The 57,671-nt window shown below is 55.0% G+C and carries 50 protein-coding genes (1 of these 50 only partly in view); 18 read left to right on the top strand and 32 right to left on the bottom strand.

Annotated features, from left to right (window positions below; all coding sequences use genetic code 11):
* Positions 1–82: 82 nt before the first annotated feature.
* The 3 genes from G516_RS0116805 to G516_RS0116815 all read right to left on the bottom strand — a co-directional run bounded on the left by G516_RS0116805 (position 83) and on the right by G516_RS0116815 (position 2,685).
* A complete protein-coding gene (locus G516_RS0116805; protein ID WP_051219547.1) occupies positions 83–556 on the bottom strand; it encodes a Dps family protein in 474 nt (157 codons plus the stop codon).
* Positions 557–955: 399 nt separating this feature from the next.
* Complete coding sequence (locus tag G516_RS0116810) at positions 956–1,444, bottom strand: hypothetical protein (protein WP_211225140.1); 489 nt, start codon at positions 1,442–1,444, stop codon at positions 956–958.
* Positions 1,444–2,685 (bottom strand): porin family protein, encoded by a 1,242-nt coding sequence (locus G516_RS0116815; RefSeq protein ID WP_156879084.1) that lies wholly within the window; start codon positions 2,683–2,685, stop codon positions 1,444–1,446. Before G516_RS0116815 ends, G516_RS0116810 begins: the two co-directional genes overlap by 1 nt.
* Before the next feature lie 386 nt (positions 2,686–3,071).
* Between G516_RS0116815 and G516_RS0116820 the strand changes: the two genes are divergently transcribed.
* Entirely contained in the window at positions 3,072–5,072 is a 2,001-nt protein-coding gene (locus tag G516_RS0116820) for a putative bifunctional diguanylate cyclase/phosphodiesterase (RefSeq protein ID WP_169449555.1), read from the top strand.
* Between the two features lie 610 nt (positions 5,073–5,682).
* Here G516_RS0116820 and G516_RS23045 read toward each other — a convergent pair.
* The 14 genes from G516_RS23045 to G516_RS23060 all read right to left on the bottom strand — a co-directional run bounded on the left by G516_RS23045 (position 5,683) and on the right by G516_RS23060 (position 22,087).
* Complete coding sequence (locus G516_RS23045; RefSeq protein WP_051219548.1) at positions 5,683–6,915, bottom strand: methyl-accepting chemotaxis protein; 1,233 nt, start codon at positions 6,913–6,915, stop codon at positions 5,683–5,685.
* A gap of 18 nt (positions 6,916–6,933) precedes the next feature.
* Complete coding sequence (locus G516_RS0116835) at positions 6,934–7,296, bottom strand: response regulator (RefSeq protein WP_245582692.1); 363 nt, start codon at positions 7,294–7,296, stop codon at positions 6,934–6,936.
* Between the two features lie 12 nt (positions 7,297–7,308).
* Positions 7,309–7,566 (bottom strand): hypothetical protein, encoded by a 258-nt coding sequence (locus G516_RS0116840; protein ID WP_028294628.1) that lies wholly within the window; start codon positions 7,564–7,566, stop codon positions 7,309–7,311.
* Between the two features lies 1 nt (position 7,567).
* The gene (locus G516_RS0116845; protein ID WP_051219549.1) at positions 7,568–10,477 is read right to left on the bottom strand and encodes a chemotaxis protein CheA; all 2,910 of its coding nucleotides are present in this window, start codon (positions 10,475–10,477) and stop codon (positions 7,568–7,570) included.
* An 8-nt stretch (positions 10,478–10,485) separates the two neighbouring features.
* Positions 10,486–10,857 (bottom strand): response regulator transcription factor, encoded by a 372-nt coding sequence (locus G516_RS0116850; RefSeq protein ID WP_028294630.1) that lies wholly within the window; start codon positions 10,855–10,857, stop codon positions 10,486–10,488.
* Positions 10,854–11,693, bottom strand: a complete 840-nt coding sequence (locus G516_RS0116855; protein WP_028294631.1) for a CheR family methyltransferase — start codon at positions 11,691–11,693, stop codon at positions 10,854–10,856. The genes G516_RS0116850 and G516_RS0116855 overlap by 4 nt, the downstream gene beginning before the upstream one ends.
* 2 nt (positions 11,694–11,695) lie before the next feature.
* Positions 11,696–12,328 (bottom strand): HEAT repeat domain-containing protein, encoded by a 633-nt coding sequence (locus G516_RS0116860; protein ID WP_028294632.1) that lies wholly within the window; start codon positions 12,326–12,328, stop codon positions 11,696–11,698.
* Positions 12,329–12,331: 3 nt separating this feature from the next.
* Positions 12,332–13,516 carry a chemotaxis-specific protein-glutamate methyltransferase CheB gene (cheB, locus tag G516_RS0116865; protein WP_028294633.1) on the bottom strand — a complete coding sequence of 395 codons (1,185 nt, stop codon included), beginning with the start codon at positions 13,514–13,516 and terminating at the stop codon, positions 12,332–12,334.
* A gap of 55 nt (positions 13,517–13,571) precedes the next feature.
* Positions 13,572–15,110 carry a chemotaxis protein CheW gene (locus G516_RS0116870; protein WP_028294634.1) on the bottom strand — a complete coding sequence of 513 codons (1,539 nt, stop codon included), beginning with the start codon at positions 15,108–15,110 and terminating at the stop codon, positions 13,572–13,574.
* A gap of 18 nt (positions 15,111–15,128) precedes the next feature.
* Positions 15,129–17,042, bottom strand: coding sequence for a methyl-accepting chemotaxis protein (locus G516_RS0116875; protein WP_028294635.1), 1,914 nt, complete (start codon positions 17,040–17,042; stop codon positions 15,129–15,131).
* 334 nt (positions 17,043–17,376) lie between these two features.
* A complete protein-coding gene (locus tag G516_RS0116880; RefSeq protein ID WP_028294636.1) occupies positions 17,377–18,996 on the bottom strand; it encodes a cryptochrome/deoxyribodipyrimidine photo-lyase family protein in 1,620 nt (539 codons plus the stop codon).
* A gap of 6 nt (positions 18,997–19,002) precedes the next feature.
* Entirely contained in the window at positions 19,003–20,427 is a 1,425-nt protein-coding gene (locus G516_RS23050) for a DASH family cryptochrome (RefSeq protein ID WP_084645162.1), read from the bottom strand.
* A 13-nt stretch (positions 20,428–20,440) separates the two neighbouring features.
* Complete coding sequence (locus G516_RS23055) at positions 20,441–20,929, bottom strand: thiol-disulfide oxidoreductase DCC family protein (protein ID WP_084645164.1); 489 nt, start codon at positions 20,927–20,929, stop codon at positions 20,441–20,443.
* 84 nt (positions 20,930–21,013) lie between these two features.
* Positions 21,014–22,087 (bottom strand): tRNA dihydrouridine synthase, encoded by a 1,074-nt coding sequence (locus G516_RS23060; protein WP_084645166.1) that lies wholly within the window; start codon positions 22,085–22,087, stop codon positions 21,014–21,016.
* Between the two features lie 356 nt (positions 22,088–22,443).
* Here G516_RS23060 and G516_RS0116900 point away from each other — a divergent pair, with 356 nt between their 5' ends.
* From G516_RS0116900 to G516_RS0116915, 4 genes are all read left to right on the top strand, one after another.
* Positions 22,444–22,698 carry an OadG family protein gene (locus G516_RS0116900; RefSeq protein ID WP_028294637.1) on the top strand — a complete coding sequence of 85 codons (255 nt, stop codon included), beginning with the start codon at positions 22,444–22,446 and terminating at the stop codon, positions 22,696–22,698.
* A 62-nt stretch (positions 22,699–22,760) separates the two neighbouring features.
* Positions 22,761–24,533 carry a sodium-extruding oxaloacetate decarboxylase subunit alpha gene (oadA, locus tag G516_RS0116905; RefSeq protein ID WP_028294638.1) on the top strand — a complete coding sequence of 591 codons (1,773 nt, stop codon included), beginning with the start codon at positions 22,761–22,763 and terminating at the stop codon, positions 24,531–24,533.
* A 14-nt stretch (positions 24,534–24,547) separates the two neighbouring features.
* Complete coding sequence (locus G516_RS0116910; RefSeq protein WP_028294639.1) at positions 24,548–25,861, top strand: sodium ion-translocating decarboxylase subunit beta; 1,314 nt, start codon at positions 24,548–24,550, stop codon at positions 25,859–25,861.
* 110 nt (positions 25,862–25,971) lie between these two features.
* Positions 25,972–26,244, top strand: a complete 273-nt coding sequence (locus G516_RS0116915) for a 4a-hydroxytetrahydrobiopterin dehydratase (protein ID WP_028294640.1) — start codon at positions 25,972–25,974, stop codon at positions 26,242–26,244.
* A 212-nt stretch (positions 26,245–26,456) separates the two neighbouring features.
* Here G516_RS0116915 and mqo read toward each other — a convergent pair whose 3' ends face one another.
* From mqo to G516_RS0116960, 8 genes are all read right to left on the bottom strand, one after another.
* Positions 26,457–27,938, bottom strand: a complete 1,482-nt coding sequence (gene mqo, locus G516_RS0116920) for a malate dehydrogenase (quinone) (protein ID WP_028294641.1) — start codon at positions 27,936–27,938, stop codon at positions 26,457–26,459.
* Positions 27,939–28,458: 520 nt separating this feature from the next.
* Positions 28,459–29,136 (bottom strand): Fe2+-dependent dioxygenase, encoded by a 678-nt coding sequence (locus G516_RS0116925; RefSeq protein WP_028294642.1) that lies wholly within the window; start codon positions 29,134–29,136, stop codon positions 28,459–28,461.
* 180 nt (positions 29,137–29,316) lie between these two features.
* On the bottom strand, positions 29,317–31,635 hold the full coding sequence (locus G516_RS0116930; protein WP_156879085.1) for a TonB-dependent receptor: 2,319 nt from the start codon (positions 31,633–31,635) through the stop codon (positions 29,317–29,319).
* A 618-nt stretch (positions 31,636–32,253) separates the two neighbouring features.
* Positions 32,254–33,141: an energy transducer TonB gene (locus tag G516_RS23065; protein WP_051219550.1), complete on the bottom strand. Its 888-nt coding sequence runs from the start codon at positions 33,139–33,141 to the stop codon at positions 32,254–32,256.
* Entirely contained in the window at positions 33,138–33,563 is a 426-nt protein-coding gene (locus G516_RS0116945; RefSeq protein ID WP_028294645.1) for an ExbD/TolR family protein, read from the bottom strand. Before G516_RS0116945 ends, G516_RS23065 begins: the two co-directional genes overlap by 4 nt.
* 24 nt (positions 33,564–33,587) lie before the next feature.
* A complete protein-coding gene (locus G516_RS0116950; protein WP_028294646.1) occupies positions 33,588–34,001 on the bottom strand; it encodes an ExbD/TolR family protein in 414 nt (137 codons plus the stop codon).
* A 25-nt stretch (positions 34,002–34,026) separates the two neighbouring features.
* Positions 34,027–34,686 (bottom strand): MotA/TolQ/ExbB proton channel family protein, encoded by a 660-nt coding sequence (locus G516_RS0116955; RefSeq protein ID WP_028294647.1) that lies wholly within the window; start codon positions 34,684–34,686, stop codon positions 34,027–34,029.
* A gap of 253 nt (positions 34,687–34,939) precedes the next feature.
* The gene (locus tag G516_RS0116960) at positions 34,940–37,027 is read right to left on the bottom strand and encodes a class I SAM-dependent methyltransferase (RefSeq protein ID WP_028294648.1); all 2,088 of its coding nucleotides are present in this window, start codon (positions 37,025–37,027) and stop codon (positions 34,940–34,942) included.
* Positions 37,028–37,361: 334 nt separating this feature from the next.
* Here G516_RS0116960 and fliS point away from each other — a divergent pair, with 334 nt between their 5' ends.
* The 4 genes from fliS to G516_RS0116980 all read left to right on the top strand — a co-directional run bounded on the left by fliS (position 37,362) and on the right by G516_RS0116980 (position 42,676).
* Positions 37,362–37,814, top strand: coding sequence for a flagellar export chaperone FliS (fliS, locus tag G516_RS0116965; protein ID WP_028294649.1), 453 nt, complete (start codon positions 37,362–37,364; stop codon positions 37,812–37,814).
* Positions 37,815–38,175: 361 nt separating this feature from the next.
* Positions 38,176–39,651: a sigma-54 dependent transcriptional regulator gene (locus G516_RS0116970; protein WP_028294650.1), complete on the top strand. Its 1,476-nt coding sequence runs from the start codon at positions 38,176–38,178 to the stop codon at positions 39,649–39,651.
* A 231-nt stretch (positions 39,652–39,882) separates the two neighbouring features.
* The gene (locus tag G516_RS0116975; RefSeq protein ID WP_036537221.1) at positions 39,883–41,181 is read left to right on the top strand and encodes a sensor histidine kinase; all 1,299 of its coding nucleotides are present in this window, start codon (positions 39,883–39,885) and stop codon (positions 41,179–41,181) included.
* Between the two features lie 10 nt (positions 41,182–41,191).
* Complete coding sequence (locus G516_RS0116980) at positions 41,192–42,676, top strand: sigma-54-dependent transcriptional regulator (protein WP_028294652.1); 1,485 nt, start codon at positions 41,192–41,194, stop codon at positions 42,674–42,676.
* 213 nt (positions 42,677–42,889) lie between these two features.
* Here the strand turns inward: G516_RS0116980 and G516_RS0116985 are convergent, their stop codons facing one another.
* The 4 genes from G516_RS0116985 to G516_RS0117000 all read right to left on the bottom strand — a co-directional run bounded on the left by G516_RS0116985 (position 42,890) and on the right by G516_RS0117000 (position 45,749).
* Entirely contained in the window at positions 42,890–43,708 is an 819-nt protein-coding gene (locus G516_RS0116985) for a hypothetical protein (RefSeq protein WP_036537224.1), read from the bottom strand.
* An 85-nt stretch (positions 43,709–43,793) separates the two neighbouring features.
* Positions 43,794–44,393 carry an NUDIX hydrolase gene (locus G516_RS0116990; protein WP_028294654.1) on the bottom strand — a complete coding sequence of 200 codons (600 nt, stop codon included), beginning with the start codon at positions 44,391–44,393 and terminating at the stop codon, positions 43,794–43,796.
* 82 nt (positions 44,394–44,475) lie between these two features.
* A complete protein-coding gene (locus tag G516_RS0116995) occupies positions 44,476–44,811 on the bottom strand; it encodes an MGMT family protein (protein WP_051219551.1) in 336 nt (111 codons plus the stop codon).
* Between the two features lie 179 nt (positions 44,812–44,990).
* Positions 44,991–45,749: an SDR family oxidoreductase gene (locus tag G516_RS0117000; protein WP_028294656.1), complete on the bottom strand. Its 759-nt coding sequence runs from the start codon at positions 45,747–45,749 to the stop codon at positions 44,991–44,993.
* Positions 45,750–45,998: 249 nt separating this feature from the next.
* Here G516_RS0117000 and G516_RS0117005 point away from each other — a divergent pair, with 249 nt between their 5' ends.
* The 6 genes from G516_RS0117005 (at position 45,999) to G516_RS0117035 (ending at position 52,627) form a co-directional block, all read left to right on the top strand.
* Positions 45,999–46,514: an FxsA family protein gene (locus G516_RS0117005; protein ID WP_028294657.1), complete on the top strand. Its 516-nt coding sequence runs from the start codon at positions 45,999–46,001 to the stop codon at positions 46,512–46,514.
* 757 nt (positions 46,515–47,271) lie between these two features.
* Positions 47,272–47,565 carry a co-chaperone GroES gene (locus G516_RS0117010; protein WP_028294658.1) on the top strand — a complete coding sequence of 98 codons (294 nt, stop codon included), beginning with the start codon at positions 47,272–47,274 and terminating at the stop codon, positions 47,563–47,565.
* 62 nt (positions 47,566–47,627) lie between these two features.
* Positions 47,628–49,271: a chaperonin GroEL gene (gene groL, locus G516_RS0117015; protein ID WP_028294659.1), complete on the top strand. Its 1,644-nt coding sequence runs from the start codon at positions 47,628–47,630 to the stop codon at positions 49,269–49,271.
* A 237-nt stretch (positions 49,272–49,508) separates the two neighbouring features.
* Positions 49,509–50,573, top strand: a complete 1,065-nt coding sequence (locus tag G516_RS0117020; RefSeq protein WP_156879086.1) for a hypothetical protein — start codon at positions 49,509–49,511, stop codon at positions 50,571–50,573.
* 10 nt (positions 50,574–50,583) lie between these two features.
* The gene (locus tag G516_RS23070; protein ID WP_051219552.1) at positions 50,584–51,105 is read left to right on the top strand and encodes a hypothetical protein; all 522 of its coding nucleotides are present in this window, start codon (positions 50,584–50,586) and stop codon (positions 51,103–51,105) included.
* Positions 51,106–51,958: 853 nt separating this feature from the next.
* Positions 51,959–52,627 carry a hypothetical protein gene (locus tag G516_RS0117035; protein WP_156879087.1) on the top strand — a complete coding sequence of 223 codons (669 nt, stop codon included), beginning with the start codon at positions 51,959–51,961 and terminating at the stop codon, positions 52,625–52,627.
* A gap of 135 nt (positions 52,628–52,762) precedes the next feature.
* Here G516_RS0117035 and G516_RS0117040 read toward each other — a convergent pair whose 3' ends face one another.
* The 3 genes from G516_RS0117040 to G516_RS0117050 all read right to left on the bottom strand — a co-directional run bounded on the left by G516_RS0117040 (position 52,763) and on the right by G516_RS0117050 (position 56,193).
* Complete coding sequence (locus G516_RS0117040; protein ID WP_028294662.1) at positions 52,763–53,794, bottom strand: methionine synthase; 1,032 nt, start codon at positions 53,792–53,794, stop codon at positions 52,763–52,765.
* A gap of 115 nt (positions 53,795–53,909) precedes the next feature.
* Positions 53,910–54,917 carry a DUF1852 domain-containing protein gene (locus G516_RS23075; protein WP_051219553.1) on the bottom strand — a complete coding sequence of 336 codons (1,008 nt, stop codon included), beginning with the start codon at positions 54,915–54,917 and terminating at the stop codon, positions 53,910–53,912.
* A 409-nt stretch (positions 54,918–55,326) separates the two neighbouring features.
* Complete coding sequence (locus G516_RS0117050) at positions 55,327–56,193, bottom strand: LysR family transcriptional regulator (protein ID WP_028294663.1); 867 nt, start codon at positions 56,191–56,193, stop codon at positions 55,327–55,329.
* A 133-nt stretch (positions 56,194–56,326) separates the two neighbouring features.
* Between G516_RS0117050 and G516_RS0117055 the strand changes: the two genes are divergently transcribed.
* The 3 genes from G516_RS0117055 to G516_RS0117065 all read left to right on the top strand — a co-directional run.
* Complete coding sequence (locus G516_RS0117055; protein ID WP_028294664.1) at positions 56,327–57,076, top strand: AzlC family ABC transporter permease; 750 nt, start codon at positions 56,327–56,329, stop codon at positions 57,074–57,076.
* Complete coding sequence (locus tag G516_RS0117060; RefSeq protein ID WP_028294665.1) at positions 57,073–57,387, top strand: AzlD family protein; 315 nt, start codon at positions 57,073–57,075, stop codon at positions 57,385–57,387. Before G516_RS0117055 ends, G516_RS0117060 begins: the two co-directional genes overlap by 4 nt.
* A gap of 222 nt (positions 57,388–57,609) precedes the next feature.
* A protein-coding gene (locus G516_RS0117065; RefSeq protein ID WP_028294666.1) for a glycosyltransferase family protein crosses the window boundary here: on the top strand, positions 57,610–57,671 show its 5' end (the start). It continues 610 nt past the right edge of the window; 62 of the gene's 672 nt are visible here — the first part of the coding sequence; the start codon lies at positions 57,610–57,612; its stop codon lies beyond the right edge, outside the window.

The raw sequence follows: 57,671 nt of genomic DNA on the forward strand, positions 1-57,671 counted from the left end.
ACTCAGAGGATTGGGCGCAAAAGCAAACAGCCGACAAGGTCGGCTGCGTGCTGCTGTGGTGACTTCTGCTTGCTGCTGGTGCTTACTCTTCCAGCAGGGCGCGCAACATCCAGGCGGTTTGTTCGTGCACGGCCAGACGCTGGGTCAGCAAGTCAGCAGTGGCTTCGTCGTTGGCGACGTCGGCCAGTTCAAACAAATCCCGAGCGGTACGAGCGGCGGTTTCGTGGCCTTGAGCCAGAGTCGCTACCATATCCAGCGCTTTGGGTGGCTTGGTTGGTACATCTGGCAATGAAGTCAGCTCAACAAACTGGGCGTAAGAACCCGGTGCGTAGTGGCCCAGCGAGCGAATACGCTCAGCGATGGTGTCGAGTGAGTTCCACAGCTCGGTGTATTGCTCTTCAAACATGGTGTGCAGGCTGTTGAACATCGGGCCTGTCACGTTCCAGTGGAAGTTGTGGGTGGTCAGGTACAGGGTGTAGCTGTCGGCCAGCAGGCGTCCAAGACCGTTGGAAATCTGTTCGCGGTGGCTGTCACTGATACCAATGTTAATGCTCATAATGATCTCCTGTTGCGTTGTTTCACGCTTATGTTGGATGGCTGTGAGCGAATTTGTTCCGCTTTTAGCCAAATACGGTTGCGATCCGACACCGTGTCTCTGTGCCGCTGTCGATGAAGTTATAATAGCGATTGGCTATGTGATTTTTGAAACTGATTGTCTGGATTGATTTTATAGCCTTTGGCTATGGGATTTTAAAACCCCATAGCTGTCCTGCTTTGTGATGCAACTCAAGGAGCGACCGTTGGCGGGCAAAAGCGTGTTTGCAAAGGGATAGAGGGAGCCTGGTGAGGCTGGCTTGGCGGGGCAGAATCCGGGCCCAAGCGCTACAAGCTCAAGCCCAGTCCAGTTGTTAGGGCTTGGGCTTGGGCTTGGAATAGTCAGCTCAGGAGCACTTGATCACAGGTCGTCGGCGTACACCACCTGCAAACCGTCGGGCAGGCTGGCTTCGCTGGAAACGTAGCCCACGCTGCCCGGGTGTTGGGACAGATATTCAATCAATTCCTGCTCGCTGCTGAATTCTTCTGGTGGCGTTTGACGGCCGGTGAATTTCATTTGCGCCCAGTAAGACTGAATGCGGTTTTCGGCCATGCCAATCACTTCGGTGTTAAAGCGGGTTCTCAGCTGATTACCGGGTTGCAGGGCAACCGGCTCAAGGCCTTTACCGACGGATACGCCCATAAACAGGTTGCGCACCTGGGAACGGGTCAGCTGAATCGAGCCATCCTGATTGTTGGCAACCACCAACAGGGAATGCTCGGCTTTGGCTTCAGCAGCACTGAGGCTGAACATCATCAGCACGGTGGCCAGTAAATGTGGTTGGCAAATGCCCATGTGGCGGTTCAAAAGAGTCGATAGGGTCGATACCCAGGTTATCAATGCGTTCATCAGAAAATCCACTCCCAGCCGATTTGGTAGAGAGTGCCTGTCTGGGCTTCAACATCCTGGGACGAATCCCCTTCGTTGACGAAAAAGCCGCTGTAGGCGCTGGTTTCTTTCAGGTAGCTGATGTCGGTTTTTAACGCCATATTCAGGCGGAAATCCCAACGGGCTCCCAGAGTAACGCTGTTCATGCCTCCGGTGGGAATGCGCTGATAAGCAGTGTAATAGCCCGCTGCCAATGGATACAGTGGTGTTGTCGGATCGGCCAGAAACGGCTGTAACTCATCGGATGGTTCGGTGCGGGTATTGGCGGAGCTGGCGAACGTCAGGTGCAGGGTCCAGTCCTGAATGTAGCGCCCGGCGCTGAGGTAATAACTGGTTTGCGTCGGCGAGAAGTCCAGATCAGTAACGGTACGAACCCATTCGGCCCGGTAAAAGCTGGTGAAGTCCTCGTAGTCGGCGCCAATGCTGTACACGTTCACTGGCCCTTCGGCTTTGAGCGTGGACGAGGCATCGTCAAATCCGGCTTGCTGTAATGCCGTCATCAATGGCGTCAGGAATTCCATCCGGGTTTGTGAATCGCCGGTGTGGTAAGCCAGTCGCAAGCCCCAGTGTCCACGGCGTAATGCGGCGTTGGCGCCATACATGTTGTCGACCTTGGCATCGGCACCCAGCCGAGAGCCTGCAATCATCACGCTGTCGCTGTGGTAGTAACCGTAAAGTCCCTCAAGGCGGACGGCGAAGCTTTCACCGGCAAAGTTGTAACTGACGTTGGCGCCTTTAAAGGTAGGAAACAGCTTGTTGTTATACAGCTGCAATGGCGGTGACACCCAAGGGTAGGAATAGCCCACGTCAATACTGTCGCTGTAATGGAAAAACGGCATCCGCAGCTTGCCGGCTTTCAGTTGCCACTGATCATTGAGGCTGTAGCTCAAGTAGGCCCATTCTATGCCGGATTCTCGCCCTTCACCGGTATGACCAACCCATTGCAGGGTAGTACTCAATCGGTCGTTGATGTGCCAGGTGGGCTGTAACGCAATCAACGACTGCTGATGTAGACTGACGCTGTCGCTGTAGCCATCAATACTGTGGTTGTCTGACTCCAGGTAGCCGCCAATCACCCGAACGATGCCAGACAATTCGATGTCATCGGTCAGTTTGGCGGCGTTGGCCGACGAGCTTGACGTGGTGGCGACGCCCACTATCGTCAATGGCGCTAGTAGCACAGACGTTATGACGGTCAGCAAGGGCCGCTGTCTGTTATTCGCGGTGGCAGAGAGTAGGCGTGTTTTCACAGCAAGTGCTCTGTAGTCGAGTGTGCAATCAGGCGTCAGATTAGTTCGGCCCTTTGGATTCAGTGTAGAAGCTATCGGGCGGCTTGCCATGTTCCACAAGCGATTTGAGGAGAGGATTTGCAGGAAGAGGTGCGGAGCGTCAGGCGCGGACTACTGGCGGGTTACATTTGGTAGTAATTCATTACGTTCTGGCCTGATTTGTTGGCCTCGGGTTTGCCATGTCGGTCGTCGGAGCGACTAGAGTTAAAGGGCTATCTTGCGGGAATCCACAGGTACCCTTTGACGTGAAGAGTATTCGTACAGCCGTTGTTATCCTCAGCCTTCTTTTTCTGACTGCCGTGGCAGTATCAGTCTTTTTGCTGTCGTTACGTGAGCACAAAGAGTTGTATTCCCGCTACGTTCAGAGCGACTTGCGAGCACTGTCGGAAAACATGTCCAACGACCTGGTGGACATCCTTAATCAGCAAGACAGCGCCTTCGAACTCAAGCGCTATCTGCTGAGCCTCGATCCCTACAAAAATATCCGCATTGCCGCGGTGTACGACCCTGACTGGAATCAGCTTGACCTGTACCACGGTCAGGCTGGCTTGCGCGAGGGCGATGCGGTACTGGCGGTGGTCAGCCGTTCGTTGCAGTCACTGGGGGAAGGCATTCACCCGGTTGAAGGCGATCTGGTGGCGGTACGCAGCATTGGCGATCCGGCGTATCGTCTGGGTTATTTGGTCATCATCGACGATTTTGAGGGCCCGATTGCGGCCAGTACCCAAAAATTGATCACCCGACTGCTGCCTCCCATTACCCTGATCATGATTCTGCTGGCAGCCGCGTTTTACTTGCTCGGCAACAAGTGGCTGGCGCCGCTGACACGGTTGAGTGATTTCGTTGAAGAAGTCAGCCGCACCAAAAACTACGCCCTGCAAATTCCGCACGGTGGGCGTTTTGAAGTTCAGCGCCTGAGCAACAACATTCACGCCATGATGCGGGTGATTCAGGAAGAGACCGAGGTTAACCGCGAGTACGTGGCGCTGCTGGAAGAACGCAAGGCCGATACCGAATATCTGGCCAATTACGACAGCCTCACCGGACTGTCGAATCGTAACCGTTTTATGACGTTGCTGGCCCATGCGCTGGAGCATGTGGAAAGCAACAACCAGCATCTGGCGGTGATGTACGTCGACCTTGATGGCTTCAAGCTGGTAAACGATTCGTTGGGGCATGAGGTGGGCGACAAACTGTTGGAAATGGTGGCTCAGCGGCTGGTGTCCATCGTGCCGGACGAAGCTACCGTATCGCGCCACGGCGGCGACGAATTTCTGGTTTTGCTGCGGGAATGTCCACCGCGGGCCAAGCTGGAACAGCTGGCCGACCTGGTGGTGATTGGCCTGATGCAAAAATACGTGATCAATACCTGGGAGGTGAGGGTCTCTGCCAGTGTGGGTATTGCGACTACCTTCGACTCGGACGCCGATACCCGCGACCTGATTCGCAATGCCGACGTCGCCATGTATACCGCCAAAAGCCTTGGCAAGAGCCGCTACAGCTTCTTTAACTCTACCATGATGGACAACTATCAGCGGCGGGTAGACATTGCCAACTCGATTGATACCGCACTGGCAGAAAACGAATTCAGCGTGTACTACCAGGAAAAGGTCAAACCCGATGGCACCCGGGTTGGTGCAGAAGCGCTGGTGCGCTGGACCAGCAAAACCCTGGGGTTTGTATCGCCAGCGGAGTTTATTCCAATTGCCGAGCACTCCGGCAAAGTCTCTGATATTACCCAGTGGGTGATTGAGCGGGTCTGTTCCGACTGCCGCCATGTGTTCAGCCATGTGCCGCAGCCGTTTCAGGTATCGATTAACCTGTCGGCCCACGACCTCAAGAAATATCACCTGATTGGCTTTATCAAAGGGGCGTTCATCAAACATGAAATCCCGCGGGGATTGATTGAGTTCGAAGTGACCGAACACGCCTATCTGGACAACCTCGACGTCGCCAACCGCTTCTTCGATGACATTACCGCCATGGGCTGCCGGGTGGCTCTGGACGACTTCGGAACGGGCTATTCCTCGCTTAGTTACCTGACCAAAATCCCCATCGACCTGATCAAGATCGACAAGCAATTTGTCGACAACATTGGCCGTAGCGAACGCGACGACGCGCTGGTGATCACCATCATCGAAATGGCTCGCCGGTTGGGCATGGAGCTGTGTGCCGAAGGCGTTGAAACGGTTGAACAGCGCCAATTTCTCACTCGCCACGGCTGCGATATTTTCCAGGGGTACCTGTTCCACAAACCGATGAAGCTGACCGACTACACCAGCTTGCTGAAACAAGAGTGAGGTTGGCTGTAGTCTGAGGTGTCGGATGTCGGATGTCGGATGTCGGATGTCGGATGTCGGATGTCGGATGTCGGATGTCGGATGTCGCGAGCTTAGCTGACCCTGTAATTGGTTATTGTGTGAAGACCCGCTTTCTCTTTCGCGAATAAATTCGCTCCTACAAATCCTGCTGCCAGCGAACAGCCTGCGCTGGCGATGTGTTACGCGTTCCGCTAATACATCTTACCCATGGATTTCAAGCTTGTGGGAGGTAGCTTGCTGCCGATGATGCGTCGTTTCCTCTTAGGAGCAGGCTTGCCTGCGAACATCCTACTCATAGATTTAAAGCCTGTGGGAGGTAGCTTGCTGCCGATGATGAGCTATTCCCTCGTAGGAGCAGGCTTGCCTGCGAACATCCTATTCATAGATTTAAAGCCTGTGGGAGGGAGCTTGCTGCCGATGGTGTGCCACTTCCTTGTAGGAGCGGGCTTGCCTGCGAACAGCTTGGATAGACAGAGAGCAGGCTATCCATGAGTGCTATCGGGCTTGGTGTGCTTGGGGCTTGGTTTTTTAGGATAGGAAGAACGGATGGGCGGGGCGCCCATCCGTTGCATAGCTGTTCAGAGGGTTTCTAGAACAATTCAATCTTGGGTCTTTCGGGTTCGTCGGATTGGCTGGTGTCGGCGCCGTCGAGCAGTTCGCGGTGGATGTCTTCTTGTTCTTTCATGGTGTATCCCTCTCGAAGGGATTCTATGATGTCGCTGAGGTCCTGGTCGGTGGTCAGTTTGCTGATGTCTGGCTGCTCGCTGATCACTTTGAAGCGCGCTTCACACAGGTTGAGGCCTTCCTGCACCTGTTCGATCTGCTGGCGGGCGATGTCCTGGAACTGGCTGCGGCTGAGCACCGTAAGTACCGAGTTGCGCACGTAGCTGACGGCTTCCTGGGTGTTGTCGGTCAGGTCGTCAAGGGTGTGAACCGCTTTCTGGAACTGGTTCGACAGAGTATTCACCGAGTGGTTAATGGTTTGCAGCCATTCCACTTCGTCGACGGCGCTTTGCTGGGCTTCTTCCAGACGATCCATTTGGCCGTCTACCGTAGAGGACACCTGGAATACGCTGTCTTCAATGCGGGCGGCGGCGTCTTCAATTTGATTGGAGAGCGTGCGTACTTCGTCGGCGACCACGGCGAATCCTCGTCCGGCTTCGCCGGCACGGGCTGCCTCGATGGCGGCGTTCAGCGCCAGCAGGTTGGTTTGCTTGGTCACTTCGCGGATCACTTCGATCAATGGCTTGAAGGTTTCCACCTTGTTGGCGATGTCGGTAATGGCTTCGGACTGCTGCTGCTGGTGGCTTTCGCGCTTTTGACGGTAGGCCGACATTTCTTCCAGCAGGTGTTGGCTGGAAGCCATGGTGTTTTCCGCTTCGGCGGTGATGTCCTGGGCTTCGAGACGGCGTTGTTCAAACACCTTCAGAAACTCTTCTGAGCGTTGGCTGATTTTCAGCACCCGTTCCATGATGTCGGTGGCGGCGTCATCGGCCAGTTTGTTGGTGGTTTCCAGGTGCGCATTCAAAAGCCCGGCCAGTGGGCTGAAGCTGCACAGCAGCTGCTTGAGTGCCTGGGTCTTTCCTGCAATGTCGGCATCGCTTTCTTTGGCGCGTTGTTTTTTGCGCTTTTCAGCAGCACCTGCGGACTGGATCACCAGGTAGGTGAACATGCCCATCATGCCGCTGCTGAATGCCCACAGATAATTGCAGTAGGGGGTCGGTACAAACCCACCAAAGGTGAGCACGCCCACGCCTACCAGCCAGCCTGCTAATCCTGCGCCGACCAATTTTGTATTTTTTTGCAGGTACTGCAGATTCATACCAACACTCCCCGGAGATCAGGCGCCTGGCAGGATCTGACGTAGAACGCGAGTCAGGTCCTGGGCGGATACAGGTTTAACCAGCCATCCGGTGGCTCCCAGCTTTTTCGCTTCATCCCGTTTCTGGGCCTGACTTTCGGTGGTCAGGGTCAGAATCGGGGTAAAGCGATTGGCACTGCTGGAACGGACCTTGGCAATCAGCTCCAGACCGTTCATCCCCGGCATGTTGACGTCGGTGATGATCAGATCGACCTTATTGCCATTCAGGTGCTGTACGGCGTTGAGTGGGTTATCGCATGTTTCTACCCGATAACCGGCCATTTCCAGCGTCGAGCGCACGCTCATCAGCATGGTTTTGGAATCGTCGACAACGTATATCATCTTAGCCACGGGCTATTGCTCCTCTTTCAGCGCTGCGTTACCCAGACAGGTTTGCAGCCATTGGCTCAACCCCAGCCGCTCCGGCCAGGCGATGACTTTTGGTTGAGCCGCCATCAGTACTTGTAGCGGGGCACTGTGAATGTGTTCGAGTGCGGACATATCCAGCTCGGTGCGGTCCTTGTCCTTGAACCAGGCCAGTAGCTCGTCGGCATCCTCAATGGCGAGGGTGTCGCTGAGCACCGCGCGGCGTTTCAGCAGTCGCATGGTCATGTCAGATCAGCTCCCTTGGGTTGAGTACCATCAATACCGAACCATCGCCCACCAGTGCTGCACCAGAGTAGGCCGATACGCCGCCCAGCACGCTGCCGGTCAGCGGCTTCTGAATGATGTCGGCCGAGCCGCGGAAGTTGTCGACCATCAGGCCAACGGTTTCTGCACCTACCCGAATCACCAGTACGGCGTATTCACCTTCTTCGTTAAGCATAGGCAGAGAATCCAGATTCAGCAGCTCGTTGAGGCTTTTCAGTGGGATAATGCGGTTGCGCAGGATGGTGGTTTTCACCTGTTTGAGTTCGTGAATATTGGCTTTATCCACGCGCACGGTTTCCAGCACCTGATCCATCGGAATGCCCATCAGCTGGCCGTCGGTCTCGATCATCATCACCCGGGTGACGGCGATCGACATTGGCAGCTGAATGCGAATGCGGGTGCCTTTGCCCGGTTCGCTGTCGAGCGCCAGCGTGCCGTTGACCTTGTCGACAGCACGGCGCACGGCGTCCATGCCAACGCCTCGGCCAGAGAGGTCTGACACGGCGTCGGCGGTGGAAAAACCGGCTGCCATCACCAGATTGACGGCCTCGCGGTCGGTCATGCGCTCGGCGGTGGCTTCGTCGATGACGCCTTTTTCAATCGCTTTGCGTTTCACTACATCGGGGTTGATGCCCTTGCCGTCGTCGGCAATTTCAATCAGTACCCGGTCGGCTTCCTGGGTGGCCCGAATGCTGAGCTTGCCGGAGGCGGGTTTGCCTGCGGCGGTGCGCACTTTAGGGGTTTCAATGCCGTGGTCGAGGCTGTTACGAACAATGTGAATCAGCGGTTCGGCCAGCGATTCGATGATGTTCTTGTCGGCTTCGGTGTCTTCGCCCTCAATCGACAGCTGAATGTCCTTTCCCAAACGGCGTGAAATATCCCGCACCAGTCGCGGGAAGCGCATTGAGATAAACGAGAACGGCATCATGCGGATTTGCATGATGGCGTCCTGCATTTCCTCAGAAATACGATTGATGACGCCGTACTGTTCTTTTAGCTCCCGTGACAAATCCCGGCTGCCGTAGGCCTGATCTTCAATGCCCAGTTTTTCGGCTTTCTGGGCCAGGAATGGCAGGGAGTTTTTGGCCACCACCATTTCGCCGATCAAACTCATCAGGCGATCGATTTTCTCCTGATCCACCTTCAGGCTGCGGCTTGTAGGCTGGCTTTCTGCGCGGGCAGACTCAGTGGCGGGCTTGGCCGCTGGTGCTGGATTGGCGCTCTCGGAAGTTGCTTGAGCCGAAGCCGTTTGAGCCGCTGGTTGAGCGGGGTCGGTTGCCCTGGTTTTTGTAGATTGAGCTTCTGTAGATGGAGCTTCTGTCGACGGAGCTTTGGTTAACGGAGCATCGGCCGTGTTATCCACTTCGGGTGAGCCTGCATCTGCGCTTGTTGCGGCTCTTGTTTCGGTAGTGGAAGCAGGTTCCAGCAGATTCTCCAGCCAATCGGTCATTGGCGCACTGTCGCCTTGCTCCAGTGCGGTATCCAGATGTTCCCGCAAGGCTGCTTGCTGGTCGTGTTGACCAATCGAGCCCATGCTGTTCAGCAGCGAGTTACCGGCGGCCTGAACTCGGCCACTGGCCCATGGCGAATCGTCTTTCAGCCCCAGAATGTGTTGCTGGGTTTGCAGTACTTCGTTCAGCTCAGGGCTGAAGTCCGCCGGGTTCAGCGGAGCGGTAGTGCCCAGAGTGTTATTGGTGCTGGAGTGATGGGTGCTGCTGACGCCCTCTGTGTCGTGATGGCCACTGAAGCCGTGCAGTTCGGCCAGCAATTGCCAGCTGTTTTCAAGCAGCGGCGAATCGGGCGATGCCGACGCCACCAGTCGAATCCAGCGCAAGGCAACATGGGCCTGACAATCTTCGTCGCTGGCTTCCAGTTGGTGGGTTACCAGCGTCATTAAGGCATCGTGGTCACGACTGGCGTAGGCGTGATGCAGTTGCTCCAGCACGTCGTCAGGCAGTGGCTGATGTGGCAAACGTTGGTCGATGGCCATCAGTTGCTCCGGGGCCACCGAGTACACACTCAGGGCTTCCGGGTTGTAGCGGAAATGGTCATCCAGCTCTTCAGCGCTGGCACTGGTCAGGGCCCAGAATTGCAGCTGACACTGGAACGGGTCCAACTCATCGACGCTTGCCAATGGTTGACGGGTTTTCACAGTACCCCAGAGGGCGCCCGGGCACTGCATGACCTGGAACAGTGGGTCTTCACCCGTGAAAAAGCAGGTTTCTTCAGGCAGGTAATGCACCAGTTTCACGTCGCTGCCTGCAATGGCCTCGCTGACGGCTTCGTGGCGCACCAGCTCTGGAATATCGGCCAGCGGGCTGTCGTCGGGCAAAGACGTCACAGCGGTTTCTGCTGCTTCTGTATCTGTTGCCTCTGGTTGGTCAGGGCCATCCAGCATCCGGTTGGCGTCGGCCAGTGCTTCGGCGTCACGGTCGGCTTCGTTTACTTCTTCTATTTGTTCACTGGTTGGCTCGCTGCCGGCTTCTGCTGGGCCTGCAGTAATCTGCTCCAGCATGGCCCGCAAGGCGGCTTCCAGCTGGTCGGCGCGCTCCTTGTCGTCACCGGGTTCGCCATTGGTTTCGAGGTCGTCCAGCTGCTGGCTGACAAAGTCCATGCAGTCGAACAACTGGTCGTTAAGGTCGTGACTGAACAGATCAGGGTGGTCGCGCAGCTCGGTCAACAGGTCTTCACCGGCGTGCAATACCCGGATCATGTCCGGGAAGTCGAACAAGCCGCTGCTGCCCTTAAGGGTGTGAACCAGCCGGAACAGCTCATTCAGGCCTTCGGCAATGTCGCCGCCTTTTTCCAGCCCCAGCAAGGCTTCGCTGATGCCTTGCAGTTGTTCCCGGCTTTCGGAGACGAATTGTTGCATTAATGGCGTCATTGGGTCGGTTCCCCCATCAGCAGGCGGGCGTAGGCAATCAGTTCATCCGGTTTGGTGGGTTTTACCAGATACAGATTGGCACCCGACAGGTAGGCAATTTCCTTGTCGCGGCCAGCGGCTTCGGTGGACACCATCATGGCGGGTGCCTGATCGATGGATTCGGCCCGCAGTTGTTGCAGGAATCCGTAGCCGTCCAGCTTGGGCATGTTGATGTCGACGATGTAGAGGTCGAACGGCGTTTCGAGGGCTTTTTCCAGCCCTTCCATACCGTTAACGGCTTCCTCTACCTGATAACCTCCGGCCTCCAGGATGCTGCGGTTGTACATCCGGATGGTGCTGGCGTCATCAATGATCAAAACTCGTTTCATGACTCCTCCAAAGGCTTCTGGTAAACGATGGCGCCAGGAAATTTGCGAACCTTGAACAGCGGCGAAATGCGCCCCATGGATTCGGAATGTCCCAGACAGATAAAGGCACCAGGAGCCATGACGTCGAACATCGCTTCGGCCGCGGCTTTACGGGATACGTCGTCAAAATAAATCAGCAGGTTGCGGCAAAAAATCACATCAATCGGGCGGTAGCGACGCACGTCGGCGACGTTGGATAAATTCACATGGGTAAATTCGACCGCCGAGCGCAGGTCGTCGCAGAGTTGATACTGCAAACCGACCCGGCTGAAGTAGCGGGTTTTCCAGGACGGTGGAATCAGGCGAATTGAGCGCTCAGAATACAACCCCTGACGGGCGGTATTGAGGATGCCGGTGTCGATGTCGGAGGCAATCAGTTCAACGTCCCACTGGTTGATGCCGGGCCAACGCTCCAGCAACCACATGGCGATGGAGTAGGGTTCCTCGCCGGACGACGACGGAATGCACCAGATCCGAATGGGTTTGCTGCGGTCGTGGGTTTTGCAGATTTCCGGCAGGATCGACTTCACCAGGCAGTCAAACTGGTAATCCTCGCGCATGAAATAGGTTTCGTTGACCGTCAGCAGGTTGGTCAGGTGTTGCAGTTCTTCACCACTGGCCTGAAAGCGCAGGGTGGTGAAGTACTCCCGGAAAGTGTCGTTGCCGGTTTCCCTGACGCGTTCAAGCAGGCGCTTATCAACAAAGTAGCGCTTGGTGTCCTCGAACTTGATGCCGGTTTTGCGATAAAAGAATTCGCGGAAGGTGGCAAATTCCTGATCGCTGATCAGTTTGCTCATTGTTACTCCGCTGAACTCTGGATTCGTTTCAGGGCCATGTCGGCGGCGAACTGCACGTAGGCTTCGTCTTCGTAACGAGAGCCAACCCGTTGCAGCGCCGGAATGGCGGCTTCGGTGCCCACTTCGCCCATCAGGTCGAGGGCGGTGCACACCACGTTGAGGTGGTCGTCATGGTCCAGCACATCGATCAACCACTGCTCGACGTGCGGGTGACGTAACGACTCAAGAATGTTGACGGTGAAAATACGCACGTCCGGGTCGTCGTCAGCCAGTAGCTCTTCAACAATCTCGGCCATCTGGTCGGGCATTTCCTTCATCGCTTCGATGGCGTCGTTGCGCAGCCGGGCGTCTTCTGAGCGCAGGCATTCTGCCAGTCCGAAGACGGCATCGCGGTCGCCAATGCGGGTCAATGATGTGAGGATCACCTGGCGCACCACCGCTGAGGTTTCGCGTTCAAGTTGGGCCAGCAGCAATGCCGTGGCACCTTCGTGATCAACAATGTCCTGAGCCGCCTGGCGGCGCTCCAGCGGATGACTGCCTTGCAGTTGTTGTTGCAGTTCTTCCAGTGTTTTGGGAGTCCCTGCCTGCTGCTCGGATGGCAGGTTGTCGTCGTGGGTACGTTTCACCAGTGCCATGGGTTATCTCCGGAATTTACGCGACCAGGCAATCATGCGGTCGGCAATGCGATCGGCAGGCACCACTTCAATGGCACCTCCCTTGCGAATCAGGGCGTCAGGCATGCCAAACACCACAGAGGATTGTTCAGACTCGGCCAGTGTGTGGGCACCGGCGTGACGCAGTTCAGTAAAGGCGTTGTCGCCGTCGTAGCCCATGCCGGTAAGCATCACCGCCATGACGTTGGCGGGCTTGCAGGTTTTCAGCGCTGAAATCCCCAGTCGCTCGACCGACGGGTGCCACAGGAACTCGGCATCTTCAGGCTTTGGCATGGCGCTCAGGCGAGTACCACGGCGCGACAGCAGAATGTCGTGGCCGCCCTGGGCGATGTAGATGTGGCCATTGCACAGCACTGTGGGGCTGTTGATTTCCTCGACCTTCAGAGCGCACACCCGGTCCAGTCGGTCGGCCAGCGATCGGGTAAAGCTTTGCGGCATGTGCTGGGCGATCAGCAGCGGGCACGGCAAATCGGCTGGCAGGTTGGGCAAAATATCTTCCAGCGTACGGGGGCCACCGGTCGAGACGCCAACAATGATCAATGGGTCGTCGACGTTCAGTTCGTTGTAGTTGGGGATTCCGGGCTTCAGGTCACCGCTGATACCGGCTGGCTGCTGTATCGCACGACTGCTGGTGCGAGCACTGCGCGACTCGGTACTGGCTGCTGTTCGAGTGGTGCGGGCGGAGCTGCGTGTCGCCGGTTGTTCCGCCTGTCGGGCAGAGGCGCTGGCGGCGGCTGAGCGCGACGGTTTTTTCAGTCGTGCCCGAGCGGCCGAACGCACCTTGCGAATCAAATCCTTGTGAATGGCGTCCAGTGACAAGGAGATGGTGCCGCCGGGTTTGGCAACAAAGTCGATGGCCCCCAGGTTCAGGGCTTCAAACGTTGCCAGCGCGCCGCGCTCGGTCAGCGACGACACCATCACTACTGGTACCGGGCGTTCGGCCATCATGATGGACAGCGCTTCGAGGCCGTCCATCTCGGGCATATTGATGTCCAGCGTGACCACATCGGGTTCAATGCTGGTATTCATGGCAACGGCTTCGGCGCCGTTACGGGCGACATGAATGTCGTAGCCACCGACCTCTTCAAAAACACTGGTCAGGTGTCTGCGCATCAATGCGGAGTCATCAACAATCAGCAGTTTCGTCATGGCTTGCTCGTCGTACTCTCAAACAGTCTGTCGGGTGATTGCCATGGCGGAGGACTTAGCCCGCCGCCAGGTCTTTGAGCTGGTCCATCTCGTCCGATACCATCAGGAAATCGGCATCCAGCAACTGGATCATGCGGCCTTCCACCTTGAGGTTGGCCATGCGAGACAGCAGCCCATGCTGGGCATCGGTCATCTTTGGTGTGGCTTCTATCTGGTCTCGGGACAGCTTCAGTACTTCGGTCACCAGATCGACAATAAAGCCGGTTTTGACCCCTTCGATGTTGAACACCACGATGCGTTGACGCTCGCTGCGTTCGATCGGCGTCAGCTCCAGTCGGGTGCGCAAATCGACCACCGGCAGCACCACACCACGCAGGTTGATGATGCCTTCTACAAAGGCCGGGGCTTTGGGCACCCGAATCAGGGTGTCGGGAATACGCACGATTTCCTGCACGGTATTGATCGACACCGCAAATTCTTCGTCGCCGAGTCGGAAGACCACCAGTTGCTCGTCGTCGTCATCGTCGCCCCATTCTTCGGTTTCAACGTCTTCATCCAGCATCTCGGTCTCCTGCTGCTGTAACGATTCCTGAATCTGTTCGTTGCCTATCAGTTGTTCGGTGGCAATGATGGATACCAGCCGTTTGCCTTGTTCCAGTCGGCACAGGGCAGCGATGTCTTGCAGGTCGGCTTCCTTGGCCAGAATCGGCAACATGGGTTCGATCAGGTTGAGATCGACCCGCAGCACTTCGTTAACGGCATCGACCACAACCCCCAGCGAGGCATTGCCAACGTTGAGCACCACGATGCGGCTTTTGTCATCGAGGGTTTTCTGTGGCAGATGAAACAGGCTGCTGAGGTTCACCAACGGCAGCAGTCGTTCTCGCAGGTTGATGATGCCCAGAATGTGTTGGTCGGCTCGCGGCACCCGGGTAATGCTGTCGGGCAGCTGGACGATTTCCTGTACCTGGTCGATGTCGATGGCGTATTCCTGGCCGGCCACTTCAAAGCTGACCAGCTGACGCTTGTCGTCTTCATCGTCTTCGTCCTGATCCTGCTCTTCATCGCCAATGCCCTCGAGCCCCAGCGAATTGTCGGTGACCATCTGCTGCATTTGGCTGTAGTCGGCTTGCAGCAGGGCGGCCAGATCCAGAATCATCACCAGTTCGTGGCCGCCGGTGTTTTTGATCACGCCGGACAGCATTTCACGGTCGAGCGATGAGCTGACCTGGTCTGCCGGTTCGATCAATTCCGGCTCGACGTCGATGACGCTGGCAACGCGGTCGACGGTGAAGCCAACGTCCTGACGAACGTCGACGACAATGGCGCGGCTGGCGTCGTCATGGTCCTTGTCTTCAATGCCAAACAGGCGGCGCAAGGACAGAATGGGCAGTACCTTGCCGCGTAGATTGGCCAGGCCGATCAGTGATGGTGGTGCCAGCGGCACCCGCACCACCTCGGGTACCCGGATGATTTCCTGCACCGGTGCCATTTGTACGGCAAAGGTTTCATCGGCCACCTTGAAGGTGACGTACTGATGCAGGTTTTCCGGCTCGTCGAGCAGGGTGTTGTCTTCAGCCACGGACGTGTTCATGGCAACCTCCGCGGGTTATCAGGCGCTTTGCAGTTCGTCTGCCAGAGAGGCAATTTCTTCAATGGCGGCGGCCAACTCGTCGGCGCCACGGGACTGTTGTTCAGCGGCTGCGGCAGCTTCGTCGGCGGCTCGTTCTGCTTCCTGGGAAGCGGAAGCGATTTGCTCGGTACCGGTTTTCACTTGCAGGATGGCTGAGGAGATTTCATTGGCCGCGGCAAGAATGTCTTCAGCGCCGGTTGCTACTTCGGCAATATCGGTTTCGATGGTGCCGAGGTTATTGGTAGAGGCGAGGGCTTTTTCGGTTTCTTCCTGAGCGGCGGTGGCGATTTCACGCAAGTCGGTGCTGACCAGTTGAATCTGATCCTGAATGCCACGCACCAGATCCTTGATGCGGTCGGCGTTTTCAGCACTGTCGCGTGCCAGATTACGAATGTCAGTCGACACCACCACGAAGCCCTTGCCAAATTCGCCCGCGCGGGCGGCTTCAACCGAACCATTCACGGCCAGCATGTTGGTTTGAATGGAAACGGTGGTAATGGCTTCAACGATCTTGTCGATACGGCGGGAAACCAGTTCGAGGTCTTTCACCTGTTTCACACTTTGGTTGGTGGCTTCGACCGACAGGGTGATGCCATGAATCAGCTCTTCCACGCCTTGTTTGTTTTCACTCAGCAACTCGGTGATTTTGTTGACGACTTCAAGGTTTACCTGTGAGCGTTCCTGGGAAATTTCAAGGCCTTTTTCAATCTGGTTGACCGCCGCAGAAGATTCTTCGGTTGCCGCTGCAGCTGATTGGGCACCACGACGAATCTGTTCAATCGCTGCCATGATTTCGGTGGAGGACTGATTGATTTCCTGCACCGCGGAGGACAGCTGCTCAGCGCTGGAGGCAACGTCTTCGGCGGATTTGGCCACATCAGTGCTGTTGCGCAGATCTTCGGACAGTTCCAGCAGTGCCTGAGCCGCTTGTTCGCATTCAGCCAGAGCACGGGATTGTTCGCCGACGGTCTTGGTGGCTTCGGAGGCTGCCGAAGCCTGTTCTTCCGAGGCCGCGGCAATGTCTTGCACGCCTTTCAGGGCTTGCATGGCGGCGGTATCGGATTGCTCTGCACCACTGGCGATTTCTTCCGCGCCTTTCACCACCGTCGACATGTCTTTACGGATACTGGACAGCTGTTCGGTAATGGTTTTGCCTTTTTCTACTTCGCCTTCGACGGTTTCAGAGGCGGTCTTGATGCCACCGGCAATGGTTTGTACTTCGGACTGAATTTGTTTGACCAGATTCTGAATCTCGATGGCACTCTGTTCGGAGGTTTCGGCCAGCGTGCGAACTTCGTCAGCGACCACCGCAAAACCTTTGCCGTGCTTACCAGCGCGGGCGGCTTCGATAGCGGCGTTGAGAGCCAGCAAGTTGGTCTGGTCGGCGATGCGCACCACGGCTTTAACGATTTCGCCAATGTTGGCGGCCTGGGATTCCAGCTCAGACACCATGGTCACAGATGCTGCCTGACGCTTGGCAGCTTCACCGACGTTGGTGACCAGACTGTCGATGCCAAGAGCGGTTTCTTTGGCCAACACCTGCAAGGCGCTGCAACGGTCTTTGGCGGTTTCAGCGGCGGACAGCTGGCGACGGATGTTGGTGGTGACTTGTTGGAACGCAGCCAGTGACTCCTGGGCGGCACCGCTGGATTGTTCGGCACCAACGGAAATCTGTTCAGAGGCACTGTTCAGTTCTTCTGCGGCAGAAGCGGCTTCGGTGATGCCAGCACTCAACTGGCTGGTGGCCGAGGCGATGCGCTCCGCTGCCTGTTGTTGCTTGGCCAGTGTTCTGGCGCGCTTGCGTTGGGCTTCGGCTTCACGGGCTGCAGCAGGGTCGGCTTTGGCGGCCGGTGCTGATTGTGAGAGCGGCGCATTTTTCTTAACAAGAGCCATAGTTCCTGTCTCCGGGCAAACAAGGTTGATTCGATTGAAGCGGCCGGAATTGGAACAGTGCGTCGATTGGCGACTGGAACGGCCGTGGTAAATAAAACCTAGATGGCTTGTGTCCGGTTTGCCTGTTGGCTGGGCAGAGGTTGTTCCGCAATGACAGGTTAGACGTATTGTTACTTTCTTATATGGAACTTATACAAGGCTGAAAAGCGGTTGTTTTGACACCTGATCGTCAATTTTTGATCGCCTGGTAATAACGGCTCAGCTTTCGGGAGAGGCTGAGAGAGGCTGATAGAGGCTGAGATGAGATGGACAGCTTGGAGCTAGGCCAGAGTCCCTAAAACAAACTCAGCTGAGACTGCTGATCAGATTTCGCCGTGCGCTTGCGTGAGCGGCTTTGACCCATGCTATTGCGTTGTCTGGAGCCGTGTTTGTGGCCGATACCGCGGGCCTGATCACGAAATTCGGCACTTTTGGTCAGCCCTTTCAGGTGACTGCGAGCTTCGCGGATGGCTTGCTCGAAATTCACCACTGGGGCCGGATAGTCGCGGTCGATAATCATGCCGCAGTCCTGTTGCTGGCGCAGATTCATCAACCATGGCTGGTGAATAAAGCTGTTGGGCACGCTGCGCAGCGCAGGCAGCCAGCGGCGGATGAAGGCGCCATTGGGGTCCAGTTTCATTGCTTGTTGGGTGGGGTTGTACATGCGCAGCACATTGATGCCGGTGGCACCGGATTGCATTTGCGCCTGCGGGTAGTGAATGCCGGGTTCGTAGTCGACAAACAGCTGCGCCAGCCGCTGGGCAGGCTGTTGCCAGTCTTGCCAAAGCGGGTAGCAGGCAATCGACATCAACATGGCCCGCATCCGGAAATTGATCCAGCCGTGGTGCTGCAAGTATTTCATGCAAGCGTCTACCAATGGCCAGCCTGTGCTGCCGGTTTCCCAGGCGTGCAGCAGACGAGGGTCGTTGCCGCCACTGCGCTGGCGTAAATCGCGGTAGGCAGGGTGTAGGGATTGCCACTCGGATTCCGGTTCGTCTTCGAGCTTCTGAATGAAATGGCAGTGCCACCACAGACGGGATTCAAAATTGGTCAGGCTACCGAGCCACTGTCGTTGTTGGCGGTCGGGTTCCTGCTGGCTTTTTGCTGCCTGTTTTAACTGATGAATACGCTGACGGTTGTGCATTTGCAGTTCTTTAAGGCTGATGCAGCCCAGTGCCAGGTAGGGGCTAATGCGTGAGCAATGATGTTCCGCGCTGACAGGGGAGCTGATGGAACCTCGGTAATATTCACCGCGTGAATGGTAAAAGCTGTCAATCAGCTGATGGGCTATCTGTATGCCGCCACGCTGGCGACCAGGGCAAGGGCTTTGATCAAATCCCAGCGATGGAAAGATCGGTTGGTTAAGCACCTCAACCGACAGCAAGCCACAGTGGCCCTGCCATTGCACCAGCGGTAATTGGCTGGGTGTAGGCGCAATGGGTTGGTTCAGCCACTGCTCGCGCCAATCGGCCCATTGATCGCGGTCTGGGTTCGGTCGCAGTACGCCAAACTGACGCGCCTGCTGCCACGGAACCTGATGCTGTTTGCACCAGCGGCCAACGGCTTTGTCACGTTCAAAGGTCCAGTAGTTGCCGGTTTCTTCATGGCTGTACAGGTGCAGTTTGGCGTGTTGGGCGAGTTTTTCGAGGCAGTCTGTGACGGAGCCAATGGCGATGTGCAGACCCGCCTGAACGCCAGACAGGGCGACCAAGGCCTTATCCAGATCGTTGAGGCATTCTTTGGTAAATAGCCACTGGCGGCTGCTGGTATCCGCTTGCTGCCAGTACTCCGGTTCAACAACGTATAAACTCAGCAGCTGTCCACCCTGTTTGCGAGCCGCTTCGCTTGCCCGAGCCAGAGGCTGGTGGTCTCGGATGCGGAGATCACGCTTGAACCAGACAATGTGCAGGTTCATTGGCCCCTACCGTGCCTTTGACAGTTTTTGGGACAGGTTTTTGGACTGATCTTTAAACAGCTCTTTGTGTTTCACCGTGACGATTGGAGCAGGGTACTCCTTCAGGCGTTGTTGGCCCTGCTGGTGCTGGCAAATGTGCTCCAGCGTCGAGTCCTTCAGCTCCGGTAACCAAAGGTGAATGTGGCTTAACTCCGGGTCGTACTGGCGCAGTTGCTTGTTCAGCATAAAGTAGCGGCCATTGCGTGGATCATGGCCACTGCCCGCAATGTAACTCCAGTTGCCCCAATTGCTGGCGACGTCAAAGTCGATCAGGTGTTGTTCAAACCAACGTGCTCCCAAACGCCAGTCGAGCTGTAATTCATGAATAAAAAAGCTCGCCAGAATCTGGCGAAGGCGGTTGGAAACGAAGCCACTTTGATGCAGCTCGTTGAGCCCGGCATCAATCATCGGGAAGCCGGTGGAAGCGTTACGCCAGGCGTCCCAGTTGGATTGGTTAAACGCGGGTGGGCTGGTCAATTCCCCAGCTTTCAGGCCACTGTAGGTGAAGAATCGGTGCTGATTCACGCGCAGCGACCAATGGAAAAACTCCCGCCACAGCAGCTCTTGCTTGAGCCAGCCAGAGTGCTCCGAGCTGCCAAATTCCGACTCGTAATCATTGATTTGCTGCCACACATAACGTGGCGACAAACTGCCCCACGCCAGCCAGGGACTGATCTGGCTGGAATAGTCATCGCCGGTCAGGCGGTTACGGGTGCTTTTGTAGTGATCGATGGCACGCCGTTGCCAGAGGTATTCCTTCAGCCATTTGATGCCTGGCTGCTCACCGCCCAGGCGGTTAAAACCGGGCTGGGGCTGCAAGTGCCAGTCGTCCGGCCATTGAATGTTGCCGGGCACATCGGGCGTCCAGTCGGTCAGCAGCAAGGGGGATGGTGCTATTGGCTCCGGCGGTTGAATATCCAGTTTGCGCTCAACCTGTTTACGGAAGCCGGAAAAGCTGGCCGGGAAGCTGTTCTGATTCAGCAGTGGCGCCAACTGTTCTTCACTGAACAGCGTTTGCGACTCATACGTGGTGATAGTCATGTGCGGCTGCAATTGCGCCAGCCAGTCGGCTTCTTCCGGGGCTTGTGCCGTATGGGTCAGCAGTTCAAAGGGATGTTGTTGATGCAGCTGCGTTAACACTTCAACCGGATCGCCGCTGGTCAGCGTCAGGCGGATGTTTTCCTTGTACAGGTCCCGGTGTAACTGAATCAAGCAGGTACGCAAGAATCTGGCTTTGACGGCACTGAGGCGGTGGGTGCCATGGCTGTCGGTCTGTAACCAGTGGGACGGCAGAATGTAGACCACCGCCAGAGGTTGCTGACGCTGGCGAGCCAGTTCAAAACCCGGGTGGTCGTGCAGGCGCAGGTCATTGCGAAGCCAAAGTAACTGCATAGTGGCGCTCCTGTTACCGATTCCGGGCGTGGAGTTCATTGCCACGCTTGTCTTGAACGTTTTGATCACGAGCTGGAATGCGGCAGCCGTCGTTGCAGCTATTCGGTGAGAAGGCAGCTTTGAAGTTGCCGGTCAGCAGGGCAGATATACGATGGCGCTGACCGGCGAACAGCAGATAGAAGCGGTCAGCAATGGGGGCGGTGAAGCGCCAACGCAGTGGTGCGGTCAAATGGCCTTTGCCGACCAGTGACCACGCCATATGAGTCACATCGAGCCCTTTGATAACCCGGCCGTCCTGGGTTTTACCGTGCAGGATGCGGTCGGCCTCGACCGCATTGATGTCAGGGTGATGGGCTGCCAGCAAGGCCTCGGCATCTGGTGATGCCAGATCGAATAACGCAATCCGGCCGTTGGTATCCAGCTTGCGCAGGTGCTGCATTTCCCGACTGCACAGAGGGCAGTTGCCATCAAAGAATACCGTCAGTTGTGCATCGCTTGTCATTGCTAGCTATCCAAAACTTATACATACCTTGTATATGTTAGTGTTTGGCGCGCAATTTTTGAAGTCGGATTGTGTAACTCGTCGTCAGATTTTGGAGTTGTCCTTAAAGGTCGGGGTTAATTGCGGGCTATCGCTCCCTTCACCGTCAGCGGTTGTTGCGGACAGACCGCTGCCATTCATGATGTCGTCCATCACACCAAAAAAGTCTTCGCGGGTACGGTGTCGCTTCACCTGATCAAACAGCTGCTTCATGTCGACGGAAAACATCGAGAAATAGTGCAGCCACTGCTTCAGGCGGTCGGTCAGTTGTTTGTCTTCCAGATGCTCCAGACGAGCCGCCAGCTTGTGAATAAGGGCCACATTGTCACGCCAATCCATGGGTTGATAGTCGATTCTGGCCTTATGAGCCCGAATTCTGAGTCCAAGGTCGGGCGTTGCCACCAATCCTCGTCCTATCATCAACAAAGGCGTGTTGCTGACGGTTTGGCAGCGCAGGGCATGTTCCGGGGTCCAGATTTCACCGTTGGCCAATACCGGGATGTCGAGCAGGTCGGTGATCTTCTCGATCCATTCCCACCAGGCGGGTGGCTTATAGCCTTCAGTCTTGGTGCGGGCGTGGACGGTCAGCCATTGGATACCGGCATCGGCCAGTGCCTGGGCATTGTCTGTGGCCATGTGTTTGTCGCGGAAGCCCAGACGCATTTTGGCGCTTACCGGCACGTGCTCGGGCACCGCCTTGCGCACCGCGCTGGCAATGTCGTGCAGCTTGTCGGTGTATTGCAGTAATACGGCGCCGCCCTGGCTCTTGTTGACGGTTTTGGCCGGGCAGCCGAAGTTAAGATCAATGGCGGGAGCCCCGAGGCGTGCGGCTTTGGCGGCGTTTGCCGCCATCAGTTCCGGGTCGCTGCCGAGCAGTTGAATATGCACGGGAGTTCCGGAAAGTGTCTTTCCATTATTGTGTAATTCCGGACAGTATCTATAGAACACCTTTTCCGGAAACAGGGTATTGGAAACGCGAATAAACTCAGTAACACAATGATCAATACCGCCCACCGAGGTAAGGATTTCGCGTAAATGAAAATCCATCAATCCTTCCATCGGAGCCAGAGCAATGTAGAGATTATTGTCGGTACCAAAGGGTAATTGTGGTTGGGGCATTTATTCGATCTCACAATATTGATAATCACGGGGCGCGGAAATTCACACTTCTGTCGTTTAGCGTCAAGACAAAAAATATAGGTATTCAGAGCCTTTTTATGTCTTTTTGTTCGTTCCAGTATTTTTCAATTCTATGGGTAACATAATCAGCGGAAATAACTACGGGGTTATTGGCCTACCGGCCGAAATTGCCCCGAACCCGCATGAGACTTGACTCGGCTCAGTTGCCTGAGGTGATTTTATTAAGTAGTCTGATTCGGTTTTTCACCGTCACAAAGCTGTCATGAATGGATTTTGTGAAGGAAGAAGGACCGCTGTTTGCATCATAAAAAATTTTATTTATAGGAGCCGCTTGCATGTCTGAGCCAGGACTCGTCACGCAAGGTTTGGAACTCATGGTGTTTGGTATGGGTACCGTATTTGTCTTTCTGACAATGCTGGTATTCGTTACCGGAGCCATGTCCAAGCTGGTGAGTAAATATTTCCCTGAACCAGAGCCAGTACCTGCACCTGCCAGGAAACCTGCCGCTGCTGCGCCACAGGGAGTTGATCCACAATTGCTGAAAGTATTGTCAGCTGCTGTGAAAGAACATCGTGCTCGCCAAAAGTAAGGCACGAACTCATAACAATCAGAAGCGTTCCAAAAACGTTATCTAGGAAAAGGCCATCATCCATGACCGATTCTAAAAAACTCGGAATTACCGACGTCGTATTGCGCGACGCGCACCAATCGATTCTGGCGACCCGCATGCGTATTGACGACATGCTGCCTATCGCTGAAAAGCTGGACCAGGTAGGTTACTGGTCACTGGAATCCTGGGGTGGTGCAACATTTGACTCATGTATCCGTTTCCTCGGTGAAGACCCGTGGGACCGTATCCGCGAATTCAAGAAAGCCATGCCAAAGACCCCGCACCAGATGCTGCTGCGCGGTCAGAACCTGTTGGGTTATCGTCACTACGCTGACGACGTGGTTGAAAAGTTCGTTGAGCGCGCTGCGACCAACGGTGTGGACGTTTTCCGCGTTTTTGACGCCATGAACGACCCGCGCAACCTGGACACCGCACTGAAAGCAGTGAAAAAGCAGGGCAAACACGCCCAGGGCACACTGTCTTACACCACCAGTCCGGTTCACACGCTGGAATCCTGGGTCGATCTGGCCAAACAGATTGAAGACATGGGTGCAGACTCCATCGCCATTAAAGACATGGCCGGTGTACTGACGCCTTATGACGCTTTCGAGCTGGTTTCCCGCCTGAAAGCCCAGACTGACCTCGAAGTTCAGCTGCATGCGCACGCGACTTCAGGTCTGTCCGACATGACCATCCTGAAGGCTGTGGAAGCCGGTATTGACCGCGTTGATACTGCCATTTCCTCCATGTCCATGACCTACGGCCACACGGCTACCGAATCCATCGTTGCAGCACTGGCTGGCACCGAGCGTGATACCGGTATCGACCTGCTGTTGCTGGAAGAGATTGCCGCTTACTTCCGTCAGGTTCGTAAGAAGTACGCCAAGTTTGAAGGTGCCCTGAAAGGTACCGACAGCCGTATTCTGGTGGCTCAGGTGCCAGGTGGCATGCTGACCAACATGGAAAACCAGCTGCGCGAGCAGGGTGCTTCTGACAAGTTTGACGACGTACTGAAAGAAATTCCTCGCGTTCGTGAAGACCTGGGTTACATTCCGCTGGTGACTCCAACCTCCCAGATCGTTGGTACCCAGGCGGTACTGAACGTACTGACTGGCGAGCGTTACAAGTCCATCTCGAAAGAGACCCAGGGCATCCTGAAAGGCGAATACGGTGCGGCACCTGCTGCCATGAATGCTGAGCTGCAAGCCCGCGTTCTGGACGGTAAAGAAGCCATTACCTGTCGCCCGGCAGACCTGATCGAAAACGAAATGGACAAGGTAATTGCCGACGTTGAGAAGCTGGCCAAGGACGAAGGTCTGACGCTGGCTGCCGACAAGATCGACGACGCCCTGACCTACGCCATGTTCCCGCAGATTGCACCGAAGTTCCTCAAGAACCGTGGCAATCCGGATGCCTTCGAGCCAGCGCCTAAGGGCGATGCCGAAGACACCTTCACCATCACCGTAGACGGCAACGAATACGTGGTGCAGGTAGACGAAGGCGGCGATGTCACCAAGCTGGGTGCTATCAACGGCGCACCAACCTCTCTGGGCGGTAACGCACCAGCCGCGGCGGCGGGCGCTGCTCCGGCAGCCGGTGAAGGCGATGCCATTGCTGCACCGCTGGCCGGTAACATCTGGAAAGTACTGGTGTCTGCTGGCGAACAGGTTGCCGAAGGCGATGTGGTTGTGATCCTCGAAGCCATGAAGATGGAAACCGAGGTTCGTGCACCACGCGCTGGTACCGTGACTGCGGTAAGCGCTGCTGAAGGTTCTGCCGTGAAAGTTGGCGATACCCTGTACACCCTGGCATAACGGGAGGCTGATTTATGCAAAGCTTAATCAACCTCTGGAACGATACCGGTATTGCCCACATTGAAGGCGGCCAGGCTCTGATGATGCTGGTGGCCTTCGGTATGCTTTACCTGGCCATCAAAAAGGGCTTCGAGCCCTTGCTGTTGCTGCCTATCGCTGTCGGTACCCTGATGGTAAACATCCCGGGTGCCGGTCTGGGCTGGTCTGCTGCGGAAGCGGCGATCCGTTCCGGCGATGCCAACGTGCTGGCGGAATTCGGCAAGCTGTTTGGTCTGGCTGCTGATGCTGGTATGCAGGACGTATTTGCGGCCTATAAAGAAGCCTATGAAACCCAGGGCATGCTGTACAAGAAAGCCGTTGCCTTGGGCTCTGCCCTGGGCTTCGACAGCGGCATGCTGTACGTGTTCTACAACATGACCATCGCCAGTGGTGTTGCACCGCTGCTGATCTTCATGGGTGTAGGTGCCATGACTGACTTTGGCCCACTGCTGGCAAACCCGAAAACCCTGCTGCTGGGTGCTGCTGCCCAGTTCGGTATTTTCGGTACGGTTGCCGGTGCCGTGTTGCTGACTGACGCAGGCTTGATGGACTTCACCATCCAGCAAGCGGCAGCGATTGGTATCATTGGTGGTGCTGATGGCCCAACCTCGATCTTTATTGCCTCCAAGCTGGCGCCTGAGCTGCTGGGTGCGATCGCGGTTGCTGCATACTCCTACATGGCTCTGGTGCCGCTGATTCAGCCACCAATCATGAAGGCGTTGACCAGCGAAGCCGAACGTTCCATCAAGATGGATCAGCTGCGTACTGTTACCAAGCTTGAGAAGATCATCTTCCCAATCGCGGTACTGGTACTGGTAGCCCTGCTGCTGCCTTCTGCTGCGCCACTGCTGGGTATGTTCTGCTTTGGTAACCTGATGAAGGAATCCGGCGTGGTAGAGCGTCTGAGCGATACTGCCCAGAATGCCCTGATCAACGTGGTCACCATCTTCCTGGGCCTGTCTGTGGGCTACAAGATGAGCTCTGATGCCTTCCTGAATGGCAGCACCCTGGCGATTATTGTACTGGGTCTGATTGCCTTCTGTGTGGGTACTGCTGCTGGTGTTCTGATGGCCAAGCTGATGAACAAACTGTCGAAAGACGCCATCAACCCGCTGATTGGTTCTGCCGGTGTATCCGCAGTACCGATGGCGGCGCGTGTATCCAACAAGGTCGGTCTGGAAGCCAACTCCCAGAACTTCCTGCTGATGCACGCCATGGGCCCGAACGTGGCCGGTGTGATTGGCTCGGCGGTTGCTGCCGGTGTGATGATCAGCTTCTTCGGAGCCTGATGGTCATTACCAATGCATCAAAAAGAACGGCGCCTTGTGCGCCGTTTTTTTATGCCTGTTAGTCTGGTTCAGAGGTTATTTTGAGAGTTAAAGAAAGGGGGAAGTGCAAAATGGCGGATTCACTGGAACAACACATTAACCAGCTGGCCCACTGGGAGGTAATCGACGGCAAGCTGTGTCGTGAGCTGGTGTTCAAGGACTTCTCGGAGGCCTTTGGGTTTATGAGCCGGGTGGCGCTGGTCAGCGAAAAAATGGATCACCATCCGGATTGGAGTAACAGCTACAACCGCGTCAGCATTGCGCTGGTGTCTCACGACAAGAAAGCGCTGACGATGCGGGATGTTCGATTGGCGCAGGCGATTAACGCTATGTTGGAGTCGTGAAGAAAGGCCGGTGTTCGCAGGCAAGCCTGCTCCTACAGGTTCTATTGAGCTATTGGATTGTCGGCAGGACATGCGCTTAGCGGGTGGCACTCAACATTGCGGGCGGGCCGCCCGCGCTCCCGGCGGGTTTTATTGATCTGTCGGTGGAGTGAACCGCCGGCCACAAAAAACGGCGCACAAGGCGCCGTTTTGATACCAACCAAAAACCGGGTTTACTTCAGTTTCAGGGTGGTGAGGGTGCGTTCACGCACCTGGTTGAGCAGCTCGGCGTTGTCGATCAAGGATTCGCCGTAGGATGGAATCAGGGCTTTCAGGCCTTCTTTCCATTCGCTGTTCATTCGCTCGCTAAAGCATTTCTCCAGTACTTCGATCATTGCGAAGGCGGCGACGGAAGCACCCGGGGAGGCACCCAGCAGGGCGGCCAGAGAGCCGTCTTCAGCGGCAACCAGTTCGGTACCGAATTCCAGCTTGCCTTTGCCCTTGGCGTCTTTCTTGATTACCTGTACGCGCTGGCCGGCGTGCGCCAGTGTCCAGTCGCTGGATTTGCAATCCGGGAAGTAGCCACGCAGGGTGCTGACGCGGTCGTCGTGTGACTGCATCACTTCGCTGATCAGGTATTTGGTCAGATCCATGTTGTGCATGCCCACCGACATCATCGGGAACAGGTTGTCGGTGCTGACGGACTTGATCAGGTCCAGCTTGGAGCCTTTTTTCAGGAACTTGGTGGTGAAGCCAGCGTATGGGCCAAACAGCAGTGCTGGCTGGCCGTTAATAATACGGGTGTCCAGGTGTGGTACGGACATTGGCGGCGCGCCAATGGCGGCTTTACCGTAAACCTTGGCGTGGTGCTGGGAAACGATTTTCTCGTCCTTGCACACCAGCCACTGGCCGGATACCGGGAAGCCACCGTAGCCTTCGGCTTCTTCAATGCCGGAAGCTTGCAGCAGTGGCAGGGAGCCACCGCCAGCGCCAATGAATACGAAGCCAGCGTCGATGGTGCTGGTTTTGCCGCTGTTGCGGTCGCGCAGGGAAACGGTCCAGCGCTTGTCGCTGCGGTTACGCTCGAAATCCACCACTTCGGTGTTCAGGCGCAGGTCGAGGGCATCCTGACTGGTCAGGCGATTAACCAGGTTGCGGGTGAGGGAGCCGAAATCGACATCGGAGCCGTAGGCAACACGGGTACCGGCAACTGGTTCGGATGGGTCGCGGCCTTCCATCACCAGTGGCATCCACTGTTTCAGGACTTCCGGATCATCGCTGAATTCCATGTCGGCAAACAGGTGGTGGGCAGACAGCTTTTCGGCGCGCTGGCGCAGGAAAGCGACGTTCTTTTCACCCCAGACAAAGCTGATGTGTGGCGTGGTGTTGATGAACTGGGTCGGTTCCGGCAGTTCGCCATTTTCTACCAGGGTGCTCCACAGTTGCAGGGAGAGCTCGAAGTTGGCGTTGATTTTCAGCGCCCGCTCAATGGTCACATTGCCATTGGCGTCTTCCGGGGTGTAGTTGAGTTCGCAGTATCCGGCGTGGCCCGTACCAGCGTTGTTCCAACCATCGGTGCTTTCGTGCGCAACGTGATCCAAACGTTCAACCATGGTGAGCTTCATGGATGGATCCAGCTTGTTCAGCAGGGTGCCGAGCGTGGCGCTCATCACACCGCCGCCGATCAGGAGGACATCGACCTGTTGAGTAGTCATTACGATTTCGCCTTTTGATCTAAGTCGTTTTGTCAGAACACGCGTTTTGTCGCGTCTTCCGTTGGGCCACATCATCTCGCGGACTTTTGATCCAGGCTCGGTCGTTTGGGCGTGTCACGGTGACCACGGCGACTCTGATTGAGCTGAGATGATTCGAAACCGGGGGGCTTTATACAAACCCTCTGTTCAGCAGACAAGCCGAGCAGTAGAAAACTTCTACTAACGTATGGCTCAGTTAGGAAGTCCGGAGATGTCCGGAGGATGACTACCAGGTGGGGTAGAAGATTCCGTCACTCGGGGGTGTTGAGTGTTGGACCAAACATCGCCTACTTGGGTCTGGTTTGTCTGCTTTGTGCGGAAATTGACCCAAAATACGCCACAATGGGGTGAAAAAGGTAACTTTTCTTGACTCTGGGGCAAAAAGTATTCCGCAGGTGCAATCTAAGGAACCATGCTATTAATGTCAATTCGGTTACGAAATAGTGAATATCATCCTAACTATATAAGCCGAAAAGATGACTTATTCCGACCATTTGCGTAACAGATTGTGATAAAGCTGCCCGAGTCGGGCCACTTCGTCGTGATCGGTGCCCAGTTTTGCCCCCAATGTCTGGATCGACTGATCCATCTCAAACAGCATTTCCCGCTCGGCCGGGTCCTTCACCAGGCTTTGCATCCACATAAAGGAAGCCAGACGCTGCCCTGAGGTCACTGGAGTGACCTGATGCAGGGATGTTGAGGGGTAAACAATCAAATCGCCCTCAGGCAGTTTGACGCTTTGCAGGCCATAGCGGGTTTCAATTTGCAGTTCGCCGCCTTCGTAGGCGTCAGGGCTGTTGAGGAACAGGGTGGCCGAGACGTCGGTACGGATCTGTTCGGCAGTGCCGAGTCCCATGATGGCGTTGTCGACGTGCAAACCGTAGAAGCCACCGTTTTGGTAACAGTTGAAACGTGGCGGAAAGAAACGCGCGGGCAGGGCCGCTGAAATAAAAGTCGGGTGTTGTTGCAGCCGTTCAACGATCAGTGCTTGCAGCTGTTTGGCTATGTCACTGTTGTGGTCCAGTTGCAGGTTTTGCTTCACGTTGCGGGCGATGTCGCCGGCGGTTGTGGTGCCATCCTGCCAGACTCCTTGCGCCAGGCTGTGGCGAATGGCGGCGGTTTCTTCAGTGGTAAACAGAGTTTCAATCGCCAGTAACATGATGACCATCCTGACCGGGTGACGGGGTTATTGCTTGCGCAGCTACTAAAAAGGCCTGCTGTCAGCACGGATCTGAACGCTGACGAGCAGGCAAGTTGTTACTCTAAACGGAGTGCTCCTTGTGCTGTGGCGTGTGCCGTGGCGTGCGCTGCAGCAACAAGGAGCGGGATACGGGCTCGATCAGAACTCGTATTCGATGGTCAGCTGGCTGTTACGGGCATCGCCAATGTAGGCGAAGGTGCCGGAACGGTAAGCTGTCAGGTAGTACTTGGTATCGGCAACGTTGCCAACGTTCAGACGGGCCTTCAGCTGTTCGCTGAATTCATAGGTCGCGAACAGGTCGAAGATGCGGTACGCCGGAACGTACAGATCACCGGCCGGGCTGTCTGGCTGGCCAACGTAGGACTCGCTGGCGTAGGTCATAGCGCCACCCACAGACAGGGAATCGTCGAGCGCGTAGTTCAGCATCACGTAGGCTGAGTTGTCCGAGAAGTTGGCCAGACGACCGCCAATGTTGCTCTCGTCGTAGCTGTCCGTTACTTCAGAAATCATGTGGGTGTAACCCGCCTGAGTGCTGAGGTTGTCGGTCAGGTTACCGGTCAGGCCCAGTTCAATACCCTTGACGCGGTTGGCGCCGGTGTTGAGCTGGCCAGCGGAAGTGTAACCGGTGCTATTGCGGTCTTGTTCCATGACGTTTTTCTTCTCAACCTGGAACATCGCCAACGTTGCCAACAGTTTTTCGTCGTTCAGCTCAACCTTGAAGCCCATCTCGTAGTTGGTGGTGTCTTCCGGTTTGCTACCGCCGACAATGTCGGCATCGCCGCACAGACCGCCGTAGCCACAGTTGCCGCCAACGTCGGATTCACCGCCATTGATGTTGGAGGAGGTGCTCCAGGTGGCATAGAAGTTGGCGTTGTCGAGGAACTCAACGGTCATGCCCAAATGGCCATTCCACAAGGTGTCGTCGTATTCATAGCGGGAGGGAGTGCTTGAGCCCCGGCCCATCACAACGTTGCTGTAGTCGAACTGGTCAGCACGAATACCGGCAAACACGTCCAGCTGGTCGTTCACTTCGATGGTATCCATCAGGTAGAAGGACCAGGTGGTGATCTGGTAGTTGGAACTCCAGTCGCCTTTACTGATGTTGCGGCCTATCAGGCTGTTGATGTCGTCGACCTCGTTGCCGTTGGCATCAATCAGACAGTAGCCGCCTGACACCCCGCCACGTCCGGAAACGATACAGTTGGTTGCGCCAGACGGGCTGTCGCTGTAGCTGCCGTTCAGTACGTCGTGTTTGGAGTATTCCAGACCGGTAACGAACTGGTGTTCCATGCCACCCAGCTCGGCGTCAAAGTAGACGTTCAGCTGATCAACGAAGTATTCCACTTCCTGCCAGCCGGTGTGGTTGCTCAGGCTGATGCTGGAGTAGGTGCTGGTGCTGTCGTCAACGTCATCGGTACTGGCGGCGTCGTACGCTGAGGTTGAGCCAGCGCCAGTCACGAAGTAGCCATTGTTGGTGGTGCCGTGACGAATGGCGTTGGTAATGGTGACGTTATCTGTCTCGTACTCACCACGCAGGGTCCAGGTGTCGACGCGGGACTTGAGGAAGTCTTCGTCCTGCACGTAGGAAGGAACGTCTTCGTTCACCTTGCCCGTGGAGCGGTCGATGTAGGCGCCCAGGTCGGCATGGTCAAACGCGCTCAGGTGGTAGTAGTCGGCGATGATCTTCAGCTCGTCGGTGGCCTGGATCGACGCAGATACCGCGGCACCGTTACGCTCGCGGTCGGCCGGTTCGCGGTCTGGCACTTCTTCATAGGCGTGCAGCAGGTTGGCACGAACCGCAATGGTGTCGGTCAGGGCCAGGTTGCTGTCGACGGTGGCACGGCGGTAGCTGTCGGTGCCAACACCCGCAGAGATTTTGTTGAAGCTGTACTCAGTGCTGGCTTGTTTGGTGATGCTGTTTACCGCACCGCCAGTGGAACCACGACCTGCGAAGGTCGAGCTTGGGCCTTTGGTTACTTCAACCTGTTCTACCGCGAAGCTTTCGCGGGTGGTCATGCCGGTGTCGCGCAGGCCATCAACAAACACATCGGAGCGGGCTTCGTGGCCACGGATAACATAGCGGTCACCGAAGGCGTTGCCGTTTTCACCGGTACCCAGGGTAATGCCTGGTTGCGCTGCAAGGATGTCCTTGATGTCGCTTTTGCCAGAGTCCTGGATTTGGGTCTGGGTCAGCACGGTGATGGTTTGTGGGGTGTCGGCCAGAGGCTTCAGGTGACGACGGTCACCGGAGGTTTTGGCTTTGTATGGCGCGCCGTCTTCGGCGTATGGGTTGGTATCGACCGTACGTTCTTCGATCTGGAGCGTGTCCAGCATGATCGGGTCATCATCATTCGCCATCGCCGTGGTGGCTGTCAGCATGGAGGGAATACCCACCAACGCCGGAGCGAGCGAGGCCGCCACTCTCAGTGAGAGCGGTTTCTTTTTCATGTTTTCCATCAGTTATCCCTTTATTGGTATATGTAGTTCAACACCACAACCGGGTCTGCGGCCCTGTTGTGGCTGGGCGGCCAGCGATGCATTGCCGCTGGCCTTGTTACAACGTTTATTCCTGCTCTGACGGGATCTGCGGTCCTGTCAGGGCAAGATGCCATTCATCGTTCAGACGATGGCGTTGGGCGGTTTTGCCCGTCTGCGTGCACCGCGCGGTCACAGGATCTGCGGTCCCGTTACGCCCGGTGCGGCCATCGATACGTTGCCGATGGCTGGTTGCAGTCAGCATTACCACGTTGCGTCCCACGGCCAGCGGATCTGCGGTCCGATTGGCTGCGGGAAATGTCATCGGTACATGGCCGGTGACTGAAGGCAGTTTGGCTGGCTGCGTGCTTCTCTCAGCCGGTGGATCTGCGGTCCGCCGGTTGATGGGAAGCGTCATCGATACATTGCCGATGACTGGGTGCAGTCAGCATCACTGCGTTGTTTTTTACGACTTGCTGCCCTCGGATCTGCGGTCCAAAGGCGGCAGGAAGCATCACCGGTACAAAACCGACGATGAATGCAATTCAGGTTGGGCGGGAAGGGCCCAGGCAAGCCTCGCTGGTGAGGCTTGCAGGATGGTCAGTCGGTAATCAGTGAATACTCGACCGGAATCACCATGCTCAAACGCTTTTTCTTTGGATAAAAGTCTTTCGGGACCAGTGGCAGTGGACTGGCTTTTTGAAGCATGTCCAGTGCTGCCTGGTCGAGCAGCTCCGAGCCAGAGGATTCATACACTCTTGAGCTCAGTACGTAGCCATCGCGGTCAAATGCAAATTGCAGTTTCACCACGCCTTCGATCTTTTTCTTCTTGGCCTTTGGTGGATATTCCTGATGTTGGTTAAGCCAGCGATTCAGGTCAGCAATGTAGCTCTTGGCTTTGCCTCGCTTGCCGCCACTGGCGCGGTCGGAACGGTTACCGGTGCGCTTGTTCATCTGCTCGCTGGAGACAGAATCCCGGGCGTTCGGATTGGCCTGCTCAAACTTTTCAGCCACCGCTGGCTTTTCCTCAACCTCTTCGACCGGTTCAACAGGTTGTTCCGGCTCAGGCGGTTGTGGTGGCTCTGGTTTCGGCGGCTGTTTTTGCTCTACCTTGTAGGTTTTTTCCGGCACCGGTTTGGCTTCCGGTTTGGGCAGTTCCAGAACCGGTTTTTTCTCTGGCTTGGGTACTTCTTTCTTCTCCGGCAGCTTCTTTTCTACCGGCTTGGGTTTCGGTTTGGGCTTGGGTTTAGGCTCCGGCTCAGGTTCCGCTTCTACCACAGGCTCTGGCTCGGCTTTTTTCATCCGGGCCATTTGTGCCGCTAACGCGCCCTGGCTGCCCAGACCAACCTGCTGACCAAACTCACCATCCCCTTCGGACATGCCGGTGGCTTCAACCTTGGGCGACCACATCAACCAGCCAGCAACACCTGCGTGAACACCGACGGCCAGTACTCCGGCGATAAGCCAATGACGTTTGGTCAGAATCATGGCTGGCTGCCCTCCCGGGTTTCAGAGTGCAACAGCACCGACTGCAATTGATGACGACGCAGCACGGCCATGGCTTTGTCCAGCTCTACGGCAGTGGCGTGTTCATCGGCAAACAGGGCGACGTTGATGGTGTCCGGGTTGCCCAGTTGTTGCAGTTGTTCGTCCAGTTCGTCCGGGCTGACAAAGACGCCGTCGAGCAGCAGCTGACCGTCGGCCAGCAGTTCCAGTTGCAGCTGGGTTTCCTGCTCAATTTCGGCCAGCTCGGCCTTCGGCAATACCAATGAGGCGTCTGGCATGGCGCGGATTTGTCCGGCGACCATAAAGAAGATCAGCAACAGGAAAACAATGTTGATCAACGGGATCATATTGTCGTCGCTGTTGGACTGCTTGCGGGGGCCGGTCAGGCTATTGCTGTCAAACATGATGGGTTCCGACTCGCTGGTCCGTTACTTGTCGAGGGCTTCCGGCAGGGTTTCGCCCAGCGTTACCGATTCAACCTGATGGTGATTGAGGTCTTCCATGGCATGCACAATGGTGCCAACTTCAACCTTGGGTTCCGGCAATAACACCAGCGCTTCGTCCTTGCGGATGGCGCTGATGGCATCGCTCAGGCTGTCGTAGTCTTGTGGCTCGTCTTGTACTAAAGTCACCGTGCCGCTCTCATGCAGCACCAGCAGCTGTGGCTGCTTGTTATCGGTGGCGGCACTGGCCGAGGCCGATTTGGAGTCCAGTGTGACTGCTCGCCAGTGAGTGAAACTGGAGGTCAGCATGAAGAACATCAGCAGAATGAACACCACATCGATCAGTGCAGTAAGACTGATCGGGCGGGCTTTCCGTGGTGGCATCAGCGCCTGGCTCATGGCGTTACTCCGTCAGCGTGTGCAGTTACTTGGCCGTGCCAGTGGCAGCGGTTTTCAGCTGTGGCTTCTGATGGCCAATAACAAACAGACGGTCGTGTACGTTTTGCAGGTTGGCGCCTTCCATTTCGACCTTGCGCTCCAGCGCGCTGTGAATCATGGAAACCGGGATCGCAACGGCCAGACCGGCGGCGGTGGTCAGCAGGGCTTGCCAGATACCGCCAGACAGCACCGCTGGGTCAACCTGAGAGCCGGCCGATTCCATTGCCTGGAAGGCTTCGATCATGCCCAGAACCGTACCGAACAGGCCGATCAGAGGTGCCACGTTGGCAATCACTTCAATGGGACGCAGGCCTTTACCCAGGTTTACCAGTGAAACCCGTGCGGTGCGCATGGACTCTTCTTTTAATACGTCTTCTGGCATCTGCTTCTGACGCAGTTCAGTAACGTGGGCAATCAGGCTCAGGGAAGGCGACTTTTGATTACGGGACATAATCAGGGTTTGCGCCACATCGCCTTTTTCCAGCAGAGCCAGTGCCTGTTCGGACTTTTTCTGGCCACCTGAACCAAGACGGATAAATTGCCAAACTTTGGCAAGAATAAAGGTGGTCGCAACCACGGACAGGAGAATCAGGATGGTGACGACAGGGCCGCCCTGAACTGGAAGAAGGGAAGTTTCAGCGTCCATGATTTGCCCTCAAAGAGAATAAGTATCATCAAGGCCGCGAAAGCTAATGTAGATGGTAATTGTTTGCAATCGTCAGTGTTCTGTCTGACCGCACAAATATACGATTCTGACAATTCCTGACCGTGCCGCTTGGGAATTTTAACGATTCGTTAATCAGTCGACGGTTTATTTATTTAGTTGATTAATTAATCAGTAATTGGACCGGTGAATTGACCTGTTAAACACAGGCGCTCAGTAGGCTCACAGACCTGCATTAGCGCAGGTCTGCCAGAGCGGGTTTGGTGGCGTAAAACTGGTACATGCCAGCAAACAGCTGAGGGTGTTGCTTTTCGATCTGCTGCCACTGGGCCGGGGTTAGCTCCGCAGCCGGCTGCTGGAAGAATTCGTTGGCCAGTTTAACGGCCTGGCCGCTGGCCAGCATGCCGACCCATTTGAGGCCCGCCCGTGACAACCAGTCTTCAATACCGGCGATATCAAAGACATGCTCGGTTGGATTGCAGAGCAAATCCCGGGTGCCGCTGAGTGAATAGAAGTCGCGGGAGTGCACAATCTCCTGAATCTGACGGTCGCTCAGCCCTGCTTGCTGGCCAATATCCATGTCTTTCAGGCCAAACCGCAGTTGCCGCAATTGGTTGGCGCTGTTGATGGTTGGGGTATCCAAATTGTTCCGCAGGGTCTGAATACCGCGTCGGGCTGTGCGACTGTAAAGCGCCAGCTTGATCACACCACCTGCCTTGAGAATGCTCGACAGCGCCATCAGGCCGGTCAGCGGGTTGTTCATATGGTGCAGTACGCCAGAGCACTCGATGGCGTCGAAAGATTGGTTCAGCTGGGCGACATCGAGAATGTCCCCCTGAATCCAGTCGACCGACAGGCCGAAGTCGGCTTGTCGTGAGCGGCCGTAGCTGAGCGACGCCAAACTCAGGTCGAGCGCGGTCACGTGAAGATCGGTAAAAAACCGTGCCAGCCGTAAGGCTTGTCGACCGGTGCCGCAACCGGCAACCAGCACGTTCAGTTGTGACCTTGGGCTTAAATGGCTGAGCTTGCCGGGGAACTGCTTCTGCAGCATGTCCATGTAATCGCTGGCGGGGTAGTTACCCAGATACTGCCAGCGCGGGTAGGGGTTGCTTTCATACAGCTGGGCAATCGGGCTTTGCTTGAAGTCCGGACTGGGGTGCGGCATTTGGCTGTCGTAACCCAGTTGGGGAATGACGTCTGCATGCAGGGTACGCTGTTCCTGTTCGGCCAGTTGCTGCAACAGCAGTTGGCTTACTCCCTGATCAAACGCCGGGTGCTGCAAACGCTGAGGCAGCAGTTGTGGTCGCAATGGGGTTTGCTGAATGGGCCGATACATGGCGATCAGCAGGCAACAGGCGGAAGCGGCTGCCAGTGATTGGGCGTCAGCCAGTTGCAACAGTTTGCTGCCGACCGTTTGCAAACGCGCAATTTGTTGTTGCTCGTCGTCGCTTTCCATCCAGCTGCCTTCGTTGAGGCTTGTCTGCTTGGCAATGGCCAGTGCCAGCGGCTGCAGTTTGTTATCAATGGCAAGTTGTCGTGTGGTCTGGGTCAGAATCGACAAACGGGCGGAGGTCAGCAGCCGTTCTAGGTCGGGGTCGGCCATGGCAAAGCGTGAGCAGGCCGCAATCAATAGCGGATCATCCAGCAGGTCAGTGATTTCCAGCGGGCGTTCGCCCTGAATCGCACGGTAGCGCAGTTTCAGCTGCCCCAGTGTCAGGCGGTCGAGCAGCGAAATATCACCTTCAAACTCAAACCATTGCAGTAATTCGTCGGCAAGGACAGCGTCGTATTCGTCCAGTCGTACCCCGGCAGCGGCTTCCATCAGACGGCTTTGCAGGTAGACGTCGTCCGGGTGTTGTTGCAGCAGCTGGCGGTATTCGGCAAAGGCTTCGTTAAAGTTGCCTTTCAGCAAGTGAATGTGAGCCAGCGATACCGGTGCCCGGGTGGCTACCCGCGAGATTCGGGTGGCGCGGGCAAAATAGTCTTCGGCCTGATCAAGCTGGTGCTGTTCCAGCGCAATCAGACCGGCGGTGTACAGAATACTGGTACTGTCGGGTTTCAGCCCAAGGCCGATGCCAGCCCAGCGTTCGGCGCTGTCGAGTTCGCCACGGCGCAGCTGAATACGGGCCAGCAGGTTGCAGCTTTGCAGGTTGCCCGGGTCGCTCAGGTGAGCCTTTTCGGCCAGCGTCAGGGCCTCGTCCAGCAAGTCGCTGCGGCCTTCGTCGCCAGCACGCGTGTAGAGGGTGCTGGCCTGAATGTACAGTGCCCTTGCCTTGCCCTTGAAACCCGGTATGTCGGTCTGCCTGAGTGCAGTGCTCTCCATGGGGACCCCTTGCCGCCCGGCGGCGAGTATCTGTCTGATGGTGCGGTCGTATTGCCGCTGATGGTCAGATAAAGCACAGCCTATGCCAAATTATAACTTGCTGTTTTAAATGGAATTTTTTGAGGCTTGGATAGAAAGAGAGGCAAAGGTCAGCCATTGGAAAGCCCATCGGCGGATAACCCTTACCGCTGTTTGGCTTTGTGTTGTTGCTCTTTTGCTGGTGTTGCGTTGAGTTTTTCAGAGGGGCTTTAGGCAGATTTTTTTCTAAAGATCATTCTGGCCCGGCCGTTAACTCTGGATAACCAGCCTGGCAATGAATGAGAGGAGCAGGTCTATGTACCCTTCAGGTGCCAAACAATATCAGCGAGTGAATGCGACTTCCGAAGTTCTGGATGCCGATCCACACCGGCTGATTCAATTGTTGATGGAAGCTGCGTTGACCCGTATGGCGCAGAGCAAGGTCGCGATTGAAAACAAGGACATGGCGACCAAAGCCAATTTGTTGGGACGCGTTATCGAGATCATCGGCACACTGCAATCCAGTCTGGATCACAGTTCCGGTGGTGAGATCTCCATGAACCTGGATCGTTTGTACGACTACATGAACCGTCGTCTGCTGCAGGCCAGCAGTGCCAACGACATTGAAATGATCGAAGAAGTGATGGGATTGTTGCTTGAGGTGAAACGCGGCTGGGATGGCATCCGCGACGATTATCTCGCCAACTTTGCCCCTGCATCGAAAAAAGAAACCGATTCCGCCGAGCTGTCCAGCCAGATTTCTGTTTGAACCATCAGGGAGATGTGTCCTCCAACCGGGAGGGCAAAATCCCTGATCCTGTCTCATCGTGACCCGGCCGCAAAACTGGCGGCCTGCGTCATATCCTCGACTGCAAAATGTTGTTAATTATGTCACCAATTGTAAGACAGTAGGACAATAACGTAACCATAGATGTTGTTTTGGGGTTTTATCTGACAATATCCATTCGTAATGCGACGAAGAATTGACAGAGTCAGTCTCAAGTCCTTAACTGATAACGAATGGTCAAACTGTTGGCACAATCCGGCCGAAGGTTGCCCAAGGGAATGGCGCTAACAGTCCGGTCTGCCGGAACCTCAGCCTGACAGCATCGAAGGGAAGGGCAATAGGTATGTGGAGAGAAATCAAGATCCTGCTGATCGATGACGATCAACAACGACGCCATGACATGAAGGTCATCCTCGACTTCCTCGGCGAAGAAGTCATTGTTGGCGACAGCGCCCATTGGCGGGATGAAGTGAATGCACGTACTGAATCGAGCGAAGAGATCGCTGCTGTATTGATCGGTACCGACGACTCAGGCGCTTGCGCCAGCATCCTTTCGGATGTGTACGGTTGGGACAAAGCTGCACCCATGATTGCGGTTGGCAGTGGCGACCTGAGCAACACCAAGCTGGACGAGAACGTTCGTCGCAACGTACTGGCCGTACTGGATACCCCACCGAGCTACAACAAGCTGCTGGACAGTCTGCACCGTTGTCAGTTGTTCCGTGACCACTTCACCAATGGTGGCGGTCGCGGTGAGCGCCGTGACGTTAAACTGTTCCGTAGCCTGGTTGGCACCAGCCGCCATATTCAGCAAGTACGCGACCTGATCATGCAGGTGGCCGACAAGGACGTCAGTGTGATGATCCTTGGCGAGTCGGGCACTGGTAAAGAAGTGGTTGCCCGTAACCTGCACTACCATTCCAACCGTCGTAAAAAGCCGTTTGTGCCGGTTAACTGTGGCGCGATTCCGGCGGAACTGCTGGAGAGCGAACTGTTCGGCCACGAAAAGGGCGCTTTCACCGGTGCAATTTCCAGCCGTCCGGGCCGTTTTGAACTGGCCGAAGGCGGCACCCTGTTCCTCGACGAAATTCGCGATATGCCCTTAAACATGCAGGTGAAAATCCTGCGTGTTTTGCAAGAGCACACCTACGAACGGGTGGGCAGCAACAAAACCATGAATGCCAACGTGCGCATCATTGCTGCAACCCACAAGAACCTCGAGCAGATGATCGAAGACGGCACCTTCCGGGAAGACCTCTACTACCGTCTGAACGTATTCCCCATCGAAATGCCGTCCTTGCGCGAGCGGGTAGAAGACCTGCCATTGTTGCTGAATGAGTTGATCGCTCGTTTGGAAAACGAGAAGCGGGGCTCCATTCGTTTTAACTCGGCGGCCATTATGTCGTTGTGCCGACACGAGTGGCACGGCAACGTCCGTGAGCTGGCCAACCTGGTTGAGCGTTTGGCGATTCTTCATCCTTATGGGGTGGTGGGCGTTAACGAGCTGCCGAAAAAATTCCGCCACTTTGGCGATGGCGAAGAAGCGGAATTCGAAGCCAATAACAACGAAGCCGCAATGCAGCTGATGCAGGACGAGAACCAGCCGGTTACCCTGGAAAACGCCGCTTTGCTGCCAGTGAATGGTCTGGATTTGCGCGAATACCTCGCCGATCTGGAATCGACCCTGATTCAACAGGCGCTGGACGATGCCAATGGCGTGGTGGCGCGAGCCGCCGAAAAGCTGAACATTCGTCGTACCACGCTGGTGGAAAAAATGCGCAAGTACAACCTGCAACGCAAAGAGAAAGACTTCGCCTGAGTGTGATTTTTCTGGCGTCAAAACTCCAGATTCAACCTCACAGAGCGACGATAAAAAACCGGCATCAAGCCGGTTTTTTTATGCCTGAAAACCGTCAAATGTGAGGTTGTTTTATTAAAAATCTAATAAAAACAATAGTTTATAAATAATCTTGAAATCAGGCACAGCCCTTGCAATCTCTGACTAAACGCTGGATTTCTGGCGACAAATCAGCAGATTTGCGAGGTGTTTATGACGATTTCAACAGCACAGGCCAACTCGGGTAACCCGTCCTCCGTGGCCGATGTCAGCAATATGCTGGGAAATCGCAGTGGTGTGAGTGAAGAGCGTCAGGTTCTGAACCGTACCCTCAATCTTTTCAATCAAATGTCGCGCCAACTGAGCGACACCTACGAGCAACTGGAAACCCAGGTAGAGCAGCTCAGTGGTGAGTTGGCCCAGGTGTCTCGTCAGCGCATGAAAGAGCTGGCGGAAAAAGAGCGTCTGGCCAATGAGCTGGCGCTGCTGCTGAACATGCTACCTGCCGGTGTTTTGCTGCTGGATCGCAACGGTATTGTGACCAAAGCCAATCCAGTGGCGGAACAGCTGCTGGCACCGCTGGCGGATGTGAATTCCATTTTGGGTCAGCGCTGGCGTGTGCTGATCAGTCGCTGCTTTGCGCCACGCCACGACGATGGCCACGAAGTTTCCCTGAAAAACGGCCGTCGGGTACTGATTCGTACCAACCCCATGACCGAACAGCCTGGTCAGCTGGTGCTGCTGACGGACATGACTGAAACCCGCGCTCTGCAAACCAAACTGGCCCAGCATCAGCGCCTGTCTGCGATGGGTAAAATGGTTGCGTCACTGGCGCATCAAGTGCGGACGCCACTGTCGGCTGCAACGCTTTACGCTGGCCATCTGGCCAATCCGGATCTTGATCAAAACAGCCGCGAACGCTTCGCTGGCAAATTGATGGAGCGTTTACGCCACCTCGAGCATCAAGTTCGCGACATGCTGATCTTCGCCCGTGGTGATTTGCCACTGCATGACGACATCAGCCTGGCAGACCTCATGGAAGACCTCGAAGCCGCCATGGAAGTGCCGATGGTGCAAAACAACGGCCTCTACCACATCGACAACCAGTGCCCGGACAAAATTATCCACTGCAACCGCGATGCACTGGTCAGCGGCTTGATGAACCTGATTAACAACGCGCTGGAAGCCTGCCGCGAAGCCCGTACGCCGACCATTCGGCTGGCGCTGGTGTGCCGCGAAACCGGTGACGACGCCGCGCCGGGTATTTCCATCCAGATTTCCGATAACGGCCCGGGCCTCAACAGCGAGCAAAAGCAGCAGGTACTGGAGCCATTCAACAGCAGCAAACCCAATGGCACTGGCCTTGGCCTTGCGGTGGTACAGGCCATTGCCCGCGCCCACGGCGGTTTGCTGACCCTGGAAGACAGTGATGTTGGCGGCCTCTGCGCCAACGTACGAATCCCGCTTGCCAGCACTCAGGCTGATGCAGGCCCCCACACTACCAACGCGTGAGGTACTTGATATGCAGATTCTGGTAGTTGAAGACGACCCGCAACTGCGCGAAGCCGTGGTTGATAGCCTCGAAATCAAAGGTCATTCCGTTACCGCCGCGCGCGATGGTCTGGACGCCTGTGTGGCGCTGCAAAACCAGACGCCAGACCTGATTCTGTCGGACATTAATATGCCAGGCATGGACGGCCTGACGTTGCTGGGCAAGGTTCGTGAAGAACATCCGTGGCTGCCGATGGTACTGATGACCGCCTACGGTGACGTTAGCCAGGCGGTGCAAGCCATGCAGCGCGGTGCCAATGACTACCTGATGAAGCCGTTCGAGCACAGTGAACTGGACACCTTGCTGCAGCCGTTCGATCAGCAGCCGCAGCAGCGCAAACAGCGTAAAGAGGAACTGCCGGTGGCCAATTCGGTGGCCAGCCGTCAGCTGTTTCAAATGGCGGAACGAGTGGCGCAAACCGACTCCACCGTGCTGATCAGCGGCGAAAGCGGTACCGGTAAAGAGGTGCTGGCGCGCTACATTCACCAGCATTCCGAACGGGCGGACCAGCCCTTTGTGGCAATTAACTGCGCAGCAATCCCGGAAAACATGCTCGAAGCCATGTTGTTCGGTTACGAAAAAGGCGCCTATACCGGTGCTTACCAGTCATCGCCGGGCAAGTTTGAACAAGCCCAGGGCGGCACCTTGCTGCTGGACGAAGTCACTGAAATGGACGCCGGTTTGCAAGCCAAGCTGTTGCGGGTTCTGCAAGAACGCCAGGTAGAACGACTGGGCGGCAAACGCACCATCAATCTGGATGTGCGCATCATTGCCACCACCAACCGTGAATTGGCTGACTACGTCGCCGAAGGCAATTTCCGCGAAGACCTGTACTACCGCCTCAGCGTCTTCCCACTCACCTGGTTGCCACTGCGAGAACGCAGTGATGACATTATTCCGCTGGCCAAACGACTGCTGACTCACCATGCCGGTAAAATGAAGCGTCGTGCGCCAGTGCTGATGCCGGATGCAGAACAGAAACTGTTGCACCACAGCTGGCCGGGCAATGTCCGTGAGCTGGACAACACCATGCAACGGGCGTTGATTCTGCAAACCGGTGCGCAGCTGTTTGCCTCGGACCTGATTCTGACGCCGGTGCCGGGCCAGCGCACCAATGCCGCCAGCGTCACCGCGCAATTCAATCACACCGCCAACGATCGACAGGGCGCAAGCGTTGTAGAGCCTGCTGAGGAGTTGAATTCCGTTCATTACACAGGCAGCCATTCAGCCAGCCACACCGCCAGTTGGGGTAGCTCGATGGCTGCTGCGGCGATGGAAGAAGGCCGCTTGGGCAACGATTTACGCCACCGCGAAGTCGAGCTGATCGTAAAGGCCATTCGGGAAGAACCAAGCCGTAAGGAAGCCGCCGACCGTTTGGGCATCAGCCCAAGAACCTTGCGCTACAAGGTGGCCAAGCTGCGGGAAGAAGGCATCGATATTGAAGCCATGATCTGACAATAGCGGGGCAATCGTGGGAGGTAGCTTGCTGCCGATGGATTTTCGCGAGCAAGCTCGCTCCCACATTGGACCACGCTCTGGGAAACATTCGAAGCCGGCTTGCCTGCGATAGGGGGGGCAAGCGCAGTTGTTCAGATGAATGATTTGTAGGAGGCAATTCATTGCCGAATGCGGGCGGGCCGCCCGCGCTCTTGACAGTTTTACAGGGTCTTAAGACTGGGCACGGGCCAACTTCGATGACAGCAAGCTGTACACTCCCAAATACGCCACCGACGCCAACAAACTGGCCACGGTACCCCATTGCAGCCCCATCAGCGGGTAGGTGTAACTGACGCTCAGGGCGTACACCACCAGGCTGCCGATGCCGTCCGGGTAATGCTTGATGGCGGTCGACAACACAGCAGCTCCCTGACTCAGGTGCAAAATCAGCATCAAAGGGAAGAAACTCACCGGAAAGGCCGCCAGTAAACCGGCTCGCTCCGGCCCCAGCCACTCGGCGATGCCGGTAATCATTAAAATGGTCGCCGTTGCCATCCCGGCTCTGAACAACATTTTGCCCACTCGACTATGAAACCAGCCGGACGCCACCCGATGGCATTGCGCCGTCGGCTGTTTCTGCTCCGGAATACGCTTGAACACCGATCGCACCAGCACAATCACCAGTACCACAACGGCCAGCGCCAGCCAGCGATTGGCCGGTAAAAACTGCAACAGTGCACTGGATGTCAGAAAGCACAGCAAGCCAGCTGCAATGGCCAGCGGCAAGCTCGAAAGCCTTGGAAAACGTCGGATCACCAGCCGGTAACCCAGTGCCAAACACACCGCCGAACTGAGCCCGGAGAGGGTATAGAGGGCGCTGGTCGCAGCGAAGGCTTCGCCGTGTTGCCAACCAAAGAAATACAGCGCAATGCCGGTGCCAAGCGGAAAGCCCGCCAGCAAGCCTGCGTGTTTTGGCCCCAGTCGTTCGGCGACGACGGCCAGTAACACAACCGTAAGAAAGGTAATCAGAATTTTGGCAAGAATCAGCACTGCGGGGTCTACCGTTGTTATCGTTTTAGGAAGCCCAGTTAACCGCTGATTTTCAGTGGCTGCAATTCGGGCTTTTACATAAAAACTACTGACAGACGGAGTCATCAACCGGCAGCAAACCGTCTTGCATGGCTTGCTGCAAGGCAATTCGGCCAGCAAACCACAAGGGGTAGTTGCGGTCGGGGTTTTTGTCTTTGGCAGCCTGAACGGCCTTGATCTGACCGGTGATTCTTACCGCATGGGCGAGGTCGGCAGCACTTACCCAGATAAACTGATTGCGTTCACCGGGGGTGCCACAACGGGATTTTTCAATCTGCTCGGCATCCACAAACGGCACCTGCCAAACATAACTGTAAAAGGGGCCAATGACCGAACGTGGCTGGCCCTGAAGCTGGTCGGCAAGCGGTGCCTCGAAGGCGCAGCGGGTTTCTTCCCGAAACTCACGAGCTGCAGTATCAGCAATGCGTTCGTCTTTTTCGCCATGGCCGCCAAAAGCAGCCCAGCCTTTACGATTTTTAGCACCGTCGTAGGCCAGCAACACCAGTGCTCGATGGTCGTGGCAGGCATAACCGACCACACCGGCAGGCGGCTCAGCGAACACCGCAAACGAGCTGGCAACCAGCACGGGCAGCATCACAAAGCCGGTTAGCAGGGCAGTGAAAGGCGAAGGTTTGCGGAAAGGCATGCAGTGTCCTGGGGTCGATGCGTCGCACCGAGGGCGTTATCTTGAATCGGATAAAGGGTTATTGAATCAGGCTGACACGGCGTCAGGGACGCCAGCGATATTGGTTCAGGCTTACCTTGCCATCCGGGGTAACCAGAATGCCCTCGGCGCGCAGCCGGTCTGCCTGCTCGCTGCCGCCGCCGTCTGCTGGCAAGGAAATCTTGCCTTGGGCGTTAATCACCCGATGCCAGGGTAACTTACTGCCTTCAGGCAGTTGCTTCAGCATTTGGCCGACCCAGCGGGCACGGCGCGGAAAACCCACCAGATCAGCAAGCTGACCGTAGGTCACCACATTTCCTTCGGGGACGCTGGCCAGCATGGTAAACAGCCGAATGTCGTGAGCTGTAGCCACAATGGCGGAATGAGCATGACTTGCCATTGGATTCTGCCTGTCCATGTAACGATAGCGAAGTGGTATCACATTGTTGTGACCTTGGATAGCACAGCGGCCAAATCTGGCCAATTGGCTATCCAAGTGCGCGAATTGTCTACGTTTTCGGGCTCTGTTTTGCGGGTGTTGGTTTTCGAGTGCTAAGTGTCAGAAGAACAGGAGCCTGATTACAGACGCAAGCCGCCGTCCACTTCAACCACCCGACCCGACATATAGTCATTTTCCATCAAAAAGGCGACGGCATGGGCAATTTCGTCCGGCTGGCCCATACGACCGGCTGGAATCATTTTACTGATGTGATCCAGCGCTTCCGGCTTCATACCGGCGGTCATCTCGGTGGCAATAAAGCCCGGTGCAATCGCGTTTGCCCGAATCTTGTAACGTGCCAGCTCCTTGGCCCACACCACGGCCAGACTGGCAACACCGGCCTTGGCGGCAGAATAGTTACTCTGGCCCATGTTACCGGTGCGGGAAATGCTGGAAATATTGACGATGCAGCCTTCGCTTTGGGTGTTGATCATCTGGATAGCGGCTTCACGGCCACACAGGAACACACCGGTCAGGTTCACATCAATCACCGACTGCCAGTGGGACAACGACATCTTGCTGACCTCGCCATCCTTCACTTTCACCATCAAACCGTCGCGCAGAATACCGGCGTTGTTCACCAGACCATTGAGCGCGCCAAAATCGTCAGCGATGGCCTTGAAGGTGGTTTCTACTTCGGATTCGCTGGCAACGTTGCAGCGATAGCTTTTGCCGCTACTGCCTGCCGCTTCAATCTGTCCGAGGGTTTCGGCCATGTGCTCATCATTGATATCGATGACGGCGATGCGGGCACCACGGCTAGCCAAAAAGACCGCCATTGCGCGGCCGAGTCCCTGGCCTGCACCGGTAATGGCGATGACTTTGTCTTGTAAATTCATAGGGATCTCCAGCGGGACTGTCGATTAAGAGAATGGCCAAAGTATAGCGCCGAATACCACAAAGCAGGCCATTACCGGTTTTTCAATGAACCAGAGATGCCGGCTGCTGCTATCCAAAATCGCCGTCATAACCTTGAAATAACCTCCGCCGCCCTAATCTAACAAAACAGACGAATTCAAAACTGGCTGGAATTTTCCCAAGCAAACGCATCCAACCAGACAGAAAACAACGCACATCGGGAGGTTCGAGTGCCTTTTCTACTGATATTTATCATCGTACCCATCATTGAGCTTGCGGTACTGATTCAGGTGGGTGGTCTGATTGGCGTACTGCCGACCATCGCCATCATTTTTGTTACCGCCATCCTTGGCGTGCGCCTGCTGAAACAGCAAGGCGCTGGCGTACTGCTGCGTGCTCAGCAAAAAATGCAAGAAGGCGGACTGCCAGCCAGCGAACTGGCCGAAGGCTTCCTGCTAGCACTGGCTGGCGCACTGCTGCTGACCCCCGGGTTTGTTACCGACGCCTTTGGCTTCGCTCTGCTGGTACCGGCCATCCGCCACTCCATGATTGGCAACGTCACCAAGTTCATCAAACCAAAAGTGATGATGGGCGGAGGCTTTGGTCAAGGTCCTCAGGGCGGTCCACAATCCAGCCCATTTGAAGGCGGTCAAGCCGACCCGTTTGGCGGCCGTCGCCCACAGCGTGAACAACCAAGCAACCACCGCCCGGAAGTGATTGAAGGCGAATACCGCCGCGAGGATTAATCGCTGTTCAAACACACAAGCTCCACACGCAAAAGCCGGATCACATGATCCGGCTTTTGCGTTTCTGGGGCTGGTTTGTGGATGTCTTGTTTGTGGATTTGTGGGAGCCCGGACCAATGTGGGAGCGAGCTTGCTCGCGAAAGCCCCGTTGGCAGCAAGCTACCTCCCACGATTGCCAAATCCGGGAGCGCGGGCGGCCCGCCCGCAGATAGCGACGCCAAGGCATTCGGCAATGAATTGCCTCCTACACATCATTCATGTGAATAGGATGGTGCGCTTGTGTCCATCACAAACCATCAAAGGCAAGCCAGCACCTACAGACCGATAATACTTGGCCAATGTGGGAGCGAGCTTGCTCGCGAAAATCCATCGGCAGCAAGCTACCTCCCACAGTGCTTGTTGTTATCAATGAGCGAAGGTAACCCAGTTCTTGATAGACAACCTGGGAGCGCGGGCGGCCCGCCCGCAAAATAGCGGCGCCAAGGCATTCGGCAATAAATTGCCTCCTACAAATCATTTATCTGAGTAGCCTCCGTAGGGTGCGCACTGCGCACCTCAGCCTCCCTTTCAATAACTCAAAATAGCCAAACTTAATAAAAACCAAAAAATCAGTAGAAAATTTTTTTACCTGCCAGGTGTTGAAAAGCCATTGCCCGTCCATATCTAGGAATTACAAGAATTTGGGGCGGCTGACATCAAACAGGAGCAGCCACCCCCGTTTAAAGCAAACATGCTTAAAAATTGGAGAGAACCTCAAATGAATATCCGTCCTCTACACGATCGCGTCGTTGTTCGTCGCAAGGAAGAAGAGCAAACCACTGCTGGCGGTATCCTGCTGCCAGGTTCCGCTGCGGAAAAGCCAAACCAGGGCGAAGTGGTAGCTGTCGGTACTGGTCGCGTTCTGAATAACGGTGAAGTTCAGCCTCTGGCTGTTAAAGCCGGTGACACTGTTGTGTTCGGCAAATACTCCGGTTCCAACACCATCGAAATCGGTGGTGAAGAGCTGCTGATCCTGAACGAAAGCGAAATCTACGGCGTACTGGAATCCTGATCCGCGCTTTTAACTGATTCGTTCAACATCGTTAACGACACACAATTTTTGAGGAAATGAAAATGGCTGCTAAAGAAGTCAAATTTGGTAACGACGCCCGCGCCAAAATGCTGGAAGGCGTAAACATCCTGGCCAACGCTGTAAAAGTAACCCTGGGTCCTAAAGGCCGTAACGTGGTACTGGAAAAGTCTTTCGGTGGTCCAACCATCACTAAAGACGGCGTATCCGTAGCCAAGGAAATCGAACTGGAAGACAAGTTCGAAAACATGGGCGCACAAATGGTTAAGGAAGTTGCTTCCCAAGCCAACGACAAAGCCGGTGACGGTACTACCACTGCAACCGTTCTGGCCCAAGCCATCGTAAACGAAGGCCTGAAAGCCGTTGCCGCTGGCATGAACCCAATGGACCTGAAGCGCGGCATCGACAAGGCCACCGCAGCCGTTGTTGAACAGCTGGCAGCTCAAGCCAAGCCATGTAAAGAAAGCAAGGAAATCGCCCAGGTAGGTACTATCTCTGCGAACTCCGACGCCGAAGTTGGCAAAATGATCGCCGACGCCATGGACAAAGTAGGTCTGGAAGGCGTGATCACCGTTGAAGAAGCCAAAGGCTTCGCCGACGAACTGGACGTGGTTGAAGGTATGCAATTCGACCGTGGTTACCTGTCTCCGTACTTCGTAACCAACCAGGAAAAAATGACTGCCGAGCTGGACAACCCACTGATCCTGCTGGTCGACAAGAAAATCGACAACCTGCAAGAACTGATTCCAGTACTGGAAAACGTTGCCAAATCCGGCCGTCCTCTGCTGATCGTTGCTGAAGACGTTGAAGGTCAGGCACTGGCTACTCTGGTTGTTAACAACCTGCGCGGTACTTTCAAAGTTGCTGCTGTTAAAGCTCCAGGCTTCGGCGACCGTCGTAAAGCCATGCTGCAAGACATCGCGATTCTGACCGGCGGTCAGGTCATCAGCGAAGAAGTGGGCATGTCTCTGGAAACCACCACTCTGGACATGCTGGGTACTGCATCCAAAGTTGTGATCAGCAAAGAAAACACCGTGGTTGTTGACGGCGCTGGCCAGCAAGCTGAAGTAAACGCTCGCGTTGAACAGATCCGTGCTGAAATCGCTTCCTCTACTTCCGACTACGACAAAGAAAAACTGCAAGAGCGCGTAGCCAAACTGGCTGGCGGTGTTGCCGTTATCAAAGTCGGCGCTGGTTCCGAAGTTGAAATGAAAGAGAAGAAAGACCGCGTAGACGACGCCCTGAACGCTACCCGCGCTGCGGTAGAAGAAGGCGTAGTTGCTGGTGGTGGTGTGGCTCTGGTACGCGCTCTGGCGAACGTATCTGTAGAAGGCGACAACGAAGACCAGAACGTCGGTATCGCCCTGGCCCTGCGCGCCATGGAAGCCCCAATCCGTCAGATCGCTGGCAACGCCGGTGCTGAAGGTTCTGTTGTTGTAGACAAAGTGAAAGCAGGCGAAGGCTCCTTCGGCTTCAACGCTGCCACTGGCGAATACGGCGACATGATCGAAATGGGTATCCTGGACCCAGCCAAAGTAACCCGTTCTTCCCTGCAAGCCGCTGCTTCCGTTGCTGGTCTGATGATCACCACCGAAGCCATGGTTGCCGAGCTGCCTAAAGAAGAAGGCGCCGGTATGCCAGATATGGGTGGCATGGGCGGTATGGGTGGAATGGGCGGCATGATGTAAGGCCAAAACCTTCATCATATTCCCGGCTACCAAGCCTTAAAGAAACCCGCGCTGAGTAATCAGCGCGGGTTTTTTGTTGGCTGGCGTTTGATGAAAAGCGTTTGAGGAATGGAATGTGGGGAATGGATTTTTACTTGCTGTAGGTGCTTGATTGGTAGCAGTAGCGTGGTACCGTAAGTGGGTTGTTAGAATGATTTATGGCAGATAGGACACTGCTGCTCTTAGTGGTCGGATCATTTGGCCACTGCAAACTACTACACTGGAAAAGAGGCTGACGTGATAGAAGCTAAAATTAAATTCATTGATGTTTTGAAATGTGGCTTTTACTCTAGGAATACAGCCTCTCCACTGTTTGGGTCACTATGCGACTCATTTGATGATTTGATTAGCTGGGCATCTAGTAAAAAAAAGATCATTAACACCCAAACTTTTACTGGTACGAATATCGGTAATATAAAAAACGTATACTATTTAGACTCGTCCAAAGACTCTAGTAACGATGATTTTGTTATTGTTCTTTGGAATGAAACTTTACACTCAGATGGTACGACCCTAGGAATAAACCCGAACTCGGCCATCGGTAAGACATCGATTCTTTCAACATCATTCAGTGACCCTGATGCGATACCCGGAGTTCCTAGTTATTTCTGGGTGGTCCCGAAAAAGAAAGTATGCGCGACTATTAAATTTGGTCATTCAGAAACTGGAAAAGGCGCATTTGATGAATATGTGAATGGTTTTCTTTCAACGTATTCAAAATATAGAGTTATAAATCAATCGAATAATATTGTTGGGTATAGTGGTTCTGGGACTTCATCCGACTTGAAAGATCCATCTCCACTTCCTAATTTTGTAACTAAGTATAGTCACTCAAACGCTGTACTCACAGAAGTGCTTGGGAATGCAAACAATATTACACAGATTCTTAAAGTAAGGAATATTGAATCATCTACTGCTGTTTCATCAAATAAAGTTGTCGACTTCCTTTCTGATTTGCTTAGGGTTACCCCAAATATAAGCTCGAAAAAAACTTACAAGGTGTGGGAAAAAATTACATACAAGCCTACTGTAGATGAGATTAAGGAGATTTTTGAAAACTATCATCAAAACACACTTCCATCGCCAGTAGACCAGGTAGGGTTTGTCTACAATAATGGTGGAAAAACAATGTTGGATCGCAAGTTTATCAGTGAGAAGATAGATTTAGATCTAAATTATAAAAGAGGTACAACGATTTCGGCGAATGATCTTCTGATCGCTCTGAGGCCTATCAGACAGTCGCTGCTTTCTGCTTTGGATTAGGAGAGGGTTGATGAGAAAGTATGTGGTGATTATATTTTTAGCATCGTTTTTAACGTACCTGTGCAAGGACGTAGCGATACATCTGAAATATTCGGATCATAGCGCAGTGCTTGATTCATTGATGAATATTTCGGCCATAATATTTGCTATTGTTGGAGCCTGGATTGCAATAATTTACCCGAAATCGCTAGTGCGTGCTTTTTCCCCTGATCCGTCAAACCCTGAGGATGTTCAAAATGACACTCGTTACCTAGGGGATCTTGTAGAGATTGTTCTCGCATCTTCTTTTGTTCTACTGTCGATACTAATAATAAAGATTGGGTTTCCATTTGTTAGAGTAATTCATAACTCTCCAACGTCAAACTTACTTCATGTAGCAGGCGTGTTTACGACCTTGCTTTTATCAATATTGCAAATTGTAAGTATAGGGAGTGTTGTGATGGCAAATTTTAAATTTTTAGGAAGTTTGAGGGAAGCTCAAGAAAGAAAGGCATTTAACGATGAATTCAGAAGAAATAATGAGGGAGAATAACCATTTTTTTGGCCCTGGACGGGGGGCACGAGTAAACCGTACATCCACTCATAGATAAGCAGCTTCAACATTAAGTGCAGCATGGAGAGTAAACAGGACATCCACCGATAGATCAGCAGCTTCAATATTTAGGGCAGCATGGCGTTCATGGCTTTGAGTAGTTTGCAGATTGAACAATGCAGGAAGACTCAACGTAGATTTGTTCTGGCCCTGCTGGAGTTAGTGCCATTTTGGGATTTTCAGGCGAGCGAGGCCCTCAGATGTATTTCTGATAGCAATATCAACGTCTGAGGCTTTAGTGAGAGCCAGCTTACCCAGCTAACAAACGGCGTGCTTGGCTTGTTCCGGTCGGCCGCTTGTATCCAAGCTGCTCACAGGCTTGTCGAACGTCGGTTTCATTGCCCGCAAACGTACTGAAACAGCGTTCAAATTGCTGGGTATGGTCAGCCATTGCTGGTCGTCCAGCCCGATGCGGCTCAGGATTGAGGCAAGTTTGTCGTCAATCGCTCCGCGTTTGTTGGGTTACCAGTTTGCGTCTCTTTCGCGGATTGCTTGCTCGCTATGCCGGCCACTGCGGATGACTGGGCTCCGCCCAACAACTGCTGGGCGGGGCCCAGCCTACAAGTTGTTATGTGCTCAGGCGCCGAGAACTTCCTTCCTTTTAAAGTTCGTACCAGCTGCTAGAGCTGTTTGTCTCTGGACTTATGAAAAATCAGATCCGGTCAAGGCAGAATTTGGGACTTACGCCTGTATCGATCTTCAGAAAGTGTCAGTATTATCATTTGGCTTTATTTTGAGCTCTTGGAGGCAGACATGAGCCATCATTCATTTACAGGTAAAGGAATCCTTCAAAATGCGTTTGATCTTTCCAGCAGTAGCTCTGATGTCATTGTCCGCTTGTGCGACTTATCAGGGGCAAATCGACGATACGCTCGCTCAAATTCCCGCAGATCAACATGCTTACATCGCCGGAAGTTTTAGTGTTGATTGTTATGAGCGGCCGTTGGGCGGTGACTGTTGGCAGGGTTTTACTCATATGTGGTTCATGTACCGCTCTCTGGATTATCCAGCGGTTGTCGGGCGTTTGATTTCTGAACAATCCGGGATCGGTGACACAGAATACGACTGGGTGGACATTGAAAATGGCGAAACGGGCGTATTTTTCTGCGCCAAAATGCCAGCAGGTAAGTACGAGGCTTACGATATCAGCCTGGCCAACCTCGGCCTTGGCGATGGCACCACCAACCTAGATAAGGATGAGCAGTTCTCTGTTCCTTTTGAACTTGAACCGGGAGCCGTTACCTACATTGGCGGCGTTAAAATGACTTCTGAAAAAGGCAAAAACCTGTTTGGCTTGCCTGTTTTCGGTTTCACTGGTGTCGAGATCTCGAACGGTCGTGAGGGCGGCTTCGAGAAGGCATTGGAAAAGTGTGGCGCTTTGCCGGACTCAATTAAAAAGGTTGAAGACCTGCTGCCAGCCAATTACGACGGCAACAGTGGGTGGGTAAAGGTAACTCAGTAAACCGACGCTGTTTATCTGAGTTATTGGATGCATAAAGAAGTTCAGGTGCTCGCCCAATCACAGAGGTAGGTTGGGGGCCCCGCCCAACAACTGCGGGGTGGGCTAAACCTGCACTGACGTTCTGACGCCCAAATATCAGGTGCCGAGAATTTCCTTCCTCACAATCTCTGCACCCGCCGCCAGCGCACGCAGTTTGCCGTTAGCGACTTCTTTGCTCAGTGGTGCCATGCCGCAGTTGGTGCATGGGTAAAGTTTGTCGGCGTCGACGAATTGCAGGGCTTTGCGCAGTACGTCGGCAACTTGTTCCGGGGTTTCTACGGTGTTGGTGGCCACGTCGATGGCGCCAACCATTACCTTTTTACCGCGAATCAGTTCAATCAGTTCCATCGGTACGTGGGAGTTCATGCATTCCAGTGAGACGATGTCGATGCTGGATTTTTGCAGTTTCGGGAATACTTCTTCGTACTGACGCCATTCGTTGCCGAGGGTTTTCTTCCAGTCGGTGTTGGCTTTGATGCCGTAGCCGTAGCAGATGTGTACGGCGGTTTCGCATTTCAGGCCTTCGGCGGCGCGCTCCAGCGCAGCGATGCCCCAGTCGTTTACTTCGTCGAAGAAAACGTTAAATGCCGGTTCGTCGAATTGGATGATGTCGACGCCTGCCGCTTCCAGTTCTTTGGCTTCTTCGTTCAGAATTTTGGCAAATTCCCAAGCCAGTTTTTCGCGGCTTTTGTAGTGGTCGTCGTACAGGGTGTCGATCATGGTCATTGGGCCAGGCAGTGCCCATTTGATCGGTTGGTCGGTTTGGCTGCGCAGGAATTTGGCGTCTTCTACAAACACGGGTTTTTTGCGTTCTACGGCGCTGACCACGCCAGGTACGCTGGCGTCGTAGCGGTTGCGGATTTTGACGGTTTTGCGGTTTTCAAAATCGACGCCGTGCAGGTGTTCGATAAAGGTGGTTACAAAGTGCTGACGGGTTTGTTCGCCGTCGCTGACAATGTCGATGCCGGCCTGGGTTTGGTCCAGCAGGGACAAACGCAGGGCGTCTTGTTTGCCCAACACCAGTTGTTCGTCTTGCAGTTTCCACGGCGACCAAAGTTTTTCCGGTTCGGCCAGCCATACAGGTTTTGGCAGGCTGCCAGCGGTGGAGGTTGGGAGTAGCTTTTTCATGGTTTGAATTCTTTTCTGAGCTGAATTGGATTTTTGCGAAAACGGGTGACACATAAAAAGCGGCCGACGCCTCTGTCGGGCGTCTGGCCGCTCCGCTTTCCTGTAACAAAGGTTGTTAGAACGCCGTGTTGTTGAACGACTGATTGTTGAAGGTCAGGTTGGAAGTCCACTGTTCAAGCAGGCCGCGGTACGGCTTGATGAAGTGCTCTTCGGCAAACTTGCCTTGCTGTTTGGCCAGCCGGCTGCGTTCTTCGCGGTCGTACACAATCTGGGTTACCGAGTGATCTGTGTGCTTCAGGTTAGGCTGGTAGGTTTGGCCAGCCACTGAGTTGGCGTTGTAGATCTCCGGGCGATAAATCTTCTGGAAGGTTTCCATGGTGGCGATGGTGCTGATCAACTCCAGGTTGGTGTAGTCGGTCAGCAGGTCGCCAAAGAAGTAGAACGCCAGCGGTGCAACGCTGTTTGGCGGCATGAAGTAGCGCACCTGCAAGCCCATCTTCTTGAAGTACTGTTCGGTCAGCGAGGTTTCGTTTGGCTCGTATTCCACCCCCAGTACCGGGTGTTCGTTTTCGGTTTTCTGGTACACCTTGCTGTCAGACACGCTCAGGCAGATGACCGGCAGCTTGCTGAAGTGTTGGGCGTAGGTGTCGGAATGCACAAAGCTCTGGAACAGCTTGCCGTGCAGGTCGCCAAAGTTGGCTGGCACGCTGAAGCCGGTTTTGCCTTTGTTGTATTCCAGCAGTTCAACGCTGAAGTCGTAGTCGCGCACGTAGGAGGAGAAGTTGTTACCAACGATGCCTTCAATACGTTTGTTGGTTTTGTGATCGACGATGTTGGTTTTCAGCACTTCGATGCTTGGGAAAGACTGGCCGTTACCTTCAATCTGAATATCCACCGACACAATTTCCAGCTCTACCGAGTAACGGTCGGCACTTGGGTTGTCCCAGTAGGCCAGTGCGTTAAAGCGGTTGTTGATCATGCGCAGGGCGTTTTTCAGGTTCTGCTCGCGGCTTTCACCACGGGCCAGGTTGGCGAAGTTGGTGGTCGCACGGGTGCTTTCGGCCGGTTGGTAGTTGTGGTCGAAAGCGATGCTTTTGATGCTGAAGGTAAATTGCTGGCTCATGGCGATCATTTCCTGATGATTCTGGCGAAGGCCACTTTTGGCGGCCGGTTGCGATGGGTGTATTTGTACCGAAATAGGTTGTTGAAGAAAATTGATATTGTTTCAAGGAATATTGAGGATGACTCATGTTTAAACATGAAGCCGCTTCACGTCGGGGTCGAAGGGTGTTGAATTGGGCTCATTCAGGGATCGCATTTTTGAAAAATGTGATCTGGTTCCGTCTGGTGATTGGAAGTGGTGATGAAGAACGGTGATGGGGAGTTGTGAGAGGGAGCGGTGATGGAGAGATAACAGCGCTGGCGGTGCGCAGTGCGCACCCTGCGGATGATGTTTATTCGTCTAGATTCGGGGCTGGCCAGAGTTCAGGGTGCGCAGCGCGCACCGTGCGGGATAGCGAGTTGCTGGGTGGCTATGGCGATTCGGCCCGGAAGGTTTCAACCAACAGGTCGTGGAATCTCGATACCGCTTTGTCGTTTTGCGAGAGCGGGCTGCGGTACACCGCCACTTGCATGGGTTCCAGTGGCCCCAGGTTGTGCTCGCTGCCCAGTATTTCCAGGTGTGGCGGCACAATGCAGCGGGTAAAAACGGCAATCGCCAAACCGCTTTCCACCGCTGCAATTTGGCCGGTGACGCTGGAGCTGCTGTAAACAATGCGGTAGTCACGCCCTTGCTGCGCCAATGACCGGATTGCGGCGGTATGGGCGAGACTTTCTTCTTCGTACACGGCAATGGGCAGCGGGTTTTTGCGCCAGATTTCGAAGTGCGGTGAGCCTACCCACACCATGGGTTCGTGAAACAGCGGTGTGCCCTGGTGGGGGCGGGCTTTGGATACCAGCCCGATGTCGAGGTCGCCACGCTCGATTTTGGGAATCAGGGCGCTCGATTGTTCGCACACCAGTTCAATCTCTACCTGATCATGCAAGGGTGTAAAGCGCTTAAGCACCGGCGTCAGGTATTTCGGGGCGTAGTCGTCGGGCACGCCGAGGCGGATGCGGCCGGTGAGTTCATCGCCGTCGAACGCGCGGCGGGTTTCGTTGTGCAAGTCCAGCATCCGGCGTGCGTAGCCAAGCAGTTTTTTGCCGTCTTCTGTCAGCGCCAGTTGCCGTGGCCCACGCAGCAACAATTGGGTATTAAGCGCCTGTTCGAGCTTTTTCAGCTGCATGCTGACCGCCGACTGAGAGCGGTGCACCATCGGAGCAGCTGCCGACAAAGAGCCACTGTCGACAACCGCCACGAAGCACTTTAGCCAGTCTATCTGAATGTCTTGTAGCGCCATGCCCGCCGCCTCGTTGAACTTTATCTATTTGAAAACCTAATAGTATCAGTTCGATTTATCCGTTTTTCGATTTTTATTCAGCCCGCCATAGTGGTGCCAGATGCTGGATAACAACTTGATGAGAGCCGGATAGATGAGCGAACGACAGAATGCCCAAATACGGGAGGTCTTTGACACACAGCAGGTGTGGAAGGGCTTCTGCAAGCTGGCACCGATTTCCATGTTTGTGGTGGTGTTTGGGGCGGCGTTTGGACTAGCCGCGGCGCAGCAAGGGCTGTCGGATGCCTCGACCGTTGCCATGAGTGCGCTGGTTTTTGCCGGTTATGCCCAATTTGCCGCGTTGGATATGTGGGGCGCACAGGTGCCTTTGTTCACGCTGTTGGCAACGGTTTTTGCCATTAATGCTCGCCATTTGTTGATGGGGGCAACTTTGTATCCCTGGTTGTCGAGCATGAGTGTGCGCAAGCGCTATGGCGTGATGACGGTGGTGTCGGATGCCAACTGGGCGATGTCGTTGCAGCATTATCAAAATGGTCAGTCAGGGCTTGGGGTGTTGTTTGGTGGTGGCTTGGCTCTATGGTTGTTTTGGGTGGTTGGCACCTGGCTTGGTGTTGCCTTTGGCAGTGGCATCAGCGGTGGCAGCGCGACCATGGAACGCTTTGGGCTGGATATGGTGGTGGGTTGCTTCCTGTTGGCGATGGCGTTTGGTGGTGAGCAACGTTTGCGTGAATGGTTGATCTGGCTGGTGGCGGGCGTTGTGTCGTTGTTGGTGTGGGGCGTGCTGGAAGCCAACAGTTATGTGGTGGCCGGAGCGGTGGCTGGCGGGTTGTTTAATGTACTGCTGCATGAGCGCAAGTCGCAGCAAACGGAGGCAAAGCCATGATGATTGAAACCACAGGCAACAGCCTGATTTGGCTGATGTTGGCCATGGCATTGGTGACACTGGCAACCCGCTGGGGCGGTGTGTATGTGATGTCGATGGTGCCCATTGGCCCTCGTGGGCAGCGTTTTATTGAAGGTATGTCGGGGTCGGTGTTGATTGCTTTATTGGCACCGATGGCTGTGAAAGGCGATGTAGGGGCTCAGTGTGGTTTGTTGGCAACGGCGCTGGCGATGTTGGCGTGTCGTAAGCCAATGGTGGCCATTACCGCAGGTGTGTGTGCCGCGGCTGTTGCCCGGCAGGTGTTTGTTTGATTGCCGGGCGTCGTTGTGGCTTCTGGGTGGGCGAGTAGGCCCACCTTCCTGTCTTTTTATTCCATGAATTTTTTGCATAAACGCTTGCGATTGACGGTCGTTGTTTAATCAATCGTCGTCGCCGATGATTTATCCAATATCCGGGCGTTATATCCAGAATCGGTACGAAGATATCGAATGGCTTTCGCTTGGTTATTTTCAAGGTAATCAGGGAGAAAGGCGATGGCGAGTTATATAAATCCGGCCTCAACCAGCAAAACGCTGGCGTTGTTTTTGGCAACCGA

The organism is Oceanobacter kriegii DSM 6294 (genome assembly GCF_000422845.1).
GTDB classification, from domain to species: Bacteria; Pseudomonadota; Gammaproteobacteria; order Pseudomonadales; family Oceanobacteraceae; genus Oceanobacter; species Oceanobacter kriegii.

Bases quoted from the DNA above. Each gene is read 5' to 3' on its own strand.
- G516_RS0116805 (WP_051219547.1), bottom strand. From the start codon at position 556: ATGAGCATTAACATTGGTATCAGTGACAGCCACCGCGAACAGATTTCC.
- G516_RS0116810 (WP_211225140.1), bottom strand. From the start codon at position 1,444: ATGAACGCATTGATAACCTGGGTATCGACCCTATCGACTCTTTTGAAC.
- G516_RS23045 (WP_051219548.1), bottom strand. From the start codon at position 6,915: ATGAATCTGCAGTACCTGCAAAAAAATACAAAATTGGTCGGCGCAGGA.
- G516_RS0116835 (WP_245582692.1), bottom strand. From the start codon at position 7,296: ATGATATACGTTGTCGACGATTCCAAAACCATGCTGATGAGCGTGCGC.
- G516_RS0116840 (WP_028294628.1), bottom strand. From the start codon at position 7,566: ATGACCATGCGACTGCTGAAACGCCGCGCGGTGCTCAGCGACACCCTC.
- G516_RS0116845 (WP_051219549.1), bottom strand. From the start codon at position 10,477: ATGCAACAATTCGTCTCCGAAAGCCGGGAACAACTGCAAGGCATCAGC.
- G516_RS0116850 (WP_028294630.1), bottom strand. From the start codon at position 10,857: ATGAAACGAGTTTTGATCATTGATGACGCCAGCACCATCCGGATGTAC.
- G516_RS0116855 (WP_028294631.1), bottom strand. From the start codon at position 11,693: ATGAGCAAACTGATCAGCGATCAGGAATTTGCCACCTTCCGCGAATTC.
- G516_RS0116860 (WP_028294632.1), bottom strand. From the start codon at position 12,328: ATGGCACTGGTGAAACGTACCCACGACGACAACCTGCCATCCGAGCAG.
- cheB (WP_028294633.1), bottom strand. From the start codon at position 13,516: ATGACGAAACTGCTGATTGTTGATGACTCCGCATTGATGCGCAGACAC.
- G516_RS0116870 (WP_028294634.1), bottom strand. From the start codon at position 15,110: ATGAACACGTCCGTGGCTGAAGACAACACCCTGCTCGACGAGCCGGAA.
- G516_RS0116875 (WP_028294635.1), bottom strand. From the start codon at position 17,042: ATGGCTCTTGTTAAGAAAAATGCGCCGCTCTCACAATCAGCACCGGCC.
- G516_RS0116880 (WP_028294636.1), bottom strand. From the start codon at position 18,996: ATGAACCTGCACATTGTCTGGTTCAAGCGTGATCTCCGCATCCGAGAC.
- G516_RS23050 (WP_084645162.1), bottom strand. From the start codon at position 20,427: ATGCAGTTACTTTGGCTTCGCAATGACCTGCGCCTGCACGACCACCCG.
- G516_RS23055 (WP_084645164.1), bottom strand. From the start codon at position 20,929: ATGACAAGCGATGCACAACTGACGGTATTCTTTGATGGCAACTGCCCT.
- G516_RS23060 (WP_084645166.1), bottom strand. From the start codon at position 22,087: ATGCCCCAACCACAATTACCCTTTGGTACCGACAATAATCTCTACATT.
- G516_RS0116900 (WP_028294637.1), top strand. From the start codon at position 22,444: ATGTCTGAGCCAGGACTCGTCACGCAAGGTTTGGAACTCATGGTGTTT.
- oadA (WP_028294638.1), top strand. From the start codon at position 22,761: ATGACCGATTCTAAAAAACTCGGAATTACCGACGTCGTATTGCGCGAC.
- G516_RS0116910 (WP_028294639.1), top strand. From the start codon at position 24,548: ATGCAAAGCTTAATCAACCTCTGGAACGATACCGGTATTGCCCACATT.
- G516_RS0116915 (WP_028294640.1), top strand. From the start codon at position 25,972: ATGGCGGATTCACTGGAACAACACATTAACCAGCTGGCCCACTGGGAG.
- mqo (WP_028294641.1), bottom strand. From the start codon at position 27,938: ATGACTACTCAACAGGTCGATGTCCTCCTGATCGGCGGCGGTGTGATG.
- G516_RS0116925 (WP_028294642.1), bottom strand. From the start codon at position 29,136: ATGTTACTGGCGATTGAAACTCTGTTTACCACTGAAGAAACCGCCGCC.
- G516_RS0116930 (WP_156879085.1), bottom strand. From the start codon at position 31,635: ATGGAAAACATGAAAAAGAAACCGCTCTCACTGAGAGTGGCGGCCTCG.
- G516_RS23065 (WP_051219550.1), bottom strand. From the start codon at position 33,141: ATGATTCTGACCAAACGTCATTGGCTTATCGCCGGAGTACTGGCCGTC.
- G516_RS0116945 (WP_028294645.1), bottom strand. From the start codon at position 33,563: ATGTTTGACAGCAATAGCCTGACCGGCCCCCGCAAGCAGTCCAACAGC.
- G516_RS0116950 (WP_028294646.1), bottom strand. From the start codon at position 34,001: ATGAGCCAGGCGCTGATGCCACCACGGAAAGCCCGCCCGATCAGTCTT.
- G516_RS0116955 (WP_028294647.1), bottom strand. From the start codon at position 34,686: ATGGACGCTGAAACTTCCCTTCTTCCAGTTCAGGGCGGCCCTGTCGTC.
- G516_RS0116960 (WP_028294648.1), bottom strand. From the start codon at position 37,027: ATGGAGAGCACTGCACTCAGGCAGACCGACATACCGGGTTTCAAGGGC.
- fliS (WP_028294649.1), top strand. From the start codon at position 37,362: ATGTACCCTTCAGGTGCCAAACAATATCAGCGAGTGAATGCGACTTCC.
- G516_RS0116970 (WP_028294650.1), top strand. From the start codon at position 38,176: ATGTGGAGAGAAATCAAGATCCTGCTGATCGATGACGATCAACAACGA.
- G516_RS0116975 (WP_036537221.1), top strand. From the start codon at position 39,883: ATGACGATTTCAACAGCACAGGCCAACTCGGGTAACCCGTCCTCCGTG.
- G516_RS0116980 (WP_028294652.1), top strand. From the start codon at position 41,192: ATGCAGATTCTGGTAGTTGAAGACGACCCGCAACTGCGCGAAGCCGTG.
- G516_RS0116990 (WP_028294654.1), bottom strand. From the start codon at position 44,393: ATGCCTTTCCGCAAACCTTCGCCTTTCACTGCCCTGCTAACCGGCTTT.
- G516_RS0116995 (WP_051219551.1), bottom strand. From the start codon at position 44,811: ATGGCAAGTCATGCTCATTCCGCCATTGTGGCTACAGCTCACGACATT.
- G516_RS0117000 (WP_028294656.1), bottom strand. From the start codon at position 45,749: ATGAATTTACAAGACAAAGTCATCGCCATTACCGGTGCAGGCCAGGGA.
- G516_RS0117010 (WP_028294658.1), top strand. From the start codon at position 47,272: ATGAATATCCGTCCTCTACACGATCGCGTCGTTGTTCGTCGCAAGGAA.
- groL (WP_028294659.1), top strand. From the start codon at position 47,628: ATGGCTGCTAAAGAAGTCAAATTTGGTAACGACGCCCGCGCCAAAATG.
- G516_RS23070 (WP_051219552.1), top strand. From the start codon at position 50,584: ATGAGAAAGTATGTGGTGATTATATTTTTAGCATCGTTTTTAACGTAC.
- G516_RS0117035 (WP_156879087.1), top strand. From the start codon at position 51,959: ATGCGTTTGATCTTTCCAGCAGTAGCTCTGATGTCATTGTCCGCTTGT.
- G516_RS0117040 (WP_028294662.1), bottom strand. From the start codon at position 53,794: ATGAAAAAGCTACTCCCAACCTCCACCGCTGGCAGCCTGCCAAAACCT.
- G516_RS23075 (WP_051219553.1), bottom strand. From the start codon at position 54,917: ATGAGCCAGCAATTTACCTTCAGCATCAAAAGCATCGCTTTCGACCAC.
- G516_RS0117050 (WP_028294663.1), bottom strand. From the start codon at position 56,193: ATGGCGCTACAAGACATTCAGATAGACTGGCTAAAGTGCTTCGTGGCG.
- G516_RS0117055 (WP_028294664.1), top strand. From the start codon at position 56,327: ATGAGCGAACGACAGAATGCCCAAATACGGGAGGTCTTTGACACACAG.
- G516_RS0117060 (WP_028294665.1), top strand. From the start codon at position 57,073: ATGATGATTGAAACCACAGGCAACAGCCTGATTTGGCTGATGTTGGCC.